Annotated in this window: 48 protein-coding genes (1 of these 48 cut by a window edge); 26 read left to right on the top strand and 22 right to left on the bottom strand. The window is 69.9% G+C overall.

The window, feature by feature from the left end; translation table 11 throughout:
• The 3 genes from PHN62_RS13315 to PHN62_RS13305 all read left to right on the top strand — a co-directional run.
• A protein-coding gene (locus PHN62_RS13315) for a divergent polysaccharide deacetylase family protein (protein WP_300151443.1) crosses the window boundary here: on the top strand, positions 1 to 1578 show its 3' portion. Its footprint begins 435 nt before the window's first position; 1578 of the gene's 2013 nt are visible here — the last part of the coding sequence; the start codon falls outside the window, past its left edge; its stop codon occupies positions 1576 to 1578.
• A 136-nt stretch (positions 1579 to 1714) separates the two neighbouring features.
• Positions 1715 to 2218, top strand: a complete 504-nt coding sequence (locus PHN62_RS13310) for an RNA pyrophosphohydrolase (protein WP_300151441.1) — start codon at positions 1715 to 1717, stop codon at positions 2216 to 2218.
• Between the two features lie 219 nt (positions 2219 to 2437).
• Positions 2438 to 4753, top strand: coding sequence for an NADP-dependent malic enzyme (locus PHN62_RS13305; protein WP_300151439.1), 2316 nt, complete (start codon positions 2438 to 2440; stop codon positions 4751 to 4753).
• A 43-nt stretch (positions 4754 to 4796) separates the two neighbouring features.
• Here PHN62_RS13305 and PHN62_RS13300 read toward each other — a convergent pair whose 3' ends face one another.
• From PHN62_RS13300 to PHN62_RS13275, 6 genes are all read right to left on the bottom strand, one after another.
• Positions 4797 to 5198, bottom strand: a complete 402-nt coding sequence (locus PHN62_RS13300; RefSeq protein WP_300151437.1) for a DUF305 domain-containing protein — start codon at positions 5196 to 5198, stop codon at positions 4797 to 4799.
• Positions 5199 to 5220: 22 nt separating this feature from the next.
• Positions 5221 to 6102 (bottom strand): 16S rRNA (adenine(1518)-N(6)/adenine(1519)-N(6))-dimethyltransferase RsmA, encoded by an 882-nt coding sequence (gene rsmA / locus PHN62_RS13295; protein ID WP_300151435.1) that lies wholly within the window; start codon positions 6100 to 6102, stop codon positions 5221 to 5223.
• Positions 6096 to 6992 (bottom strand): BadF/BadG/BcrA/BcrD ATPase family protein, encoded by an 897-nt coding sequence (locus PHN62_RS13290; RefSeq protein WP_300151431.1) that lies wholly within the window; start codon positions 6990 to 6992, stop codon positions 6096 to 6098. Before PHN62_RS13290 ends, rsmA begins: the two co-directional genes overlap by 7 nt.
• 92 nt (positions 6993 to 7084) lie before the next feature.
• On the bottom strand, positions 7085 to 8554 hold the full coding sequence (locus PHN62_RS13285) for a HAMP domain-containing sensor histidine kinase (RefSeq protein ID WP_300151429.1): 1470 nt from the start codon (positions 8552 to 8554) through the stop codon (positions 7085 to 7087).
• A complete protein-coding gene (locus PHN62_RS13280; protein WP_300151426.1) occupies positions 8541 to 9224 on the bottom strand; it encodes a response regulator transcription factor in 684 nt (227 codons plus the stop codon). Before PHN62_RS13280 ends, PHN62_RS13285 begins: the two co-directional genes overlap by 14 nt.
• A gap of 129 nt (positions 9225 to 9353) precedes the next feature.
• Complete coding sequence (locus PHN62_RS13275; protein WP_300151424.1) at positions 9354 to 10856, bottom strand: Do family serine endopeptidase; 1503 nt, start codon at positions 10854 to 10856, stop codon at positions 9354 to 9356.
• Between the two features lie 404 nt (positions 10857 to 11260).
• Here PHN62_RS13275 and ctaD point away from each other — a divergent pair, with 404 nt between their 5' ends.
• From ctaD to mgtE, 4 genes are all read left to right on the top strand, one after another.
• Positions 11261 to 12922, top strand: a complete 1662-nt coding sequence (ctaD, locus tag PHN62_RS13270; protein WP_300151422.1) for a cytochrome c oxidase subunit I — start codon at positions 11261 to 11263, stop codon at positions 12920 to 12922.
• Positions 12923 to 12986: 64 nt separating this feature from the next.
• On the top strand, positions 12987 to 13502 hold the full coding sequence (locus PHN62_RS13265) for a DUF2244 domain-containing protein (protein ID WP_300151420.1): 516 nt from the start codon (positions 12987 to 12989) through the stop codon (positions 13500 to 13502).
• 64 nt (positions 13503 to 13566) lie between these two features.
• Positions 13567 to 14625 (top strand): NAD(P)-dependent alcohol dehydrogenase, encoded by a 1059-nt coding sequence (locus PHN62_RS13260; RefSeq protein WP_300151418.1) that lies wholly within the window; start codon positions 13567 to 13569, stop codon positions 14623 to 14625.
• Between the two features lie 153 nt (positions 14626 to 14778).
• Positions 14779 to 16176 (top strand): magnesium transporter, encoded by a 1398-nt coding sequence (gene mgtE / locus PHN62_RS13255; RefSeq protein WP_300151416.1) that lies wholly within the window; start codon positions 14779 to 14781, stop codon positions 16174 to 16176.
• 4 nt (positions 16177 to 16180) lie between these two features.
• Here the strand turns inward: mgtE and PHN62_RS13250 are convergent, their stop codons facing one another.
• Positions 16181 to 16678, bottom strand: a complete 498-nt coding sequence (locus PHN62_RS13250) for a CoxG family protein (protein ID WP_300151414.1) — start codon at positions 16676 to 16678, stop codon at positions 16181 to 16183.
• Between the two features lie 138 nt (positions 16679 to 16816).
• Between PHN62_RS13250 and PHN62_RS13245 the strand changes: the two genes are divergently transcribed.
• Both PHN62_RS13245 and PHN62_RS13240 read left to right on the top strand, forming a co-directional pair.
• Positions 16817 to 17746 carry a hypothetical protein gene (locus tag PHN62_RS13245; protein ID WP_300151412.1) on the top strand — a complete coding sequence of 310 codons (930 nt, stop codon included), beginning with the start codon at positions 16817 to 16819 and terminating at the stop codon, positions 17744 to 17746.
• 14 nt (positions 17747 to 17760) lie between these two features.
• Positions 17761 to 18507, top strand: coding sequence for an SDR family oxidoreductase (locus PHN62_RS13240; protein ID WP_300151410.1), 747 nt, complete (start codon positions 17761 to 17763; stop codon positions 18505 to 18507).
• Here the strand turns inward: PHN62_RS13240 and PHN62_RS13235 are convergent, their stop codons facing one another.
• The 9 genes from PHN62_RS13235 to PHN62_RS13195 are packed head-to-tail and all read right to left on the bottom strand — an operon-like array spanning position 18508 to position 26442.
• A complete protein-coding gene (locus PHN62_RS13235) occupies positions 18508 to 18942 on the bottom strand; it encodes an HIT family protein (protein ID WP_300151408.1) in 435 nt (144 codons plus the stop codon).
• Positions 18943 to 18961: 19 nt separating this feature from the next.
• Positions 18962 to 20182: a cysteine desulfurase gene (locus tag PHN62_RS13230; protein WP_300151406.1), complete on the bottom strand. Its 1221-nt coding sequence runs from the start codon at positions 20180 to 20182 to the stop codon at positions 18962 to 18964.
• A 25-nt stretch (positions 20183 to 20207) separates the two neighbouring features.
• Positions 20208 to 20771 (bottom strand): Yip1 family protein, encoded by a 564-nt coding sequence (locus PHN62_RS13225; protein WP_300151404.1) that lies wholly within the window; start codon positions 20769 to 20771, stop codon positions 20208 to 20210.
• Positions 20768 to 22036, bottom strand: a complete 1269-nt coding sequence (locus tag PHN62_RS13220) for a SufD family Fe-S cluster assembly protein (RefSeq protein ID WP_300151402.1) — start codon at positions 22034 to 22036, stop codon at positions 20768 to 20770. The genes PHN62_RS13225 and PHN62_RS13220 overlap by 4 nt, the downstream gene beginning before the upstream one ends.
• Positions 22037 to 22038: 2 nt before the next feature.
• Positions 22039 to 22797, bottom strand: a complete 759-nt coding sequence (sufC, locus tag PHN62_RS13215) for a Fe-S cluster assembly ATPase SufC (RefSeq protein ID WP_300151400.1) — start codon at positions 22795 to 22797, stop codon at positions 22039 to 22041.
• 1 nt (position 22798) lies between these two features.
• Positions 22799 to 23317 (bottom strand): cupin domain-containing protein, encoded by a 519-nt coding sequence (locus PHN62_RS13210; RefSeq protein WP_300151398.1) that lies wholly within the window; start codon positions 23315 to 23317, stop codon positions 22799 to 22801.
• Positions 23314 to 24864, bottom strand: coding sequence for a Fe-S cluster assembly protein SufB (sufB, locus tag PHN62_RS13205; protein WP_300151395.1), 1551 nt, complete (start codon positions 24862 to 24864; stop codon positions 23314 to 23316). The genes PHN62_RS13210 and sufB overlap by 4 nt, the downstream gene beginning before the upstream one ends.
• A 19-nt stretch (positions 24865 to 24883) precedes the next feature.
• The gene (locus PHN62_RS13200; protein WP_300151393.1) at positions 24884 to 25963 is read right to left on the bottom strand and encodes an aminotransferase class V-fold PLP-dependent enzyme; all 1080 of its coding nucleotides are present in this window, start codon (positions 25961 to 25963) and stop codon (positions 24884 to 24886) included.
• Positions 25960 to 26442: an Rrf2 family transcriptional regulator gene (locus PHN62_RS13195; protein WP_300151390.1), complete on the bottom strand. Its 483-nt coding sequence runs from the start codon at positions 26440 to 26442 to the stop codon at positions 25960 to 25962. The genes PHN62_RS13200 and PHN62_RS13195 overlap by 4 nt, the downstream gene beginning before the upstream one ends.
• Positions 26443 to 26687: 245 nt before the next feature.
• On the opposite strand from PHN62_RS13195, the gene PHN62_RS13190 reads away from it, so the two are divergent.
• The gene (locus PHN62_RS13190; RefSeq protein ID WP_300151388.1) at positions 26688 to 27356 is read left to right on the top strand and encodes an alpha/beta hydrolase; all 669 of its coding nucleotides are present in this window, start codon (positions 26688 to 26690) and stop codon (positions 27354 to 27356) included.
• A gap of 109 nt (positions 27357 to 27465) precedes the next feature.
• Here PHN62_RS13190 and argB read toward each other — a convergent pair whose 3' ends face one another.
• A complete protein-coding gene (gene argB / locus PHN62_RS13185) occupies positions 27466 to 28395 on the bottom strand; it encodes an acetylglutamate kinase (RefSeq protein WP_300151386.1) in 930 nt (309 codons plus the stop codon).
• A gap of 255 nt (positions 28396 to 28650) precedes the next feature.
• Between argB and PHN62_RS13180 the strand changes: the two genes are divergently transcribed.
• The 6 genes from PHN62_RS13180 (at position 28651) to gltB (ending at position 40996) form a co-directional block, all read left to right on the top strand.
• The gene (locus PHN62_RS13180) at positions 28651 to 30420 is read left to right on the top strand and encodes an AAA family ATPase (protein ID WP_300151384.1); all 1770 of its coding nucleotides are present in this window, start codon (positions 28651 to 28653) and stop codon (positions 30418 to 30420) included.
• A 134-nt stretch (positions 30421 to 30554) separates the two neighbouring features.
• Positions 30555 to 31829, top strand: coding sequence for an AI-2E family transporter (locus PHN62_RS13175; protein WP_300151382.1), 1275 nt, complete (start codon positions 30555 to 30557; stop codon positions 31827 to 31829).
• A 106-nt stretch (positions 31830 to 31935) separates the two neighbouring features.
• Positions 31936 to 34143 (top strand): RNA degradosome polyphosphate kinase, encoded by a 2208-nt coding sequence (locus PHN62_RS13170; RefSeq protein ID WP_300151380.1) that lies wholly within the window; start codon positions 31936 to 31938, stop codon positions 34141 to 34143.
• Positions 34144 to 34213: 70 nt separating this feature from the next.
• Positions 34214 to 34558, top strand: coding sequence for a rhodanese-like domain-containing protein (locus PHN62_RS13165; protein WP_300151378.1), 345 nt, complete (start codon positions 34214 to 34216; stop codon positions 34556 to 34558).
• 328 nt (positions 34559 to 34886) lie between these two features.
• Entirely contained in the window at positions 34887 to 36335 is a 1449-nt protein-coding gene (locus PHN62_RS13160; protein ID WP_300151376.1) for an NAD(P)-dependent oxidoreductase, read from the top strand.
• Positions 36336 to 36436: 101 nt separating this feature from the next.
• The gene (gene gltB / locus PHN62_RS13155; protein WP_300151374.1) at positions 36437 to 40996 is read left to right on the top strand and encodes a glutamate synthase large subunit; all 4560 of its coding nucleotides are present in this window, start codon (positions 36437 to 36439) and stop codon (positions 40994 to 40996) included.
• A 143-nt stretch (positions 40997 to 41139) separates the two neighbouring features.
• Here the strand turns inward: gltB and PHN62_RS13150 are convergent, their stop codons facing one another.
• From PHN62_RS13150 to PHN62_RS13130, 5 genes are all read right to left on the bottom strand, one after another.
• Positions 41140 to 41415 carry a PepSY domain-containing protein gene (locus PHN62_RS13150; protein WP_300151372.1) on the bottom strand — a complete coding sequence of 92 codons (276 nt, stop codon included), beginning with the start codon at positions 41413 to 41415 and terminating at the stop codon, positions 41140 to 41142.
• A gap of 133 nt (positions 41416 to 41548) precedes the next feature.
• On the bottom strand, positions 41549 to 41800 hold the full coding sequence (locus PHN62_RS13145; protein ID WP_300151370.1) for a hypothetical protein: 252 nt from the start codon (positions 41798 to 41800) through the stop codon (positions 41549 to 41551).
• A gap of 113 nt (positions 41801 to 41913) precedes the next feature.
• A complete protein-coding gene (locus tag PHN62_RS13140) occupies positions 41914 to 43362 on the bottom strand; it encodes a HAMP domain-containing sensor histidine kinase (protein ID WP_300151368.1) in 1449 nt (482 codons plus the stop codon).
• 83 nt (positions 43363 to 43445) lie between these two features.
• Complete coding sequence (secG, locus tag PHN62_RS13135) at positions 43446 to 44039, bottom strand: preprotein translocase subunit SecG (RefSeq protein ID WP_300151366.1); 594 nt, start codon at positions 44037 to 44039, stop codon at positions 43446 to 43448.
• A 152-nt stretch (positions 44040 to 44191) separates the two neighbouring features.
• Positions 44192 to 44881, bottom strand: coding sequence for a hypothetical protein (locus tag PHN62_RS13130; protein ID WP_300151364.1), 690 nt, complete (start codon positions 44879 to 44881; stop codon positions 44192 to 44194).
• A gap of 266 nt (positions 44882 to 45147) precedes the next feature.
• Between PHN62_RS13130 and PHN62_RS13125 the strand changes: the two genes are divergently transcribed.
• From PHN62_RS13125 to lpxK, 10 genes are all read left to right on the top strand, one after another.
• Positions 45148 to 46116: a carbohydrate kinase gene (locus tag PHN62_RS13125; RefSeq protein ID WP_300151362.1), complete on the top strand. Its 969-nt coding sequence runs from the start codon at positions 45148 to 45150 to the stop codon at positions 46114 to 46116.
• Between the two features lie 15 nt (positions 46117 to 46131).
• Positions 46132 to 47604 carry a glucose-6-phosphate dehydrogenase gene (zwf, locus tag PHN62_RS13120; RefSeq protein ID WP_300151360.1) on the top strand — a complete coding sequence of 491 codons (1473 nt, stop codon included), beginning with the start codon at positions 46132 to 46134 and terminating at the stop codon, positions 47602 to 47604.
• Positions 47601 to 48311: a 6-phosphogluconolactonase gene (gene pgl / locus PHN62_RS13115; RefSeq protein WP_300151358.1), complete on the top strand. Its 711-nt coding sequence runs from the start codon at positions 47601 to 47603 to the stop codon at positions 48309 to 48311. Before zwf ends, pgl begins: the two co-directional genes overlap by 4 nt.
• Before the next feature lie 69 nt (positions 48312 to 48380).
• On the top strand, positions 48381 to 50213 hold the full coding sequence (edd, locus tag PHN62_RS13110) for a phosphogluconate dehydratase (protein WP_300151356.1): 1833 nt from the start codon (positions 48381 to 48383) through the stop codon (positions 50211 to 50213).
• Between the two features lie 15 nt (positions 50214 to 50228).
• Positions 50229 to 52349 carry a glucose-6-phosphate isomerase gene (pgi, locus tag PHN62_RS13105; protein ID WP_300151355.1) on the top strand — a complete coding sequence of 707 codons (2121 nt, stop codon included), beginning with the start codon at positions 50229 to 50231 and terminating at the stop codon, positions 52347 to 52349.
• A gap of 4 nt (positions 52350 to 52353) precedes the next feature.
• Positions 52354 to 52992, top strand: coding sequence for a bifunctional 4-hydroxy-2-oxoglutarate aldolase/2-dehydro-3-deoxy-phosphogluconate aldolase (eda, locus tag PHN62_RS13100; RefSeq protein ID WP_300151353.1), 639 nt, complete (start codon positions 52354 to 52356; stop codon positions 52990 to 52992).
• A 97-nt stretch (positions 52993 to 53089) separates the two neighbouring features.
• Entirely contained in the window at positions 53090 to 54127 is a 1038-nt protein-coding gene (gene mgrA / locus PHN62_RS13095) for an L-glyceraldehyde 3-phosphate reductase (RefSeq protein WP_300151351.1), read from the top strand.
• 10 nt (positions 54128 to 54137) lie between these two features.
• Positions 54138 to 55328: a Gfo/Idh/MocA family oxidoreductase gene (locus tag PHN62_RS13090; protein ID WP_300151349.1), complete on the top strand. Its 1191-nt coding sequence runs from the start codon at positions 54138 to 54140 to the stop codon at positions 55326 to 55328.
• Positions 55325 to 55630: a GNAT family N-acetyltransferase gene (locus PHN62_RS13085; protein ID WP_300151347.1), complete on the top strand. Its 306-nt coding sequence runs from the start codon at positions 55325 to 55327 to the stop codon at positions 55628 to 55630. The genes PHN62_RS13090 and PHN62_RS13085 overlap by 4 nt, the downstream gene beginning before the upstream one ends.
• Entirely contained in the window at positions 55627 to 56598 is a 972-nt protein-coding gene (gene lpxK / locus PHN62_RS13080; protein WP_300151344.1) for a tetraacyldisaccharide 4'-kinase, read from the top strand. The genes PHN62_RS13085 and lpxK overlap by 4 nt, the downstream gene beginning before the upstream one ends.
• Positions 56599 to 56788: the final 190 nt, after the last annotated feature.

The raw sequence follows: 56788 nt of genomic DNA, 5'->3' as shown, positions 1-56788 counted from the left end.
CTGGACGGAGATCCCGCGCCTCCGCATCTCTCCGCCTTTCCCTCCGCGTCCGGACTCGCGCGGGAGGCCGGGGTCTCGACCGATCTGGAGCCCGCGCCTGCGCCTTCTCCCGAGGCCATGCGTCTGGAGAGCGCGCTTCTGGCGCCGCCGGGCGCCGACGCCGCGCCCGTCGCCGATCTGGCGGGCTTCGCCGAGGAGGCCGCCGCCGCCGTCGGAGTCGAGGCGCCCGCCGCCGCGCCCGCGCCGCGTCGGCGTCCGGAGCCTCAGGCGGAGACGCCCGCCCCTCCCGAGGAGGCGCCCGCGCCCGCCCCTGCGCCTGTCGGGGAGTCGGCGCCCGCCGATTCGCCTGCGCCGCGCCCCCGGCCGCCCGCGCCCGAACACGCCCTCCGCGACGGCGGGCCGTCCGATCCCGACGTCTATTCTCCGCCCCGGACTCCGCCCCAGGCTCTCCAGGCCGCGACGGCGAGTCCCGCGCCCCTCGCGGGCGGTCCGCGCGGCGGATGGAGCGCCCGCCTGAAGCTGGAGGGCGCCGCCGAAATCGCGCTGGCCGCCGCCGCGCCGCCGCCGGTGCATGATCCGGAGCCGCCGAAGGCCTCCGCCGCCGCGCCGATCCACGACCCGGCCCCGACCGTCGCCGCATCCGCTCCCGCCGCCGAGGCTCCCGCCGCGCCCCAAGGGCCGCCGATGATCTCCGCCGCCGTGAAGTTCGGGGCGGAGTTCGGCCCCGAGATCACCCCGGAGGCCTTCGCGGCCATGGATCTCGCGCCGGAGCCTCTGGAGACGGGCGATCTGCCCAGAGTGCGGACCGCGCCCATCGACAGCCCGGAGGACGGTCCCTTCTCGGCGCGTTCGGAGGAGCCGTTCTCCGCGCCTGCGCCGCGTCGCCGCGCGGCCGAGCCGGTCCTTCCGCCCGACGCGCCGCGCGCCACGGTGGTTCTGACCGCCCTCGGCCTGCACGAGGCCACCACGAACCGCGCCATCCGCGACACGCCCGACGCGGTGGCTCTGGCCTTCGCCCCCATCGGACGCCGCGTGGAGGAGCGCGTGGCCTCGCTCGGGGCGGCGGGCCGCGTCGCGCTGGTCGAGGCCCCCATGGAGGCCATGAGCCGCAGCGCCACCCCCGACGAGATCACCCTCGCCACGGGACTCGCGGCGGAGGAGAATCAGGCGCGTCTGGCGAGGGTGCTGGCCCTCGCGCCCAGGGCGGCGGGGATCTCGACCTACATGGGCGCGCGCTTCACCGCCGACGCCGAGGCTCTGGCGGGAGTTCTGCCGATTCTGGCGCAGCGCGGGCTGATGCTGCTCGAAAACCAGCCGACCAACCGCAGCCTCCTGCGCGATTCGGCCCGGAGCGCGGGCGTGCGCTACGCCGCCGCGCCCATCGCCCTCGACCGCGAGCGGAGCGCGACCGCCATCCGCGCGGCGCTCGCCCAGCTGGAGCGGCGGGCTCTGGCCGACGGCGAGGCCGTGGGCGTCATGGCGGTCTCCGGCGAGGCGCTGGACGCTCTGGCGCTCTGGACCGAGGGCCTGGCCTCAAGGGGCGTGCGGCTGGCGCCGCTCGGGGAGGCGCTGGAGTAGGAAAGCGCCCCTGCGTCCGGCGCGGGCGCGGGTCTGTCTGTCCCGCCGCCTGCGCGACGCCGCTTCGGAGACTTGCGTCCGGCGCGGGCGCGGGCCTATCTCCGGGAGATCAGTCCTTCAGGAGCCTCGCCGTCTCATGACCCAAGCTTCCCAGCCGGATTCCGCCCGCGATCTCTCGCTCTATCGCCCCTGCGTCGGGGTGGCGCTGATCAACCGCGAGGGCCTGATCTTCGCAGGCCGCCGACTCGACACGCCCGACGCCTGGCAGATGCCGCAAGGCGGGCTCGACAAGGGCGAGACTCCGCTCGAAGGGGGCCTGCGCGAACTCCGCGAGGAGACCGGCGTGAAGAAATCCCGCGTCGAGGTTCTGGCCCTCACCGAGGACTGGATCTCCTATGATCTGCCGGATCATCTGATGGGCAAGGTCTGGGGCGGGAAATGGCGCGGCCAGAAGCAGAAATGGCTCGCCCTGCGCTTTCTCGGCGCGGATTCCGACGTCGACATCACCCGCGAGCCGGTCGAATTCTCCGAATGGCGCTGGATGAAGCCCGAAGACCTGCTGGCGGGCATGGTCTCCTTCAAGCGCGAGGTCTATGTCGAGGTGCTCAAGCGCTTCACGCCGCATTTCAGGCCCTCCTGAGGCCTTTCCGGACCCGCCGGAGCCGAAAGCGGGGCCTGCGCCTTGACGCCGCGCGCTCCGCCCGCGAATGTCTCCGACGAAAGTCGCAGAAAAGCGGCTCCGCCCCATGAAACGGGCGAGGCCCGGACATGATCCTCAGGCGGCGGCCTCTTCGCAGGAGGCGGCCCCGGGAGGCGTGACGGGCCCTGCGCCCGAAGGACTTCAAGAGGAAGCGCCCCCATGCCAGCTCCTACGCCCGAAACGGATCTCGACGCCCGCGCTCTGGCCTATCACGAGCATCCGCGTCCCGGAAAACTGGCGATCCAGGCCACCAAGCCGCTCGCCACCCAGCGCGACCTCTCCATGGCCTATAGTCCCGGCGTGGCGGCGGCCTGCCGGGCCATCGCGGCCGATCCTCTGGCGGCGGCGCGCTACACCGCGCGGGGGAATCTCGTGGCGGTGATCTCCAACGGCACGGCGGTTCTGGGGCTCGGGAACATCGGCGCTCTGGCCTCCAAGCCCGTGATGGAGGGCAAGGCGGTGCTCTTCAAGAAATTCGCGGACATCGACGTCTTCGACATCGAGATGAACGCCGACGATCCGCAGAAGCTCATCGAGGCGGTGGCGGCGCTCGAACCCACCTTCGGCGCGATCAATCTGGAGGACATCAAGGCCCCGGAGTGCTTCCAGGTCGAGCGCGAGCTGAAGGCCCGGATGAACATCCCCGTCTTCCACGACGACCAGCACGGCACGGCCATCGTGGTGGGCGCCGCCGTGACCAACGCTCTGGAGATCGGCGGCAAGGCCATCGAAAGCCTCAAGGTGGTCTCGACGGGCGGCGGCGCGGCGGGCATCGCCTGTCTGGAGCTGCTGATCACGCTGGGCGTCAAGCGCGAGAACATCCGGCTTTACGACATCGGCGGGCTGGTCCATCCCGAACGCGAGGACCTCAGCCCCGAAAAGGCCCGTTTCGCCCAGCCCGGCCCGCGGCCCGAACTCGCCGAGGCGCTGAAGGGCGCCGACGTCTTCCTCGGACTCTCGGCGCCGGGGCTGCTCACGGGCGAGATGGTCAGGGACATGGCGCCCCGGCCGATGATCTTCGCGCTGGCCAATCCCACGCCGGAGATCATGCCGGAGGTCGCCCGCGCGGCCCGTCCCGACGCCATGATCGCCACGGGAAGATCCGATTTTCCGAACCAGATCAACAACGTCCTCTGCTTTCCCTTCATCTTCCGGGGCGCCCTCGACGTGGGCGCGCGCGAGATCAACGAAGAGATGAAGATGGCCGCCGTGCGCGCCATCGCCGAGCTGGCCCGCGCCACCGCCGCCGCCGAGCTCGCCAACGCCTATGAAGGCGAGGATCTGCGCTTCGGCCCGGACAACCTCATCCCCAAGCCCTTCGACCCTCGCCTGCTGGAGGCCGTGGCGCCCGCCGTGGCGCAAGCCGCCATGGATTCGGGGGTCGCCACGCGGCCCATCGCGGATTTCGCCGCCTATCGCGAGGGGCTGGCGCGCTTCGTCTATCGTTCGGGCTTCCTGATGAAGCCGGTCTTCGCGCGGGCGCGGGGACTGGAGAAGCGCGTGGTCTACGCCGAGGGCGAGCATGAGCGCGTCTTGCGGGCGGTTCAGGCCGCCATCGAGGAGAAGCTCGCGCGGCCGATCCTCGTCGGGCGGCGCAAGGTGGTCGAGGCGCGTTGCGAGAAATTCGCGCTCAAGATCCGCCCGGACGTGCATTTCGAACTCTGCGACCCCGAGGACGATCCGCGTTACGGCGAATACTGGCGCGGCTATCACGCGCTGACCGAGCGTCAGGGGGTTTCTCCGGACGCCGCGCGGCAGATCATCCGCACCAACACCACGGCCATCGCCGCCATGATGCTCCAGCGCGGCGAGGCCGACGCTCTCGTCTGCGGTCTGGCGGGGCATTACCTCTGGCATCTGAAATATCTGGAGGGGGTGATCGGACGCCGCGCCAGCGCCTGCCGTCTGGCTTCTCTGACGGCGGTGATCACGCCCAAGGCCACGGTCTTCATCACCGACGCCTACGCCGCCTCCGAGCCCTCCGCCGAGGATCTGAGCCAGATCACGCTGATGGCGGCTCAGGAGATGCGGCGCTTCGGCGTCGAGCCCAAGGCGGCTTTCGTCTGCGGCTCGAATTTCGGCGCCCGCGACACCCCCGGCGCCCTGAAGCTGCGCAAGACGGTGCGCCTCCTCGACGAGATCCGCCCGGATTTCGAATATGAGGGCGAAATGCACGTCGACGCGGCCATGGATCCGACGGTGCGTCAGAGGATCTTCCCGAGCTCGCGCCTTCAGGGACCGGCCAATCTGCTGATCTTCCCGAATCTCGACGCGGCGCATGCGGCGGTGAATCTGCTGGTCAGCATGGCCGACGGGCTGCGGGTCGGGCCTTTGCTGATGGGTCTGAACAAGCCCGCCCACATCGTCACGCCGACCACCACGGCGCGCGGCATCCTCAATGTGACGGCGCTCGCCGCCGTGGACGCCGCCCACGCCGCCCAGCTCGACCGTCGCGAGGAGCAGGCGGCGGAGTGATGCCTTTAAAGCGGGGGAGGGCGATCCTCCCCCGTCCGCGGTTTCAGGGCTGAGGCTTGGCCTCGCCATGGGCCTTGAGCCAGGCCTCAAGCTGAGCGATCTCGGCCTCCTGCGCCCTGACCACCTCTTCGGCGAGGGCGCGCAGCTCGGGATCCTTCCCATATGTCAGCAGCGTGCGGGCCATCTCCACGGCGGCCTGATGATGCGGGATCATCTGGGCGGCGAAATCGGCGTCGGCGTCGCCGAGCGAGGGCGTCCCGTGCATGTCCTCCATCATCTTCGTCATGGCCGCGCCATATTCCGCGAAGGCCGCTTCGGCGGGCGAGGCCTCGGCCTCTGCAGGGGCGGCGCCGTGAGCGCCATGGGCGGAATGGTCCTGAGCCGAAGCCGGGACGGCGCTCAGGCATAATCCGAGCAGAAGGGCGGGCAGAAGGGCGCGGGACATGGAGGCCTCCTTGGGGCTGAATTCAGGCGCGGGTGGCGGCGAAGGCGCGGGCGAGGGCGCAGAACTCCTCCACGCTGAGAGTCTCCGCGCGGCGCTGGGGATCGATCCCGACGGCCTCCAGCAGAGGCGCGGGCTCCACGCCGAGAGACTTCAGGCTCTGACGCAGCATCTTGCGGCGCTGGCCGAAGGCGGCGGCGGTCACGCGCTCCAGCGCGGAGAGATCCGCCTCCGCGAGGGGCTTTTCGCGGGGCCGGATCCGCACCACCGAGCTGGTGACTTTCGGCGGCGGAAAGAAGGCCTGAGGCGAGATGTCGAAGACGATCTCGGCCTGCGTCCGCCAGCCCGCCAGCACCCCGAGCCGCCCATAGCCGGAATCTCCCGGCCTGGCCGCGATGCGCTCGGCGACCTCCTTCTGGAACATCAGCGTGAGCGAGGACCAGAAAGGCGGCCATTGCGGCGCCGTCAGCCAGCGCACGAGCAATTCCGTGCCGATGTTGTAGGGCAGATTCGCCACGATCTTCACGGGCGCGGTCAGATAGGGCGCAGGGTCGAATTTCAGCGCGTCGCCGTCCACGACCTCCAGACGCCCCGGAGCGGCCGCCTGGATCTCCGCGAGGGCGGGCAGGGCGCGTTCGTCGCGCTCCACGGCCACCACCTTGCGCGCCCCCGCCAGCAGCAGAGCCCGCGTCAGGCCGCCGGGGCCGGGGCCGATCTCCAGCACGTCGCAGCCGGTCAGATCCCCCGCCGCCCGCGCGACGCGTCCGGTCAGGTTCAGGTCGAAGAGGAAATTCTGGCCCAGAGCCTTCTTGGCCGCCAGTTCATGGCGTCCGACCACCTCGCGGAGCGGCGGCAGGGCGTGCAGAGCCTCGGCGTGGGCGGCGAAGTCGGGAGTCTCGGTCACCATTCCTCCAGAGCGTCCACGGCGGCCTTGCCGCGTCGGGCCATGATCAGCGCGCCCTCCAGAGCGTCGGCCTTGGGCTCGACGATGCGGGCGAGCAGCGCCTCGGGCAGCAGGGGCCGCAGACGCCGCGCGATGGAGCCGTGCAGCACCACGCTCGGCGCGCCCCAGTCCAGAGCGATCCGCGTCAGCCGCGCGCATTCCTCCACCGAGCGCGCCACCACGCTGCGGGCGGGAGCGTCGCCCTCCTCAGCGAGATCGAAGATGAGCCGCGCATAGCGCCCGAACTCGCCGGGCGTGGCGGTGGCGGCCCAGAATCCCATGTCGCGGGGATCGCCGCCGAAATCCTTCAGCAGAGCCTCCGCCAGACGGCCGCCCTCCACGTCGCCGTCGGCGGCGCGCATGGTCAGATGCACGGCGCGGCGGCCCATGTCTGCGCCCGAACCGAAGTCGTCGCAGGCGAAGCCCCAGCCCCCCGCCTCGCGATAGCGGCCCCGCGCGAAGACGCCCCCCACGCAGCCCGTGCCGAAGATCACCAGCCCGCCTTCCTCGCCGCCATGGGCGCCCAGACAGGCCGTATGTCCGTCGGTGCCGATCACCGTGCGGGCGAAGGGCAGGCCTCGCGCCCGGAGCCGCTCGCGGGCGCCGCGCATCGGCGCGCCCGAGACTCCGAGTCCGGCCCGCACGTCGCGGACGGCTTCGGGCGGCAGGCCCGCGCGCTCGACGCAGAGCCGCGCCGCCTCCAGAATCGAGGCGTGGGAGGCGGATCCGTCTCCGGTGGCGATGGCGCCCATGCCCGCCTCGGCTTCGGAGAGCTTGCGGCCTTGCGCGTCCGTCAGGCGCGCGCGCGAGCCCGTGCCGCCGCCGTCGAGGCCGAAATAGAGCGTTTCGCCCATGGCTGGGATCCTCCCGAGAGCTTTTCGCGCAGGAGTAACCGGGCGCGGCGCGGCGTCAAGCGGATTCAAGGCGTTCCGGCCCTGCGGAGCCCTCAGGCCTCGCCCTGGGAGGCGGGCAGCGCCACCACCACCCGCGCGCCCGGCCCGGCGTCCTCGATGCGCGAGGAGCCGCCATGCGACTCCGCCACCGCCCGCACGAAGGCCAGCCCCAGCCCCACGCCTTCCTCGGCGCGGCTCGGATCCAGCCGCGAGAAGCGCGAGAACACCGCCTCGCGCTTGTCGGGGGGCACGCCGGGGCCCCGGTCGGCGACCGAGATCTCGGCGCGGTCTCCGCGTCGGGCCAGCCGGAGCGTGACCTCGGGCCTGCGTCCGGAGCCCTCCGGCGGCAGGCCGTAATGCAGGGCGTTCTCGATGAGGTTGGCCACGGCCTGTCCGATCAGGGCCCGCTCGCCCCGGATGCGCAGATCGGGCGCGATGTCGAGCTTCAGGGCGAATCCGGCCTCCTCCAGCACGGGTTCGTAGAGCTCGCCCGCGTCGGCCACGGCCTGGCTGAGGTCGATCTCGGGATGCTCGTCGCAGGCGCCGCGCCGGGTCTTCAGCCGCGCGATGGAGAGGATCGCCCTGAAGACCGCCAGAAGCCGGTCGGCCTCCTGCACGCATTCGTCGAGGGCGGCGCGCAGCTCGGGCTGAGAGGCCGAGGGCTGCCGCAGCGCCCTTTCGGCCCGCGCCCTCAGCCGCGTCAGGGGCGTGCGCAGATCATGGGCCACGTCGTCGGTGACTTCGCGCATGGCCTCCACCAGCCGCTCGATGCGGTCGAGCATCTGGTTGAGCGTGATGGTGAGGCGCTCCAGTTCGTCGTCGTAGCCGACCAGCGGCAGACGCCGCTTGAGGTCTCCGGTCATGATGTCCTGAGCGGCGCGGCGGGCGCGCTCGACGCGGCGCATCATGCGCTGGGCCGAGACCGCCCCCCCGAGAAGCCCGAGGGCGGTGGTCACGCCGAGGCCGCTCAGCATCATGCGGAAGAGGGTGTCCTTGACGCTGCGATGCTGGTTGCGGTCTCGGCCCACCACCAGGGAGAGGCTCGAATCCAGCGTGGTCTGCAGCGCCGTCACCCGACGGGCGCGCCCCGACCCGCCGGGGCCGGACGAAGGCGGAAGCGTCGCGTGGATCCAGCCGCCTTCGTCGGGCTGGCCGTATTGCAGGACGTCGATCTTGAAGGCGCCGTCCGCGAGCTTGCGGGCGGGCTGTCCCTCGGCGGCGGGCCGGTAGAGCTGATAGAAGGCGTCTTCGCTGGCCTCGTCGCGGGCGTGCATGATCGGCAGGATCTCGCTCAGGGCGGCGGCGAGGTTCGGCTCGGCGGCCGGGTCTCCGGCGGCGAGCCTGTAGCGGCGGGAGAGATTGTCGGATTCGGTCTCGATGGCGGCGCGCATCTCGCGGTTCAGCAGCCGGTCGGCGGCGGCGTAGGAGAAGATGAAGACGAGCGAAATCACGCTCACCACCATGGCCGTATAGCCGAGGGCGAGACGGAAGACGTAGGAATCGAGGAACTTAAGCTTCGCCATCGGCCGTCAGCATGTAGCCCGCGCCGCGCACCGTCTTGAGCAGCGGCGGATCATAGCCCTTGTCGATCTTGGAGCGCAGCCGCGAGATGTGCACGTCGATGACGTTGGTCTGCGGGTCGAAGTGATAGTCCCAGACGCTTTCGAGCAGCATGGTGCGCGTGACCACCTGGCCCGAATGCCGGAGCAGCTCTTCGAGCAGCCTGAATTCGCGGGGCTGCAGGTCGATCCGGTCGCCTGCGCGGGTCACGGTGCGCGCGAGGAGGTCCATCTCCAGATCGGCGAGGCGCAGTTTCGTGACCGCCGCTTCGGGCGTCCTGCGCCGCGCCAGACCCTCGATGCGGGCGAGAAGCTCGGGGAAGGCGTAGGGCTTGACGAGATAATCCTCGGCGCCCGCCCGCAGCCCCTCGACGCGGTGGTCCACCTGGTCCAGCGCCGTCAGGAAGAGCGCGGGCGTGTCGCAGCCCATGGCCCGCAGCCGCTTGAGCATCTCCAGCCCGTCGAGCCCCGGCATCATCCGGTCGACGATCAGGGCGTCGTATCCGCCCCGGGAGGCGCGGTCCAGACCGTCGATTCCGTCTCTGGCCCAATCGGCCTCATGGGCGCGTTCGCGCAGGCCGCCGACCAGATGTTCGGCGGCGCGGGCGTCGTCCTCGATGACCAGAATGCGCATGGCGGGGCGGATCTCCTCTGCGGGGCCTCGCGCTGCGCCGGACCGGAGCGCTGCGGGATCTCTGCGCCGAGATAGGCCTCCGGAGGCGCAAGCTCAAGCCCGCGCCCCCGATCTTCCGGCTTTCGCGGCTCAGGAGCCGCTGAGCGGCAGCGCCACGAAGACCGAACGCTCGTCCTCCGGCTTGACGATCTGGAGCAGCAGGGCCTTGCGGCCTTCGGCCTGGGCGGCGCGGATGGCGTCGGCGGCCTGGGCGGCGGTCGAGACCTCGGAGTCGCCCACGCCGATGATGCGGTCCCCGACCTCGATTCCGGCCTCTTCGGCGGCGGAGTCGGGGCGCACCCGATCCACCACGACGCCGCCGTTCTCGCGGTCGTTGCGCAGCGAGAGCCCGAGCCGCGCGCCGCCTTCGCCGGGGGCGGGCGCTTCGACGGCGGCCTGCGGGCCTTCCTCTCCGGGCAGGGAGCCGAGGTCGATGGAGATGGTCTTGCGCTCGCCGCCGCGGATGACCTCGAGCGGCAGGGTCGCGCCGGGGCGCTGGCCGCCCACCGCCCGCGAGAGGCTGCGGGCGTCCTCGATGGGGGCGCCGGCGAAGGAGACCACCACGTCGCGCACCTGCACGCCGGCCCTGGCCGCCGGTCCGTCGGGCTCGACATGGGAGACGAGCGCGCCCTTGGCCTCGGCGTCGAGGCCGACGCCCTCGGCGAGGACCGGCGACAGCGGCTGGATCGCCACGCCGAGCCATCCGCGCTCGACGCGGCCGTTCTCCTTGAGCCCCTCGATCACCTCGCGGGCCATGTTGGAGGAGATCGCGAAGCCGATCCCGACGTTGCCGCCCGAAGGCGAGAAGATCACGGTGTTCACGCCGATCACCTCGCCCTGGAGGTTGAAGGCGGGGCCGCCCGAATTGCCGCGGTTGATCGGGGCGTCGATCTGGATGAAGTCGTCGTAGGAGCCCGCGCGGATGTCGCGGCCCACCGCCGAGACGATGCCCGCCGTGGCCGTGCCGCCGAGCCCGAAGGGATTGCCGATGGTCACCACCCATTGCCCCACGCGCGCCCTGGCGCTGTCGCCGAAGCGGACGAAGGGGAAATCCTCGCCCTCGACCTTCAGCAGGGCCAGGTCGGTGCGCGGATCGGCGCCGATCAGGCGGGCGGGCAGCTCGCGGCCGGACTGGGTCTGGATGCTGATCGAGGAGCCGTTCTCGATCACGTGGTTGTTGGTGACCACGTAGCCGTCGGCGCTGACGAGGAAGCCCGAGCCCTGGGCGGCGCCCCGACGGCTCTCGGGCTGGCCGCCCCGGCGATCGCGGTCGGCGAAGGGCGAGCCGCGTCCGTCGCGCTCGGCGAAGGGCGAGCCGCGGCCGAAGCGGTCGAAGAAGTCGCGCAGCTCCGGCGGCAGTTCGCCGAAGCGATCGGCGTCGGCGCCCGAGCTCCGGTCCGGGACGACGACGGGGCCGCGCATCTCGACGCTGATGCTGACCACGGCGGGGCTCACGGCCTCGACCACGTCCGAGAAGTCGGCGGGGGCGGCCGTCAGCGGCGCGGAGGGCAGCTGCTCGGCCAGAAGCGGCGGCGCGGCCCCGAGAGCCAGAGCGGCGGCGAGCGCGGAGCGGAGCGGAAGGGAGTTGCGCATGATGCTGTTCCTGGAATCCTCGAAGGGGCGGCGACAGGGTCCTGAGGGCCGGAGGTCCGCCCTGAAGGTCCGGATAAGATTGGCGCCCCCGGCCCGCATGTCGAGAGGCGAGGGCCTCCCGGACTTCACTTTTCGCGTGATCCTTCGTGAACGGGCCGCGCGGCCCTGCGGCGGGAGGCGCAGGGCGCCCGAGGGGGAGTGAGGAGGGGAAGCCCGGGGGAGTGAGGAGGCCGGATCCTTCTCCGCGACGCTTTGCGCCCATCGGCCCGGTTGTCAACCATCGCGGGCCGCGCTATGGCTCACGGAGGACGCGCGCCCGGCGCGAACCCCGGGATTCCGGGGGGCGGCTCCGGGCGTTCTTGCAGGGCCTCGGCTCACGCCGACGCTTCGGGAGGGAGAAACGCATGGCGCACGCGACGGGCGTCGAGCATGGGGGGCATGGCCACGCCGAAGGCCACGCTCACGGGAAGCCGGGGTTCTTCACCCGCTGGTTCTGCTCGACCAACCATAAAGACATCGGAATCCTGTATTTCCTCGTGGCGGCGGCGGTGGGCCTGGTCTCCGTCGCCTTCACGATGTACATGCGCCTCGAGCTGATGCAGCCGGGCGTGCAGTACATGGTCAACGCCGACGGCACGCCCAACGGCAACCTCTGGAACATCATGGTGACCGGACACGGCATCCTGATGATGTTCTTCGTGGTGATTCCGGCGCTCTTCGGCGGCTTCGGCAACTACTTCATGCCGCTGATGATCGGCGCGCCGGACATGGCCTTTCCGCGCCTGAACAACCTCAGCTTCTGGCTCTACGTCTGCGGCAGCGCCCTGGCGGTGCTGGCGAGCGTCATCAGCCTGATGGACACCTCCCAGACGGGCATCGGCGTGGGCTGGGTGCTCTATGCGCCGCTCTCGACCTCGGGTTCGCCGGGCATGGCGATGGACATCGCGATCTTCGCGGTGCACGTCTCGGGCGCCTCGTCGATCCTCGGCGCGATCAACATCATCGCGACCTTCCTGAACATGCGCGCGCCGGGCATGACCCTGCACAAGACGCCGCTCTTCGCCTGGTCGATCTTCATCACGGCCTTCCTGATCCTGCTGTCTCTGCCGGTTCTGGCGGGCGCGATCACCATGCTGCTGATGGACCGCAACTTCGGCACGCATTTCTTCGACCCCGTCGGGGGCGGCGATCCGGTGCTTTATCAGCATCTGCTGTGGTTCTTCGGCCATCCCGAAGTCTACATGATCATCGTTCCGGGCTTCGGCATCATCAGCCACGTCATCGCGACCTTCTCGAAGAAGCCGGTCTTCGGCTATCTCGCGATGGTCTACGCCATGGCCTCCATCGGCGTTCTGGGCTTCGTGGTCTGGGCGCACCACATGTACACGGTGGGCATGTCGGCCGACACCCAGGCCTACTTCATGATCGCCACCATGGTGATCGCGGTGCCGACGGGCGTGAAGATCTTCTCGTGGATCGCCACCATGTGGGGCGGCTCCATCGAGTTCCGGGCGCCCATGCTCTGGGCGATCGGCTTCATCTTCCTGTTCACGGTCGGCGGCGTGACCGGCGTGGTGCTGAGCCAGGCGGGCGTCGACCGCGCCATGCACGACACCTATTACGTGGTGGCGCATTTCCACTACGTGATGTCTCTGGGCGCGATCTTCTGCATCTTCGCCGGCTACTACTACTGGGTCGGCAAGGTGACGGGCCGCCAGTACATCGAGTGGCAGGGCAAGCTGCATTTCTGGCTGATGTTCATCGGCGCGAACCTCACCTTCTTCCCGCAGCATTTCCTCGGTCTCGCGGGCATGCCGCGCCGCTACATCGACTATCACGAGTCCTATGCGGGCTGGAACATGGTGTCGTCGATCGGCGCCTTCATCTCCGGCGCCTCGCTGCTCTGGTTCTTCTACGTGATGTACTCCACCGCGACGAAGGGCGAGAAGGTCGGCGCGAACTACTGGGGCCCCAGCGCCGACACGCTGGAATGGACCCTGCCTTCGCCGCCCCCCGAGCACACCTTCGAGGTGCTGCCGGTGATCGCGGACAACCCTCACCACTGAGCCTGATCTCGCCGCCCCCGGAGCAGGCTCCGGGGGCGGTTCTCCGGAGGAGGGAGAGCGGGGCATGGACCTCGGGACGCCCTTGCGCGAAATGACCATCTGGCCGCACCGCTCCTTGCAGCGGCGCGGCTTTTTCGTGGTTCCGGCGGTTTTCCTGGGGGGGGCTCTGGCCGCGAGCGCGATGATGTTCTTCGCGCCCGGCGCCTGGCGGAGCGGGGGGCTGCTGATCCTCGCGACGGCGCCTTTCTTCCTGCTGGTTCTGGGCGGGATCGTCTTCGCCCTGCGGCGCAACGACCGCGACCGGGCGCGGCAATACGAGCGCCTCGCGATCTACAAGGACCTCCTGCGGCTGGAGCGCATGGACGCCCGCGGACGCCTCAGCCTCTGGGAGGCGCCTCTGGGCATGGTGCGCCTGACCACCCGAGAGGAGCCGGTGCGGGGCCTCCTGCTGATCCTGCGCGCCGGAGAGGCCGAGACCGGCGTAGGGGATTTCCTCTCGCCCGCCGAGCGCCCGGCCCTCGCCGAGGAGCTGCGCGATCTGCTCGCCGACGGGCGCCGACGCTCCTCCTGGCGGGCCTGAAGCGGCTTGACCGGGGCGCGGATTCCGGGCTTCAAAGGGCGCGGGAGCCACAAGGAGCAGACGCATGATCACCCTCGGATACGCCGCCCGGAACGCCGAATCCCCCCTGCGTCCCTGGAGCTTCCAGCGTCGCGACCTGCGTCCCGACGACGTGGCCATCGAGATCCTCTATTGCGGGGTCTGTCATTCGGACCTCCACACCGCCCGCAACGACTGGGGCGGGACGCTCTATCCCTCGGTGCCGGGCCACGAGATCGTCGGGCGCGTGACGGCGGTGGGTCCGCAGGTCTCGGGCTTCAGGCCGGGCGACGTCGTGGCGGTGGGGACGCTGGTCGATTCCTGCCGGAGCTGTCCGGCCTGCGCCTCGGGCGAGGAGCAGTTCTGCGAGAAGGGCGTGGTCGGGACTTACGGCGGCCGCGACCGCGTGACGGGCGAAACCACCTGGGGCGGCTATTCGGCGGCCATCGTGGTCCGCGACTCCTTCGTGCTGCCTCTGCCGGAGGGCCTGGATCCCGCCGTCGCCGGACCCATCCTCTGCGCCGGAATCACCGTCTGGTCGCCGCTGCGGCGCTGGGAGGCCGGGCCGGGAACGAAGCTCGGGGTGATCGGCATCGGCGGGCTGGGCCATATGGCGATCAAGCTGGGGGCGGCGCTCGGGGCCGAGGTCACGGCGATCACCACCTCGGCCGCCAAGGCCGAAGAGGCCGCCCGGCTCGGGGCGGCGCGGACTCTGGTCTCGAAAGACCCCGAGGCCCTCAAGGCCGCCGCCGGGAGTCTGGACCTGATCATCGACACGGTTCCGGTGAAGCACGACCTCACGCCCTATCTGCCCCTGCTGGGCCGGGACGGGACTCTGGTGATCGTCGGCATGATCGGCCCCACCGAGCCCTTCCACACCGGCCTCCTGCTGAGAGGGCGGCGGCGGATCTCCGGCTCGGCGGTGGGCGGCGTCGCCGAGACCCGGGAGCTGCTCGACTTCTGCGCGGAGAAGGGCGTGGCGCCCGACGTCGAGATGATCCGGATGCAGGACATCGAGGCGGCCTTCGCCCGCATGGAGAAGGGCGATGTGAAATACCGCTTCGTCATCGACATGGCCTCGCTGAAGGGCGAAGCCGCCGCCTGACGGATCCGCGAGGCGGAGGCGCCGCGAAATCGGGGGGCGCGGATTCAAGGAGATTGCTTTTCGCGTCCGTTTTCGCCATGCCTGCCCCCCCGAAGCGGTTTCAAAAGGCGTCTCGCCCGCAGCGGCGCGCGCCGGTTCTGAAGGGAGGCGGCCATGGCGTCGGATTCGCAAGAGCCTCAGCGCGATCTCCGGGAGGAGGAGGACGCCGAGTCCCACGGTCTGACCGAAGGGACCGTCGAGGCGGTGATCGAGGCCCTCGCCGCCGATGACGACGCGGCGGTGGGCGAGATCCTCGGCGAGGAGCGGCCCGAGGACGTGGCCGACCTTCTGGAGCAGCTCAAGCCCGACGACCGCCGTCGCGCCATCCGCGCCCTGGAGCCGGAGCTCGCGGGTCCCGTCCTCACCGAGATGGACGAGGGCGCCCGAGACGACGCCCTGGAGGCCATGGAGCCCGAAGCCATCGCCCGCGCCGTGGGCGAGCTGGAGAGCGACGACGCGGTCTATCTGCTCGAAGACCTCGACGAGGAGCGTCAGCAGGAGATCCTGAAGTCGCTGGACGCGGGCGACCGCCTCGCCATCGAGCAGTCTCTGGTCTATCCCGAGGATTCCGCCGGACGCATGATGCAGAAGGCGCTGGTGGCGGCGCCGCTCTGGTGGACGGTGGGCGCGCTGCTGGATTACCTGCGCCGGGCGAAGGACGTTCCCGAAGACTTCTACGCCGTGGTGGTGGTGGATCCGGCGCACAAGCCCGTGGGTCTGGCGCCGCTCGGGCGCCTCGTGACCCACATGCGCGAAGAGCGTCTGCAGGACGTCATGCAGACGGAGTTCCACAGCTTCAAGACCTCCGACAGCGCCAGGGACGTCGCCTACGCCTTCAACAAATACCACCTCGTGACCGCCCCCGTGACCGACGAGGCCGGACGCCTCGTCGGCGCGATCATGATCGACGACGCCGTGGAGACGCTGGAGGACGAGGCCGAAGAGGATCTGCTGCGCCTCGGCGGGGTGGGCGACGAAGAAATCTCCGACTCGACCCGCGAGACCCTGCGTCAGCGTCTGCCCTGGCTGGGGGTCAACCTGCCGACGGCCTTTCTGGCGGCGGCGGTGATCGCGCTCTTCGAGGACACCATCGGCAAGCTGACCGTTCTTGCGGCGCTGATGCCCATCGTGGCCTCGATGGGCGGCAACGCGGCCACCCAGACTCTGACCGTCACCGTGCGCGCCCTCGCGGCCAAGGAGCTGACCCGCACCAACGCCCGACGCATCATCCGCCGCGAATTGCTGGTGGGGATCTGCAACGGCCTGATCTTCGCCGTGCTGGTGGGGACGGTGGCCGCGCTCTGGCAGAGCAGCCCCAAGCTGGGTCTGGTGATCGCCGCGGCGATGATGGCCAATTTCCTCACGGCGGCCATGGCGGGCATCCTCATCCCCATGCTGCTGGACAAACTGAAGGTGGATCCGGCGGTGGCCTCGGGAGTCTTCGTGACGACCCTCACCGACGTGGTGGGCTTCTTCGCCTTCCTCGGGCTGGCGACGGCCTTCCTGTTATAGCTCTTCAGCCGATGAGCCGCTTCCAGAGGCTTTCGCCTTTGGTGGGCGGCTCCTCGACGGGCCTTCCTTCGAGGATGCGGGCGAAGCGCTCGAAGAACTGGGCCGCCATCCGGCGCGCGAAGCCCTCGACCAGCCCGAGCCCGATCTTCGCCAGACGCCCCGTCACTTCGGCGCGCAAGACGTAATCCAGCCGCGCGCCTTCGCCTTCGGGGAGAATGGCGATGTCGGCGGCGCCCTCGGCGTGGCCCGCCGCGCCGCCGACGCCGCGTCCGACCAGCGTATAGCTCCGGGGCGGGTCGAGGTTCTCCAGAGTCAATTCGCCGGTGAAGCTCGCCGAGAGCGGCCCGATCCTCTGGACCACCACGGCCTGAAACCGCGTCGGGCCGAGCCGCTCGAAGCTTTCGCAGCCCGGCAGACAGGCCTTGAGGATCTCCGGATCGTTCAGCGCCTCCCAGACCCTGTGCGGCGAGGCGTCGATCCGGCGCGAATCTGCGATGCGCATGAGGCGGGAGGCTCCTGAAGGCGAGGGCGCGGAATCCCGATCATATGCGGTCTGCGAGGGCGGCGCGCAAGCCGCGCTTGACGGCCTCGCGGCGAGGCCTCAGGCTCTCGCCGCGATTTCATCTTGAGGGAGGGCGGCATGGCGCAGCCGGGATTTCTGGGGCGGGTGCTTGGCGCGGGCGGCAAGGCGATCAGGGCCAATCTGCCGCTGATCCTGCTCTGCGCGCTGGTGTCCACGCTCGCGCAGCACCTGATCATCAGGATGCAGATCTCCACCCTCGCGGAGACGATCGACGCGCTGAGGAACGCCGCAGGGAGGGAGGAGATCATGATCCTCCCCTCGGGCGGAAGCGCTCTGGCGATCCTGCTGCAAGGCCTGGTCAACGTCTTCCTTTACGTGGCTTTGCTGTTCGGCGCCCACGCCGCGATTCTCTACGGCGGCGAGCCCCGCCCCGGCTTCGGCCATTTCGCCCATGCGCCGGGTCGGCTGGGGAGCTTCTTCTGGCGGATGATCGTGGTGGGCTTCCGGACCTTGCTTGTCCTGTTCCCGCTCGTGATCGTCCTGTCGTTCATCGCAGCCTTCTCCGCAGGCGGTCCGGGCGCGGCTCTGGGTCTGACGACGATCTTCGGGGTCGTGGTCCTGTTTGCGGCGCTCGTCATTTCGGCGCGCTACGGGCTGGCGCTTCCGGCGACGGTGGCCGACGACGCGGACATCAGCATCGCGGCGGCGGTGGAGCGCTCGCGGCCCCGGCTCCGCGACATGGTTCTGGCGATGCTGGCCATTGGCGTCGGCTTTTTCCTGCTGCAGTTTCTGCTGGGGTTCATCTTCGGGGGTCTGGTTCCGGAGCTGAGGACCGTTCAGACGCCGGGGGCGCCGGATGCGGCCTTTTTCGAGGCGGCCATGGAGCATCTGCGCGCTTTGCGGGCTCAGCCGCTGTTCTGGATCTACGCCTTCGTGAACGGCGCGCTTGGGCTGGTCGCGGCGATCTGTTACGCCGCCGTGCTTTCGGTGGGCTATCGCGACGCCGTGGAGGAGGGCCTGGCCCGGCCTCGCGCGCAGGTTTCATGAGGAGGAAGAGTCCGATGTCCGAGCAGCCTGTCGTCTTCGTCACCGGCGGCGGCCGGGGGATCGGCGCGGCGGTGGTCCGTCTGGCGGCGCGCAGGGGTTGGGCGGTCGCCTTCAGCTATCTGGGCGATTCCGGATCCGCCGAAGCCCTTGCGGCGGAGGTCCGGGCTGAAGGCGGCCGGGCTCTGGCGCTTCAGGGCGACGTCGCCGATTCCGGCTTTCCCGCTCCGGCTCTGGACCGGATCGAGGCGGAGCTGGGGCCTGTGACGATGCTGGTGAACAACGCCGGGATCACCGGGCGGATCGGCGGCTTCCTCGACATGCCGCTTGACGTCATGCGCCGCACCTTCGAGGTCAACGTCCTCGGGCTGATGGGGCTGACTCAGGAGGTCGCGCGGCGCTGGCGGGCGGGGGGGATCAAGGGGCGGATCGTCAACCTCTCCTCGACCGCCGCGACCAGCGGCGCGCCGGGCGACTACATCCATTACGCCGCGAGCAAGGCCGCCGTGGACGCCTTCACCCTGGGGCTGGCCAAGGAGCTCGGGCCGCTCGGAATCCGGGTCAATGCGGTCTCGCCGACCGTGACCCGCACCCGCATCCACGCCGACGGCGGCAAGCCCGAGCGCGTCGAGGCGGCGGCCGGACGCATCCCTCTGGGGCGCGTCGGAGAGCCCGAGGACAGCGCCGAGGCGGTGATCTGGCTGCTCTCCGAGGAGGCGGGCTTCGTCTCGGGCTCGATCCTGAAGGTCTCGGGCGGCGGCTGATCAGAGGTCCAGCTTCGCCCGGAGCTTCTCCGCGATTTCGGCCAGCTCTTCGGCGGGGGGCTGGGGCGGCAGATGGAAGGCCTCGGGCCCGTCGCGGAGGTAGATCTCCGACGTCACGTCATGCTGATGCCGCATCGGGATCAGATGGGCGTGAGCATGCGGCACATGGATGCCGGTGAAGACCATCCCCACGCGCTCGACGCCGTAAATCTCCTTGAGCCCCCGCGCCACGGCCTGGCTCACGGCGAAGACCCGCGCGCCCAGAGGCTCCGGGATCTCCTCGAACCAGACGTGATGCGCCTTGGGAATCACCAGCGCATGGCCGGGCCGGACGGGATGGATGTCCAGAAAGGCGAGGATCTCCTCGTCTTCATGGATCCTGTGGCAAGGGATCTCGCCCGCTGCGATCCGACAGAACAAACAAGCCTGAGCCATGGCTCTCCCCCTGAAAAGTTCAGCCCAGCAGCCGACGGCAGGTCTTCAGCCCGTCGATCAGGGCGTCCACCTCTTCGGGGCTGCTGTAGAGGCCGAAGGAGGCGCGGCAGGTCGCCGTGACGCCGAAGCGCTTCATCAGCGGCTGGGCGCAATGATGGCCCGCCCGCACCGCGATTCCGGACTGGTCCAGAATCGTCGACATGTCATGCGGATGGGCCCCCTCCATGGTCATGGAGAAGATGGCGCCCTTGTCGGCGGCGTCGCCCTGCACCTTGATCCAGTTCAGGGCGCCGAGCTTCTCGCGCGCGAGATCGCGGATGCGCGTCTCATGGGCGGAGATCTCGGCCATGCCGATCCCCTCCAGATAGCGGATCGCCTCGGCCAGGCCGATGATGGGCATGATGGGCGGCGTGCCCGCCTCGAAGCGCAGGGGAGGTTCGGCGTAGGTCACGTTCTCCTGCGTCACGTCGCGGATCATGTCGCCGCCGCCCTTGAAGGGGCGCATCTCTGCGAGACGCTCCTGCTTGCCGTAGAGCGCGCCCGAGGCCGAGGGCCCGTAAAGCTTGTGTCCGGTGATCGCGTAGAAATCGCAGCCGATCTCCGCGACGTTCACCGGACCATGCACCGCCGCCTGACTGCCGTCGAAGAGGATCGGGACGCCCTTCGCATGGGCGATCTCCGTGGCGCGGCGGGCGTCGACCTTGGTTCCCAGCACGTTGGACATATGGGTCAGCGCCACGAGCTTCGTGCGCGGGCCCATGGCGGCTTCGAGCTGGTCGTAACGGAGTTCGCCCGAGTCGGTCACATCCACCCAGCGCAGGACCACGCCCTGACGCTCGCGCAGGAAATGCCAGGGCACGATGTTGGCGTGATGCTCCATCACGCTGAGGACGATCTCGTCGCCCGGCTGGAGGCGCGGCGCCGCCCAGCCGTAGGAGACCAGATTGATCGATTCCGTCGAGCCGGTGGTGAAGACGATCTCGTCCTCATGGGCCGCCCCGAGGAAGCGGGCGATCACGCCGCGCGCGCCCTCGTATTTCTCGGTGGCGAGATTCGAGAGGTAGTGAAGTCCGCGATGGACGTTGGCGTATTCATGGGCGTAGCCCTCGGCGAGGGCCTCGATGACGCGGCGGGGCTTCTGGGCGCTGGCGCCCGTGTCGAGATAGACCAGAGGCCGCCCATGGATCTTCAGATCGAGGGCCGGGAAGTCGCGCCGGATCGCGGCGAGGTCGTAGGCCATGGGGAGACTCCTCGAAGGGCGCGGCTCAGGCGGGGGCCGCCTGAAGCAGGGAGAGCATCAGCATGCCCAGCAGCAAGGCGACGGAGGCCACCGCCGCCATGGTCGCCGCGAGGCTGCGGTAGCGCTGGGCTTCGGTCACATAGGCCGCCAGCAACGCGAAATTCGCCACGAAGGCGAACATCGCCACCAGAGACAGCGGAATCAGGCTGAGCGGCGTCAGCAGCGCCGAGACCAGCGTCCACCAGGCCGCCACGGAGCGGCCTTGTTCGGGCGTGGCGGCGCCTCCGGTGAAGCGCCCCGCCAGATTGATCAGGCCGGAGACCAGCCCGTATTGCAGCAGGGTCGCCATCGCGAGGCTGAAGTAGAATCCGCCCTTGCCGACCTGCGCCAGCAGGGCCAGAGCCTCCGGAGAGGAGGCGAGGAGAAGCCGGAAGACCAGAGCGTTGATCAGGCCGCCCGCGGCGACCATCAGCCAGCGCTCCTTCGGCCCCCAGTTCTCCTCCAGGCCGCGCCGCATGGAGCGGCGCGGAGAGAGGAAAGCCTCGCGCAGGCGCGCGAAGAGGGGATCAGGCTCGGGCTCCCTGGTCAATCCGCAGCCCCGGCGCGCCCCCGGGCCTCCATCCAGCGGGCGACATGGGCGCGCATGGCGTCCTGCAGGGCCTCGTCCTCGATTTCAAGGATCGCGTCGTCGATGAAGGCGGCGGTCAGCAGAGCCTCCGCCTCGGCGTGAGGCACGCCGCGCGCCTTGAGATAGAACAGGGCGTCGGCGTCCAGAGCGCCGGAGGTCGAGCCATGCGAGCATTTCACGTCGTCGGCGTAGATCTCCAGCTCGGGCTTGGCGTTGAACTCGGCGCGTTCGCCGAGCAGCAGCGCCTGGCTCATCTGATAGCCGTCGGTCTTCTGGGCGATCTGCGCGACGTAGATCTTGCCCTGGAACACCACATGGGATTCCCCCGCCAGAGCCGACTTCACGATCTGGCGGCTTTCGCAATGGGGGGCGTCATGATGGATGAACAGCGTGGTGTCGCTGATCGACCTGCGGTCGCCGAGCACGCCCTGAGCCACATGCGCCCAGCCCTTTTCGCCGCCGAGGCGCAAGTAGGTCTCGTTGCGGGTCATGCGGCCGTCGGAGCTGAGGGTGAAGCCCTTGTAGATCGCCTCCGCCCCGAGATCGGCGAAGACATGGGCCACGCCCGCGCGGGTCTCGGGCTGCTCGGTCTGGAGCCGCACGTGATGGAGCTGCGCGCCTCGGGCGATCCGCGCCTCGATGACGACTCCGCCCGCCAGAACGCCCGATTCGAGGAGCGTCAGCCTGGCGCCCTCCGGGAGGTCGATGGCGATGCGGCCTTGCGTCGTCCCCTCGGCGGAGAGATGGCGCAGATGGAGGAATCCGCCGTCCTGACCCTCGGCGACCCGGACCGCCAGGCCTGTGCGCGCGACCGCCGTGTTCCAGGCCGCCAGAGGACGCGGCGCCCGGAACTGGCCCTGAGCCTCCAGCTCGCCATAGAACTCCAGCGCCCAGGGGGCGTTCTCGATCAGGCGCAGATCCAGAGCTTCAGCCGTCGCGGCGGGCAGATGCGGGACGCCCTCGGCGAACTCCACGACCACCGGATCAAAGGCGGCGAAGGGATCCTCCTGCTCGGCCTTGCGCAGAGGCTGGGCCTCCAGCAGGGGAGCCGGGCGGGCGTAGCGCCAGTATTCGTCGCGGGGCCTGGGCGCTCCGCCCAGAGCCTCGAAGCGGGCGAAGGCCCTTTCGCGCGCCGGAGCCAGAGCCGCCGCTCCGGCGATCTGGGATTCCTCGTGAGCGGCGCGCCAGGGCGCCAGAGCCTCCACGGGCTTCTGAACGGCGGTCATGGTCAGGCCGCCTTTCCGAGAATGCCCGCATAGCCTTCGTTCTCGACCTGCAAGGCCAGCTCCGGCCCGCCGGTCTTCACGATGCGGCCGTCCGCGAGGATATGCACCACGTCCGGTCTGATGTGGTCGAGCAGGCGCTGGTAATGGGTGATGACGAGGAAGGCCCGATCCGGAGAGCGCAGGGCGTTCACGCCCGAGGCCACCAGCTTCATGGCGTCCACGTCGAGGCCGGAATCGGTCTCGTCCATGAGGCAGAAGCGCGGCTGGAGAACCGCCATCTGCAGGATCTCGTTGCGCTTCTTCTCGCCGCCCGAAAACCCGACGTTCACGCCGCGCCGGAGCATGTCGGCGGAGATCTCCAGCTTGGCGGCCTCGGCGCGCACCAGCTTGAGCACTTCGGCGGCGGAAAGCTCGGGCTCGCCGCGGGCCTTGCGCTGGGCGTTGAGCGCCGTGCGCAGGAAGGTCATGTTGCCGACGCCCGGAATCTCGACCGGATACTGGAAGGCGAGGAACAGACCCGCCGCCGCGCGGGCGTCGGGATCCATGTCGAGCAGGTCCTGACCGTCGAGGGTCGCGGAGCCTTCCGTCACGTCATAGCCGTCGCGTCCGGCGAGGACGTAGGAGAGCGTCGATTTGCCCGAACCGTTCGGGCCCATGATGGCGTGGACCTCGCCCGCCGGCACCTCCAGCGAGAGGCCTTTCAGGATGACCCGCTCGGGCTCTTCCTCAAGGCGCGCATGGAGGTTGTCGATCTTCAGCATGTCATTCCCCGTCCCAATAGTCGATCCAGTCGCCCCGCCTTCCGGCGACCTTGAAAGGCGCGCTGGCGTAGCCTCCGCCGGCCCCGTGCCGATGCGCGGCGATGAACTTGCCGCTATCGGGATATTCCAGAATCTCCGCGTCATGCGAGGTGGAGATCATGAGATAGGCGAGGGGCCCCGCGCCTGTGTTGATGAGTTGATGCGCCGTCTCGGCGCCGCCCGCCGGAGCCGCGCAGACGTCGCCCGCCCGCACGGGATATTCCGTCGATCCGTAGCGGTAAACCCCTTCGCCTTCGAGGATCACGAAGAGCTCCTCGTTGACATGGTGGTTATGGAAGGGAAAGCCCCGCTTGCCCGGCGGCACCACCGCATAGCCGCAGCCGATCTGCTTCGCGCCGATCAGCGGTCCGAGCCGCGCGCGCTCGATGTCGAATTTCTCGCCATGGCGCTCGCGGCTGCGGGGGGCCTCGGCGGCGCAGACCACCGGGCCGCGCGCCGGAGACTTCTGCTCCGTCGTCATCCCACGCTGCCTTCGAGGCTGATGGCGACCAGCTTCTGGGCCTCCACGGCGAACTCCATGGGCAGGGCCTGGAGCACCTCCTTGCAGAAGCCGTTGACCACCAGAGCCACGGCCTCCTCTTCGGACATGCCGCGTTGCTGGCAATAGAAGAGCTGGTCGTCGGCGATCTTGGAGGTGGTGGCCTCGTGCTCGGCGCGCGAGGAGTTGTTGCGGATCTCGATGTAGGGCACCGTATGGGCGCCGCATCGATCGCCGATCAGCAGGCTGTCGCACTGGGTGTAGTTGCGCGAGTTCGTCGCCTTGGGATGGACGCTGACCTGTCCGCGATAGGTGTTCTGGGCGCGGCCCGCCGAAATCCCCTTGGAGACGATCCGCGAGCGGGTGTTCTTGCCCAGATGGATCATCTTGGTGCCGGTGTCGGCCTGCTGCATGTTGTTGGCGATGGCGATGGAGTAGAATTCGCCTTGGGAATTCTCGCCGCGCAGGAGGCAGGAGGGATATTTCCAGGTGATCGCCGAACCGGTCTCGACCTGGGTCCACATGACCTTGGCGTTCTTGCCGCGGCAATCGGCGCGCTTGGTCACGAAGTTGTAGACTCCGCCCTTGCCCTCTTCGTCGCCGGGGAACCAGTTCTGGACGGTCGAATATTTCACCTCGGCGTCGTCGAGGATCACGATCTCGACCACGGCGGCGTGCAGCTGGGTTTCGTCGCGCATGGGGGCGGTGCAGCCCTCCAGATAGCTGACGTAGGAGCCCTTGTCCGCGATGATCAGCGTGCGCTCGAACTGGCCGGTCTTCTCGGCGTTGATGCGGAAATAGGTCGAGAGCTCCATGGGGCAGCGCACCCCCGGAGGCACATAGACGAAGGAGCCGTCCGAGAAGACGGCGCTGTTCAGCGTGGCGTAGAAATTATCCGAGACCGGAACCACCGAGCCCAGATATTGCTTCACCAGCTCCGGATAATCGCGGATGGCCTCGGAGATCGGGCAGAAGATCACCCCGACCTTGGCGAGTTCGTCCTTGAAGGTGGTGGCCACCGACACCGAGTCGATCACGGCGTCCACGGCGACCCGGCGCCCGGAGGGAGCCCCCTCCTCGGCGCCGTCGGCGGGGGCCTGGCCCGCGCCCTCGACGCCCGCGAGGATCGCCTGTTCGCGCAGCGGCACGCCGAGCTTCTCGTACATGCGCAGCAATTCCGGATCGACTTCGGCGAGGCTTTTCGGGCGCTCCTTGAAGCTCTTGGGCTGGGCGTAGTAATATTGATCCTGGAAGTCGATGGCCGGATAGCTCAGCATGGCCCAGGTCGGCTCGCGCAGCTGGAGCCAGCGCCGGAAAGCCGCCAGACGCCATTCCAGCATCCATTCCGGCTCGCCCTTCTTGGAGGAGATGAGCCGCACGATGTCTTCGTTCAGACCCTTGGGGGCGTATTCGGTCTCGATGTCGGTCTCGAAGCCGTATTTGTATTTGCCCGCCATGGACTGGACGGTCTCGATGGTCTCACGGTCCACGCCCTCGCGCAGGGCGATTTCTTGAGGCTCTACGCTCATATCAGCTTCCTTTGCGGCTTCAGGCCGCCGCTTGCGGGGTGGGACGGCGCTTGTGCAGGCTCGTCCAGATCTCGATGAACCGGTCGATGTCGGCGTCGGTGGTGGTCGGCCCGAGGCTGACGCGGATCGCGCCCTGCGCCAGAGCCTCGGGAACGCCGAGGGCGTTCAGCACATGGCTGGCGGCCACCTTGCCCGAGGAGCAGGCCGAACCCGAACTCACGGCGACGCCCGCCAGGTCCAGCTGCATCATATGGGTGTCCGAACGCCAGCCCGGAAGGGCGAAAGCCGAAGTGTTCGGCAGACGCGGGCCCTCCGCCGCGAAGATCACCGCCTCCGGAGCCTCGGCCCGGAGCGCGGCCTCCCAGCGGTCGCGGCGGGCGCGGACCTGCGCCCAGACTCCGGATTCCAGGTCGCGGCGGGCGGCTTCGGCGGCGGCGCCCAGACCCGCGATCCCCACGAGGTTCTCGGTGCCCGACCGACGCCGCGATTCCTGCCCGCCCCCCCGGAGCATGGGCGCGATCTCGACGCCTTCGCGCAGGATCAGCGCGCCGCAGCCCTTGGGGCCGCCGAATTTCGAGGCCGAGAGGACCGCCGCCCGGAAAGGCGCGGCGTCGAAGCGCCAGGCGATCTTGCCCATGGCCTGCGCGGCGTCGAGGAAGACCTGCGCGCCCGATCTGGCGGCGGCCTCGGCCTGCTCCAGACGGATCGCGCCGGTTTCGCCCTCGGCGGCGGCGAAGGCGAGGATCCGGCCCTCGGCGCGGGCCTGATCTTCGGAGACTTCGGGATCGCGCCAGGCCATCACGCAGGAATGCAGGTCCGGCGGGCTCCAGGGCTTCAGGCCTCCCGGCGGATCGGCCAGGATCATGGCCGTGGCCTCGGTGGCGCCGCTGGTGAAGACCACCTCGGCGGGCTTGCAGCCGACCAGAGTCGCCAGCCGCTCGCGGGCGGTTTCGAGGATCGCGCGCGCGGCGCGGCCCTCGGCGTGGACGGAGGAGGGATTCCCCGCCGCCTCCATGGCCGCGAGCATCGCGTCCTTCGCTTCGGGGCGAAGGGGCGCGGCGGCGTTCCAGTCCAGATAAAGGCGCGGAAGGCGGCTCAAGCCTGACCCTCCTCCATGAGGATGGCGGCGAAGTCGGGCATGGCGGGGCATCCGGCGACGCGCTCGCCGACCACGTCGGCGAGGGAGGTCTGGCTCAGGAAGACGTGGACGTGGCTCGACAGCCGCTCCCAGAGGTTGTGGGTGAGGCAATGGCTTTTCTTGCCGCTCTTGTCCATGGTGCAGCCTTCGCCCATGGCGCCGCTGCACTGGGTGGCGCGGAGGCTCTCCTCGACGGCGGTCATGACCTCGGCGATGTTGATCTCGGAGGCGGAGCGCGTCAGCAGATAGCCGCCGCCGGGGCCGCGGAAGCTCTCGACGAGCCCGGCCTTGCGCAGCTTGAGGAAGATCTGTTCGAGATAGGCCAGCGAGATGTCGCGCCGCTCCGAGATGTCCGCGAGCGCCACCGGCGCTCCCGGAGGCTGAAGGGCGATGTCGGCGAGGGCGGTCACGGCGTAGCGGCCTTTGGTGCTCAGTTTCATTCTTCTTCTCTTTCCGGAGCGAGAGGCGAGCGGCTGAGTTGACCCGGAGCGCGACGACGACTAACTGACAGGGGCTTGACGTCGACGGCGTGGCGGCTGTGGCGGCCCGGCGTTCCGGTCGCCGGTCTGCGGCTTCCGAAACTTAGAATAACTCTAAAATGCCGGAGCGATTTCGTCAAGATCATCACGCCGCCGCATCGCCCTTCCGAGGGAAAAGCGACGGATGCGCCGAATGCGGAGAATCCATGCCTGAAGTCACGTTCCCCGGCCCGGAAGGGCGCCTCGAAGGGCGGTATCAGCCGAGCAAGATCAAGGACGCGCCCATCGCCCTGATCCTGCATCCGCATCCGCAGCACGGCGGCACGATGAACAACAAGGTCGTCTACAATCTCTACTACACGTTGCACGATCTCGGCTTCTCGGTGCTGCGCTTCAATTTCCGGGGCGTGGGCCGCAGCCAGGGCGAATACGACCAGGGCGTGGGCGAGCTCTCCGACGCCGCTTCGGCGCTGGACTACCTCCAGACCATGAACCCCGCCGCGCCGCAATGCTGGGTGGCGGGCTTCTCCTTCGGGGCCTGGATCGGGATGCAGCTGCTGATGCGCCGTCCGGAGATCGTGGGCTTCGTCTCGGTCTCGCCGCCGGCGAATCTCTACGACTTCTCCTTCCTCGCGCCTTGCCCGGCCTCGGGGCTGATCGTCAACGGGCTGAACGACCGCGTCGCGCCGCCCGAGGACGTCGCCAGGCTGGTGGCCAAGCTGCGCACCCAGAGAGGCGTCGTCATCTCCCACGAGACCCTCGAAGGGGCGAATCACTTCTACGAGAAGGGCATGGACGACATGCTCAGGCTGGTGAAGGGCTATGTCGGCCCCCGGCTCGGGGATCTCTCCGCGCCGACGACCTCCCCGGCCTGAGCCCCGCGCCTCGCCCGACGAGGCTCCGGCGAAGCTCGGGCGAAGCGGGCGGGCCGGGCTCCGGCGGGGGCGCCCCGGAAGGCGCCCTCCGGTTCTGGGCCTTGCGGCCTCAGACCTTGCGGATCAGCGTGCCGCCGCCGGTGGGCGTGAAGAGCTCCAGCAGGGCGGCGTGCGGCGTGCGGCCGTCGAGGATGGCCACCGCCTTCACCCCGAGGTCCAGCGCGTTGAGCGCCGTGCGCACCTTCGGGATCATGCCGCCGCTGATGACGCCTCTGGCGATGAGGTCTTCGGTCTCCTCGCGGGTGAGGTTGGCCAGCAGCTCGCCGTCGGCGCCCTTGACGCCCGGCACGTCGGTCAGCAGGAAGAGGCGCTCGGCGTTCATGGCCGCCGCGATGGCGCCCGCCGCCAGATCGGCGTTGACGTTGTAGGTCTCGCCCTCGCGGCCCACGCCCACCGGCGCCACCACCGGGATGAAGCCCGCGCCGATCAGCACCTGAAGGATCTCGGGGTTCACCTCGACCGGATTGCCCACCAGGCCGATGTCGAGCACGCGCTCGATGTTGGACTCGGGATCGCGGGCCTTCTGGAACATCTTCTCGGCGACGATCAGCCGGTTGTCCTTGCCCGCGAGCCCCACGGACTTCGCCCCCGCCGCGCTGATGGCCGCGGCGATCTCCTTGTTGATCTTGCCCGCGAGGACCATCTCGACCACCTCGACGGTGGCGGCGTCGGTGACGCGCATCCCCGCGACGGTTTCGGTCTGGATGTTCAGCCGCTTGAGCATCTCGTTGATCTGCGGGCCGCCGCCATGCACCACCACCGGATGCACCCCCGCCAGCTTCATCAGCGCCATGTCGCGGGCGAAGTCGGCCATGGCCTTGGCGTCGCCCATGGCGTGGCCGCCGAACTTCACCACCACCACGCGTCCGGCGTAGCGCTGGAGATAGGGCAGGCCCTCGGCGAGGGTGCGCGCGGCGATCATCAGTTCGCGCCGCGAGGCGGGCGGGCGCTCGGAAGCGGAAGCGGGCGTCTGGGGCATGGTGCGGGCGGAGCCTCCGGAAGGCGTGGCGGAAGGCGCGGCGCAGGAAGGCGCGGCGGAGCGGAAGCCCGTGTTTAGCTTCCCCCGAGGGGGCTGCAAACCGAATTCCGCGCTCCGGCCTTCGTCGCCCGACGCCGGTCCGGCGCCTGCGCGGGCCCCTGCGGCCCAGGGGCGACCATTCCTTAAGCTTCGGGGCTTATCCTTCTCCCGTCGGGCGTCTTCGGACGGCCGCGCGGCGGCATGGGGAGTGGAGAGATGTCGAGCATTCTGGCGCAGGCGCGCGATCGCGATCTGAACGCGGAGGACGCGCCCTATTACTTCAACTCCGCCCATTGGCGCGCCATCGACGGCGCGCTGCAGGGCGTGGCGGCGCGGCTCGGACTGATCGTGATCTCGGGCCCGACGGGCTCGGGCAAATCCACCGTGATGCGCGCCGTCACCCAGCAGGCGGGCGAGTCCATCCGCTTCCTGACGCTGCCCTACGCCAATCTGGGCGTGATCGAATTCGTCAACTTCATCGAGAAGGGCTTCGACGCCGCCAAGGGCGCTCCCGACGCCCGCAGCAACGCCGAGGCCGTCAAGCGCTTCACGCTCCAGCGCGCCGAGGCGGGCGAGAGCCTCGCGATCCTCATCGACGAGGCCCAGAACCTCTCGGACGAGGTGCTCGAGAACCTGCCCCGCCTCCTGCGGTTCGCCAGCGATTCCAGAGGCCGCCCCATCGGGCTGCAGTTCATCCTGATCGGCGGCGAGGAGCTGACGCGCAAGCTCTCCGAGCCGCGCTTCGACGGCGCCCGCTCGGCCGTGGGGGCGCATTTCCAGCTGCGCCACTTCACGCGCTCCGAGATGGAGGCCTTCCTCAAGCGCCGCCTCGCGCCCATCGCGCGCATGACCAGCGAGCCCATCACCGCCGAGGGCGTCGACGCCCTGGCGCTCTACACGGCGGGGAATCCGCGTCTTCTGGGCATGGTCTGCGCCCATGCGATGCTCTTCGCCGCCGAGACTCCCGGCCGCTCCATCGACCGGGCCATGGTCGAGGAGGCCGCCAGGGCGCTCATGCTGGAGCCCAAGCCCGAGGGCCCGCCCGTCGACGACGAGGCCCATGGCGAGCCGCTGCTCCACGCCGCCCCCAGGATCGAGCTGAACTTCGGCGACGGCGGCGACGACGAGGAGCTCGAACAGGACGACGACGAAGATCCCGACGTCTGGAACGAAGGCGACCGCGCCCTGAGCCGCAACCGCCGTCAGAGCGTCTCCGGCCAGATCGGGGCGAAGGTCAAGGGGCTCGTGGGCAAGCGCGAGGTCTTCGAGGACGGCCGCAAGAAGACGGCGCCCTCGAACGGCGCCGGACGCAAGGGCGGCGTGCGCCGTCCGCGCACCCGCTCCAGAGGCCGCGGACGCGACCTGATGCGTTGGGGCCTGCGGCTCGGTGCGGCTGCGGCGGCTCTGGCCCTGCTGATCGGGCTGAGCGGCCCGGCGGGCCGCGCCTATGACGCCGTGAGCGGCTCGATCGTGGCCTGGCTCGATCCTCCGCCGGGGCCGACGCGCATCGGTCTGGATCCGCTCAACCCCTCGACGGAGGCGCAGGCGCCGCGTCAGGGGATCGTCCAGGCGGTCAAGGGCGCCCTGCTCCAGGGCGTGGACACGGCGCAGCTCTGGCTGTTCGGCGCCGTGGACGACCCGATCATCGAGGCCTTCAACCTGCCGCTCGGCGAGATGCGCAAGATCCTCACCCTGAGCCTGGTGGACAGCGATCCGCTCACGGCCTCGGCGGCCTACGCCCTCGACGGCGAGCGCTTCTTCGCCATGAGTCAATATATCGAGCCCCGCAAGGAGAACGCCTACGACGCCTATCGGCGCGCCCTGGCGCTCGACGAGACCAACGAGGTCGCCCGACGCGGCGTGGAGCGGCTCGCGGGCATCTACGAGGGCCTCGCCGAGAAGGCCCGCGCCGAACGCGACTGGAGCACGGCCAACCTGCTCTACGAGCGGTCGGTGGCCATGCGCGATCTGGCGCCCATCCGCTGAGCGGTCCGCCGGGGCCGTCCGGGCCCGGCAGGCTCCGGCCCGGCCTCGCGCCTTGACGTCGCCTCCGGGGCGCTCCACCTTCGGGAGGGGGCGTCCTGCGCGCCCGAGACATCATCTTCCCGGGGGCGCGGCGCATGAGCGTGCAGAGGCAGTTTCTGACCTGGGGGGGACTGTTCCTCCTCTTCATCGGTCTTTTCTGGGCGCTGAGCTCGGTGATCGCGCCTTTTCTGGCGGGCATGGCGATCGCCTATTTCCTCGATCCTCTGGCCGACCGTCTGGAGCGGCGCGGCCTGTCGCGGCTCTGGGCGACGGCGATCATCACGCTGTCGCTTCTGGCGGTCCTGATTCTGGCGGCGGCTCTGGTGGGCCCGGCCATCGGCGCGCAGATCGGCGGGCTGATCGCGAGCGCGCCGGGCTGGTTCGACGCGGGCCGCGAATGGGCGATGGGGCTGCTCGGCTCCACGGGGATTCTGGAGCGCCTCGGGCTTGGCGGGGGCGGCGCGGGCGCGGCGGCGGCGGGCGCGGCCGAAACGGCGGCGCCCTCTCTGGAGCGCATGGGCGAGGTGGCCGCCACCGGCGGCGTGCGCATCGCGCAGACCCTCCTGAGCGGCGGCGTGGCGGCGGTCGGCGCCGTGGCGAGCTTCGCCATCGCGCTGGTGGTGGCCTTCTACATGCTGCTCGACTGGGACCGCATGGTCTCCGCCATCGACGCCTGGCTGCCGCGCGACCACGCCCCGACCATCCGCCGGCTGGCCCGCGAGATCGACGGCGCGCTGTCGGGCTTCGTGCGAGGTCAGCTTCTGGTCTGCCTCATCCTCGGAAGCTTCTACGCGGTCGCGCTGACTCTGGCGGGTCTGAACTACGGTCTGCTGATCGGCGTCTTCGCGGGCTTCGTGTCCTTCATTCCCTTCGTGGGCTCGGCTTCGGGCTTCCTGCTCGCGATGGCGGTCGCCGCGACGCAGTTCTGGGGCGAAGACTGGCTGAGCATGGCGCTGGTGGGCGGAATCTTCCTCTTCGGCCAGCTGGTCGAGGGGAATTTCCTCTCGCCCAAGCTGGTGGGCGGCCGGGTGGGGCTGCATCCTGTGCTGCTGATCTTCGCGCTCTCGGCCTTCGGCTCGCTGTTCGGGCTGGCGGGGATGCTGGTGGCGGTGCCTGCGGCTGCGGCCATCGGCGTGCTGGCGCGCTATGCGCTGGAGCTCTATTTCGACAGCCGGCTCTACAAGGGCGTCGCGCCCGACGCCCAGGCCGAAGCCGACGCCGCTCTGGGCGTGATCGCGGTGACCAACGACCCCGAAAAGGCCGAGGCCGCCGCCGTCAAGGCCGCCGTGATGCAGGACATCGCCCGCGAGGCCCGGGGCGAATCGGCCATGGGTCCGCATCAGACGGCGCCGGGGCCGGGCGCCGCCTGAGCTTCCGCGTTCGGGCTCCGGCGTCATGAGGACGTCATAATCAGGTCGTTAGCCCTTGGGGCCGACGCCCGCTTCTCCCCCTCGAGATTCGCACAGGCAGGACGCCATGAGCCTTGACGCCTCCGTTTCGACCGCCCTCGTTCTCGCCTCCGCGGAGGCCCAGGGCGCAAGCCCCGTCGCCCCGGACGATCCCGCGCGCTTCTTCAACCGCGAGCTCTCCTGGCTGGAGTTCAATCAGCGTGTGCTGGAATCGGCGCAGAATCCGGATCATCCGCTGATGGAGCGCCTGCGCTTCCTGGCGATCTCGGGGAGCAATCTCGACGAATTCTACACCGTGCGCGTGGCGGCCCTGCGGGGCCTCCTGCGGCGCGGCGTGAGCACGCGCAGCGTGGACGGACGCGCCCCCTCCGAGCAGCTCGCCCAGGTGGACCGCCGCTGCCGCGAGCTCATGGAGGCCCAGCAGCGCAGCTGGACCTCCCTGCGCGCCGAGCTCGAAGCCGCCGGAGTCTCGGTGGTCGGCGCCGAAGGGATCTCTCCGGAGGACCTCGCCTGGGCGCGCGAGCGCTTCATGTCGGACATCTTCCCCGTCCTGACGCCTCTGGCGGTGGATCCGGCCCATCCCTTCCCCTTCGTGGCCAACAAGGGCTTCGGATTCATGCTGGATCTGAAGCGCAAGGCGGGCGGCGCCTCCATGCGGGCGCTGCTGCTGATTCCCTCGCAGCTGCGCCGCTTCCTGCGCATGCCCGACGCCCCGGGCGTCGAGGGCCTTTCGCCGCGTCCGCTGCGCTTCATGCCCATCGACACCATCATCGACCTGAATCTCGACCGGGTCTTCCCCGGCTACGAGGCCCAGGCCGAAGGCGCCTTCCGCATCCTGCGCGACTCCGACATGGAGGTCGAGGAGGAGGCCGAGGATCTCGTCCGCGAATTCGAGACCGCGCTGAAGCGCCGTCGCCGGGGCGGCGTGATCCGCCTGACCGTCACCGCCGAGACGCCCGACTACCTCCGCGAGATGCTCGCCAAGGAGATGATGGTCGGCGCCGAGGAGATGATCGTCGTGGACCGCATGATCGGCGTGGCCGATCTCTCGCAGCTGATCTCCGACGACCGGCCGGACCTGCTCTGGCGGCCCTATACGCCCCGCGCTCCCGAGCGCGTGCGCGACCATCACGGCGACATCTTCGCGGCCATCCGCCAGAAGGACATGCTCGTCCATCACCCCTACGAGACCTTCGACGTGGTGGTGAACTTCGTGCGTCAGGCCGCCGAGGATCCGGACGTGGTCTCGATCAAGCAGACGCTCTACCGCACCTCGCATCAGAGCCCCATCGTGGACGCGCTCTGCGCCGCCTCCGAGGCGGGCAAGTCGGTCACGGCGCTGGTCGAGCTGAAGGCCCGCTTCGACGAGGCCGCCAACATCCGCCAGGCCCGCCGTCTGGAGCGCGCGGGCGTGCAGGTGGTCTACGGCTTCATGGACTGGAAGACCCACGCCAAGATCAGCATGGTCGTGCGCCGCGAGCCCCAGGGCATGGCCTATTACACCCATTTCGGCACCGGCAATTACCACCCGATCACGGCGCGGATCTATACGGACCTCTCCTTCTTCACCTGCGATCCGGCCTTCGGGCGCGACGCGGCCCAGATCTTCAACTACATCACCGGCTACGCCCAGCCCGAGGCGCTGGAGGCTCTGGCCTTCGCGCCGCTGACGCTGAAGTCCACGATGCTGGAGGAGATCCGCGCCGAGGCCGCCCACGCCCGCGAAGGGCGTCCGGGGCGCATCTGGGCCAAGCTCAACGCGGTCACCGAGCCCGAGATCATCGACGCCCTCTACGAAGCCAGCCAGGCGGGGGTGAAGATCGACCTGGTGGTGCGGGGCATCTGCGCCTTGCGTCCGGGGATTCCGGGGCTCTCGGAGAACATCCGCGTCAAGAGCGTGGTCGGGCGCTTCCTGGAGCATGCGCGCATCATCTGCTTCGGCAACGGCTACAAGCTGCCGAGCAAGTCCTCGAAGGTCTACATCTCCTCGGCGGACTGGATGGAGCGCAACCTCAACCGGCGCATCGAGACCCTGGTCCCGATCCTCAACCAGACCGTGCGCGACCAGATCCTGCTTCAGGTCATGGCGGCCAATCTGCGCGACGTGGCCAACAGCTGGATCTTGCGTCCCGACGGCTCCTATGTCAAAGCGGAGTCCTCCGGCGAAGGCGCGCCCTTCAACTGTCACGAGTTCTTCCTGAACAATCCCAGCCTGTCGGGACGGGGCCGCGCCGGAATCAAGGACGCGCCGCGTCTCGAGGCGGCGCGCGACTGACCGAAGCGCGCCCCGGAGACCTTGTCGCTCCAGGCGGCCGCAGAGGCCGCTCTGGAGGAAAGGCGAGATCATGGCCCAAATCGAACGGATGGGCGCGGCGGCGGACTTCGAGCGGCTGACGCCGCAGGAGGTCGCGGAGCGCGTGGCTCGGGGCGTCCGGCTGGTGGACGTCCGCGAGCCGGGCGAATACGAGGCCGCCCATATCGAGGGCGCGGAGCTGGTCCCGCTCTCGAGCTTCGATCCCGACGACTTCGCGCCCGATTCCGAAGTGGTGTTCCATTGCCGCTCCGGCGGACGCACGCGGCGTCTGGCGGAGGCGCTGACCGCGCGCGGCTGGACCAGGGTGACGCATCTCGAAGGCGGAATCCTCGCCTGGGACGAAGCGGGCCTGCCGGTGGCGCGTCCGGCGGACTGAAGCGTCCTCCGGCGAGGCCGCTTCGGCTGCGCCTCGTGAAAATCAGAGCTCTGGAGAAGGCGGGCGCTTCGGCGACCCGCCTTCTTGCGTCTTCCGGGGGCTGCGCGACGGAGTCTCCGAGAAAATGGGTCAGGATAAGAGACTCAATTTCGGGGGTCTCCTCGAAAAAAAAAGCCCCTGTCTTCGAAAAACCTTGATTTAGGTCACTCTTGCTGTCTTTCATGCGCGGGCGCGATCGCGTTAGAAAGCGCGTCCGCAAGTTCGCCGAAGCCGCCCGAGGGCGACGCGTCCGGACTTCGACGGCTCATGGGACAGGAGACCAGCAGGCATGGCCGGCCAGAAGATGTTGAAGTTCGTCTCGCGCGGACGCCAGAGCCCCGACAAGAGATCCGCTGCGGAGCGCTCCGAGGATTTCGACGAGATCTATCAGGCCTTCGCCGCCGTGAAGGCGGAGGAGCAGGCGAGCCGCTGTTCGCAATGCGGCGTGCCGTTCTGTCAGACTCATTGCCCTTTGCACAACAACATCCCGGACTGGCTCATGCTGACCGCCGAAGGGCGGCTCGAAGAAGCCTATGAGCTCAGCCAGGCCACCAACACCTTCCCCGAGGTCTGCGGCCGCGTCTGCCCGCAGGATCGCCTCTGCGAGGGCAATTGCGTGGTGGAGTTCTCCGGCCATGGCGCGATCACCATCGGCGCGGTGGAGAAATACGTCACCGAAACCGCCTGGGAGAAAGGCTGGGTCCAGCCGCCCAAGCCCCGCGGCGCCGAGCGCTCCGAAAGCATCGGCATCATCGGCGCGGGCCCGGCGGGTCTGGCTGCGGCGGAGCGTCTGCGGCGCAAGGGCTTCCAGGTCGTCGTCTACGACCGCCACGACCGCGCGGGCGGGCTGCTGACCTACGGCATCCCCGGCTTCAAGCTGGAGAAGCACGTCGTCGCGCGGCGCATCGAGAGCTTCGAGGAGGCGGGGATCGTCTTCCGCCTCAATTGCGAGATCGGCAAGGACGTCAGCTTCGCGGATCTGCGCTCGCGTCACGACGCGGTGCTGATCGCGACGGGCGTCTATCAGGCGCGCGACCTCGGAGGCCCCGGCTCGGGCCTGCCGGGCGTCGAGAAGGCGCTGGATTACCTCATCGCCTCCAACCGCAAGAGCTTCGGCGACGCGGTTCCGGAATTCGACGAGGGCCGCCTCGACGCCGAGGGCAAGCATGTGCTCGTCGTCGGCGGCGGCGACACCGCCATGGACTGCGTGCGCACGGCGATCCGTCAGGGGGCCTCTTCGGTGCGCTGCCTCTATCGCCGCGACCGCGAGAACATGCCCGGCAGTCAGCGCGAGGTCGCCAACGCCGAAGAGGAAGGCGTGATCTTCGAATGGCTCTGCGCGCCCAGGGCCTTTTCGGGCGAAAGCCGCGTCACGGCGATGAAGGCCGTGCGCATGCGCCTCGGAGAGCCGGGGCCCGACGGCCGCCGCTCTCCCGAGGAGGCGCCGGGCTCGGAGTTCCTGCTGGAGGCGGATCTGGTGGTCAAGGCCCTCGGCTTCGACCCCGAGAACCTGCCCCAGCTCTGGGACGCCCCGGATCTGGAGACCACCCGCTGGGGCACCGTCAAGGCCGATTTCCGCAGCAAGATGACCAATCTGCCGGGCGTCTTCGCGGCGGGCGACATCATGCGCGGCGCCTCTCTGGTGGTCTGGGCGATCCGCGACGGCCGCGAGGCCGCCGACGCCATCACGGCTTATGTCGACCAGCGCGCCCTCGCGGCGGGCATGGCCGCCGAATAGCGCCGCCGAGCCGAGATTCCAGCCGCGCCCCTCGGGCGGCGCGGCCTCCGATATTCCCAAGGGGCGGCGCAAGGCCCCCTCTCAGGCTGAAAGAAACCGTGATGGCTCAGGATTTCACCCTTCCCGCGAACTGGTCCGAAGCCCATGAGGCCGAGCGCCGCAAGCTCGCCGAGACCGGCATGTATCGCCTCGAGGACGAGCGCGACAGCTGCGGCGTCGGCTTCGTGGTGGCCATCGACGGCAAGCCGCGCCGCGCGGTGGTCGAGAACGCCATCGCCGCGCTCAAGGCGATCTGGCACCGCGGCGCCGTCGACGCCGACGGCAAGACCGGAGACGGCGCGGGCATCCATGTGCAGATCCCGCAGGAGTTCTTCCGCGAGCATGTGCGGCGCACCGGCCACGAGCCTCTGTCGGGACGTCTGGCGGTGGGTCAGATCTTCCTGCCGCGCACCGACTTCGGCGCTCAGGAGGCCTGCCGGACCATCGTCGAATCCGAAATCATCCGGATGGGCTATTACATCTACGGCTGGCGTCAGCCTCCGGTGAACGTCTCGATCCTCGGCGAGAAGGCCAACGCCACCCGCCCCGAGATCGAACAGATCCTGATCGGCGACCCCAAGGGCGTCGACGACGAGACCTACGAGCGCGAGCTCTACATCATCCGCCGGCGCATCGAGAAGCGCGTGGCGGCGGCCTCCATCGCGGGGTTCTACGTCTGCACGCTGTCCTGCCGCTCGATCATCTACAAGGGGATGATGCTCGCCGAGCAGGTCGCGGAGTTCTATCCGGACCTCAAGAACGAGGCCTTCGCCTCCAGCTTCGCGATCTATCACCAGCGCTATTCGACCAACACCTTTCCGCAATGGTGGCTGGCGCAGCCCTTCCGCATGCTCGCGCACAACGGCGAGATCAACACCATCAAGGGCAATCTCAACTGGCTGAAGAGCCACGAGATCCGCATGGCCTCCAGCTTCTTCAACGGCAATGAGGAGGACATCAAGCCGATCGTCCTTCCGGGCGGCTCCGACTCGGCCTCGCTGGACGCGGTCTTCGAGCTCATGGTGCGCGGCGGACGCTCCGCCCCCATGACCAAGACCATCCTCGTGCCCGAGGCCTGGTCCAACACCGGCGCCTCCATGCCCGAGGCCTGGAAGGCGATGTACGCCTATTCCAACTCCGTCATGGAGCCCTGGGACGGCCCCGCCGCCCTCGCCATGACCGACGGACGCTGGGTGGTGGGCGGTCTCGACCGCAGCGGCCTGCGGCCCATGCGCTTCGTGCAGACCGGCGACGGCCTGCTGATCGCAGGCTCGGAGATCGGGATGGTCCCGGTGGACGAAGCGCGCATCAAGGCCAAGGGCCGCCTCGGGCCGGGCCAGATGATCGCCGTGGACATGCTGGAAGGGAAGATCTACCGCGACGCGGAGCTGAAGGATCTGCTCGCCTCCAATCCGGACAAGCCCTTCGACCGCTGGGCCGAGCGCATCACTCCGCTGGAATCGACCATTCCGCCGGGCGCCGTCGAGCCGATCCGTCTGGAGCGGGCGGAGCTGCGGCGTCGCCAGCGCGCGGCGGGCTACACCATCGAGGAGCTGGAGCAGGTGCTCCATCCCATGGGCGAGGACGGCAAGGAGGCCATCGGCTCGATGGGCGACGACACCCCCATCGCGGTGCTGTCGGCGCAATACCGGCCCCTGTCGCATTTCTTCCGGCAGAACTTCAGCCAGGTGACCAATCCGCCCATCGACCCGCTCCGCGAGAAGCGGGTGATGAGCCTCAAGACCCGCTTCGGCAATCTGCAGAACGTGCTGGACGAAAGCTCCAGCCAGACCGAGATCTTCACCCTTGAAAGCCCCGTCGTCACCAACGCCCAGTATGACGCCATGCGCGCCTACATGGGCGAGCGGGCGCGGGAGATCTCCTGCGTCTTCCCGGTGAACGGCGGCCCCGGCGCCATGGACGCCGCGCTGAAGCGTCTGCGCGCCGAGGCGGAAAGCGCCGTGCGTTCGGGGGTGGGGCATCTCATCCTCACCGACGAGCATGTGGATGAAAAGCACATGTCTCTGCCGATGATCCTCGCGACTTCGGCGGTGCATGGATCTCTGGTGCGGGCGGGCCTGCGGACCTTCTGCTCTCTGAACATCCGCTCGGCGGAATGCATGGACGCCCATTATTTCGCCGTGCTGATCGGCGTGGGGGCGACCACCGTCAACGCCTGGCTCGCGCTGGAGAGCCTTTCGGACCGCGTCAGCCGCGGGCTGCTCTCGGGGACCACGGCTCAGGCGGCGGCGCGCTTCCGCGAAGCCGTGGACCAGGGCCTGCTGAAGATCATGTCCAAGATGGGCATCTCGGTGATCTCCTCCTATCGCGGCGGCTGCAACTTCGAGGCGCTCGGCCTGAGCCGCGCTCTGGCGGCGGAGTATTTCCCCGGCGTGGCCAGCCGCATTTCGGGCATCGGTCTGGCGGGCCTCCAGAAGAAGGCGCTGGAGCTGCACGCCAAGGCCTTCGCGCCTGAGGCGGACGGCGTGCTGCCCATCGGCGGCTTCTACAAATCGCGGCGCGGCGGCGAGACTCACGCCTGGTCGGCCAATCTGATGCATCTGCTCCAGAAGGCCTGCGAGACCAACAGCTACGAGAGCTTCCGGCAGTTCAGCGAGGGCATGCGCCAGCAACCCCCGATCCATCTGCGCAATCTCCTCGACTTCCGCCATGGCGAGCGCAAGCCCATCCCGCTGCATGAGGTCGAGAGCATCACCGAGATCCGCAAGCGCTTCGTGACTCCCGGCATGAGCCTCGGCGCGCTCAGCCCCGAGGCCCACGAGGCGCTCAACATCGCCATGAACCGGATCGGCGCGAAATCCGACTCCGGCGAGGGCGGCGAGGATCCCGCCAAGGGCAAGCCCAAGCCCAACGGCGACAACGGACGCGCCAAGATCAAGCAGGTGGCCTCCGGGCGCTTCGGCGTCACGGCGGAATATCTGAACAACTGCACCGAGCTGGAGATCAAGGTGGCTCAGGGCGCCAAGCCCGGAGAAGGCGGGCAATTGCCCGGCTTCAAGGTCACCGAGATGATCGCCAAACTGCGCCACGCCACCCCCGGCGTGACGCTGATCTCGCCGCCGCCGCATCACGACATCTATTCCATCGAGGATCTGGCGCAGCTCATCTACGACCTCAAGCAGATCAACCCCGACGCCAAGGTCTGCGTGAAGCTGGTGGCGGGCGCGGGCGTGGGGACCATCGCGGCGGGCGTGGCCAAGGCCAAGGCCGACATCATCCTCATCGCGGGCCATAACGGCGGCACCGGCGCCAGCCCGGTGACTTCGGTGAAGTTCGCGGGCCTGCCCTGGGAGATGGGGCTTTCCGAAGCCCATCAGGTGCTGACGCTCAACCGTCTGCGCGATCGCGTGACCCTGCGCACCGACGGCGGTTTGCGCACCGGACGCGACATCGTGATGGCGGCCATGCTCGGCGCCGAGGAATACGGCGTCGGCACGGCGGCCCTCGTGGCTCTGGGCTGCATCATGGTGCGTCAGTGCCAGTCGAACACCTGTCCGGTGGGCGTCTGCACGCAGGACCCCAAGATGCGCGAGAAATACGTCGGCACGCCGGACAAGGTGGTGAACCTCTTCACCTTCCTCGCCCAGGAGGTGCGCGAGATCCTCGCTTCGGTGGGCGCCCGCTCGCTGGACGAGGTGATCGGCCGCGCCGACATGCTGATCCAGGTCAACCGCGGCGCGACCCATCTGGACGACCTCGACATGAATCCGATGCTCGTCCGCGTGGACGGCGACGCCCGCACCGCGCTCGGCCGCGACAAGCCGCGCAACGTGGTGCCCGACGCCCTGGACGCCGAGATCATCCGCGACGCCGAGCCCTTCTTCTCCAACCGCGAGAAGATGCAGCTCTCCTATAACGTCCGCAACGTCCAGCGGAGCATCGGGACCCGGCTCTCCTCGCAGATCGTGCGGCGCTTCGGCATGCGCGACAACGGCCTGCTGGAGGATCACCTGACGATCCAGCTCGCCGGACAGGCGGGGCAGTCTCTGGGGGCCTTCGCGGCGCCGGGCCTCAAGATCGAGGTCACGGGCGATTGCAACGACTATGTCGGCAAGGGGCTTTCGGGCGGCTTCATCACGGTGCGTCCGCCTCTGGGCTCTCCGCTGGTGCCGCACGAGAACACCATCATCGGCAACACCGTGCTGTACGGCGCGACGGCGGGCAAGCTCTTCGCCTCGGGCCAGGCCGGCGAACGCTTCGCCGTGCGCAACTCGGGCGCCACGACGGTGATCGAGGGCTGCGGCTCCAACGGCTGCGAATACATGACCGGCGGACAGGCGGTGATCCTCGGGGCGGTGGGCGACAACTTCGGCGCGGGCATGACCGGCGGCATGGCCTGGGTCTATGACGAGCGCGGAGATTTCGAGACCCGCATCAATCCGGAGACCATCCTCGTCCAGCCGGTCGAAAGCGCCCATTGGGAAGGCGTCCTGCGCGGCCTCGTCGAGGAGCATGTCCGCGAGACCCGCAGCCCGCGCGGCCGCGAGATCCTGGAGAACTGGGACGAAGCCCTCGGACGCTTCCGGCAGATCTGCCCGAAGGAGATGATCGGGCGTCTGGCTCATCCGCTCTCCGACCGCGCCGAGGCGGCTTCGGCCTGACCTCGCGCTTCGGGCGACGGGACGACGTGAAAAGGCGGCTCCCGCGAGGGGGCCGCCTTTTGCTTCAGCCGCGCCGGAAGGAAAACGCCCCGCCGAAGCGGGGCGTCTCGAATCCGGCCGGAGGGTCGGGAAGGCCGGAGACTTCAGCGCCGCTGGATCTGCTCGCCGGTGAGGGGGTCCACGCGGATTTCGGTCCGGGCGCCCGAGGCGCTCACGAACTTGATCTCCCAATGACCGTCGTCGTCGTCCCAGTCGGCTTCGTCGACGTAGGCGACGCCATGGGCGGCCTCGACCTTCGACAGGATCTCGGAGAGCTTCAGAGCGCCCGCAGGAGGCGGACGGTCGTCGGCGAGGGCGAGGGTCGGGGCGGCCAGAAGGGCGCCGGTCGAGAGGAGGACGGCGAGGGTCGCGCGGGTCATGCGGCGGATTCCTGTTGCTGTTGCGGAAGATCGGGGGAGGGGGCGCGGACCTCTCAGTCCGGATCAAGGCCGCGCCCGCCCCTTGGCGGGGGAGCCGTCCGGACCCCTTCGGGCGCCGGGCGGCTCCACGACGTCAACTGTTGGGCTGGCCGGTCACGGCGTCGAGGGTGAGGATCCCTTCGGCGCCTTCGGCGTCCACAAAGGCGATGGTCCAGGCCGCCTGATCGGCGTTCCACTCCACGTCGGTCACATAGGCGACTTCGCCCGTGGATTCGACGTTCTGGAGGATCTCGGAGAGCGGGAGCGCGTTTTCGGGGGGCTCCGCGAAGGCCGCGGAGATCGAAAGGGCGCTGGCGGCGAGAGCGAGAAGGAGAGGGCTTTTCATCAAAGCCTCCTGTTCTGACTGACCAAAAGCGGGACTTGAGCCCCGCCCTCAAGGAGATGGGGGCGCGCGTCGGGAAATCCAGTCACATGACTGATTTGTAAGGAAACGCCCCTTCAGGCCAGAGAGGGGCCGTTCTTCTTGTCGGGGATGCGCACCCGGAAATGGGCGCCTTCGGAGCTCTCCATCAGCCGCACCTCGCCGCCATGGGCCCGCGCCAGATCCTGCGCGATGGAGAGGCCCAGTCCGGTGCCGCCCTTGCGTCCGCCGCTCTTGAAGGGCTTGAAGAGGGTGGCCTTCGCCTCGGCGAGCAGGCCCGGCCCGTCGTCCTTCACGTCGATGGCCACGCCGCCGTCGGCGCGCCGGGCCGAGATCAGGATCAGGCCCCCCACGCCCGAGCCCTCGATGGCCTGAGCCGCGTTGCGGATCAGGTTCAGCAGGATGCGGTAGAGCTGGTCGGGATCGGCTTCGGCCACGGCTTCGGGGGGCGCGTCGATCTCGTAGCGGGGCTTGTGGTCGTCCTGCGGGGCGGCGATGGCGGCCACCTCCTGGAGGAAGGGCTCCAGAGGCACGCGCTTGCGCTCGGGGGGGGGCTCGTCGGCCTTGCCGTAACGGAGCGTCTGGGCCGAGAGATCCGCCGCCCGATCCAGAGAGCGCAGGATCTTGGGCGCGATCTGCCGGACCACGGGATCCTGACTGCGCTCCAGGCGATCCGCGAGGAGCTGCGCGCTGGTCAGGGTGTTGCGCAGGTCGTGGCTGATCTTGGCCATGGCCTCGCCGAGATCCGCCAGCCGCGACTTCTGCTTGAGCGCCATGCGCAATTCGCTCTGCAGCGCCGAGAATCCGCGCTCGACCTCGGCCATTTCGGCGCCCGGCGCGAGGGGTTCGTCAGGGAAGGGCTCGGCGTGTTCGGGATCGGCGCGGAAGGCCGCGACGCCCGTCGCCAGACGTCGCGCCGGCTCGCCCGCCAGACGCCGCGCCGCGAAGCCCGCCGCCAGACCCGTCAGGAGCGCCAGGCCGAGGGCCTCCAGAAGATCTCCGAGCGCGGCCTCGCGCAGCCGCCGCTTGAGCGGCGCGCTCTCGATCACGGTGCCGGTGGGCAGGGAATCGGGCGGACGCGGCTGGGCCTGCACGAAGAAGCGCGGCGGCGCGTCGCCGATGAGCGTGCCGAAGGCCCGCAGAAGCCGCTTGCCGAGAGGTTCGGTCTCCAACTGGACCCAGAAGCCCGCCTCCTTCATCTCGGCGCGCCAGAAGACCTGTTCGCGGGCGCCTGCGCGCTCCAGCACGATCAGATCCGAGCTCGCGGCGTTGAGGAGGGTCACGGCCCGCCAGCCCGAACCGGAGGCCACGGGCGCAGGGGCGTCGCCGTCGCGGGCGGCGTCCATGCGGGGATCTTCGGCCAGCGTGACCAGCCAGGCGGCGTCCACGCGGTCGCGGAGGTGGTCCTCGCGGATCTCCAGCAGATGGAAGGGCAGGACGGCGATCCGGAGCGCCAGAACCGACGCCCCCGCGGCGATCCCGATGCGGGCGGCCAGACTGTCGCGGATTCGCCGCAGAGGGGCCAAGAGCTCTCATCCTTCCGAGCGAAGACGTCGCCGGACCCGAGCCGCTTCGGCCCGCGCGCGGCGGGCCGGGGCCGGAAGGGACGTCAGGGCGTGGTGGTCGGCGCCGCCTCGGGGGCCGGAGCCGCAGGAGTCCCGGCCTCGGGAGCCGGAGCCGCCTCTTCGGCGGCGGGCTGCGCCGCCGGAGCCGGAGCTTCAAGCGACTCGCTCTCGATCTCGACGTCCGCCGGAGCGGGGGCCGGAACCGGAGCCGGAGCCGGAGCTTCGGAGGCGGGCGCCTCGGGAGCCGGGGCCTCGGGGGCTTCGGGCGCGGGAACGACCGGCGCCGGAACGGGCGTCGCGGGCGCCGGGGTCGCGCCGGGAGTGGGCACGGCGCCGATCCCCGGATCCACGACCGGAGCGGGCGCAGGCGCCGGAGTCGAGGCCGGGACGGTCGGCTGGACGCCGTCGAACAGCGAACGCGAGGTCGAGGAGGGCGAAGCCGCGATGGCGAGGCTCACGACGAGGAAGGCGGCGATCAGGCCCCAGGTGGTCTTCTGCAGGGCGGTGGTGCTGCTGCGGCCCTGCGTGGCCGCGTTTCCGCCGATCCCGAGCGCCCCGCCCTCCGAGCGTTGCAGCAGCACCGCCCCGATCAGGAACAGGACGACGATGAGCAGGACGATCATCAGGACTTGGGTCATGGCTTATCCGTGAGCGGGTTCGTCAGGGCGCGGCGGGGGGCGCGGGTTCGGGCGACAGGGAGTCCGGGCCCGCCCGAGGCCGGTCGAAAGCTTTGGCGCGGCTTGTAGCGCCCCGCCCGGGCCTTGTCGAGGGAAAGTCTTCCCGGGGCGGCTCAGCGTCCGCGGGCGCCGCCGAGCGCCAGAGCCCAGAAGTTCGTCAGGGCCTGGGGCGAGGCGAGAAGCGCGGCCCGCGCCTCCAGATCGCCCTGCGCGGAGACGGAAGGGACGAAGCTCTCCAGCCGCGTTCCCTGCAAGGCCTCCTCGGCCACGAGGTCCACCGGCTGGAGCAGGGCCTCGACCGCGGCGCGCAGGGCGGGCGGCGCCGCGCCGAGGCGGCCTTCGGGGCGCAGCTTCAGCCCCTGGGGCGTCACGGCATAGGGGATGCGCGCCTCGAAGCCCGAGGACTCGACGCGCCCGCCCGGACGCGGCGCATGGCGGATCTCGCCCGCCAGATGGAAGGCGCGGGCGTCCGCCGAGAGCTGCGAGAGCGCGACCCCCTCGACATGCAGCGCGCCGCGCGTCCGGAGCGCCAGCTCCTGCTTCAGGCCGCGTTCGAGATGGACGCGGGCTTGCGGCGCCTGGGCGCGGCCCTCCACCCGGAGCCAGCCTTCCGGCCCCGCCGAGGGGCGCAGCCAGATCCGGACCGGCGTGGGGGCGCCGAAGATCGTCGGCGAGAGGTCGACCGGCGCGCCGCCGCCGCCGAGGAAGCCCGCCAGGGCGCCCAGATCCTGAGACCGCGCCGGAGCGGCGGGCGCCGTCAGGGCCGCGATCAGGGCCGCAGCCGCAAGGCTTCTCAGCCGCATGGGAGTTCCTCCTGAAATCCGGCCCGCCGCGCTTCGGGGAGGGAAGGGCGGGCGTCGCGCCAATATAAGGCGCGCGCGGCGCGAAAGAAGGCTCTCCGGATGGGCGGGGTCGCGGCTCGCTTGACCAAAGCGGTTTGGAAGCGTAAGGATTCCTCCGCAAGGCGGTCGCGGCGCGAGGCGGCCCCGGAAGGGGCCCCGATGGAGCGCGCGGCCTCTTGCGCGGGCTCCGCGTCCTCAATCAAGATCCGCCGCAGGGAGGATCCGGCATGTTCATGATCTGCGGAGAGGCGCTTTACGATCTTTTCCTCGTCGAGGCGCGTCCCGACGGCGCCATGACCCTCGACGCCCGCATCGGCGGCTCGCCGTTCAATCTGGCGATGGGGCTGGCGCGGCTGGGTCGGCCTGCGGGGCTCTTCGGCGGGATCTCGACCGATCCTCTGGGCGAGCGCCTGACGGCGCGGCTGGAGGCCGAAGGCGTGGAGCCGCGATTCCTGCGGCGCAAGTCCGAACTCAGCACCCTCAGCCTGGTGGCCGCCGACGCGGCGGGCGTCCCGGCCTACGCCTTCTACGGCGTCGGGGCGGCGGATCGGGCCCTGACCCTCGACGACCTGCCGACCGAGGCCGGAATGGAAGGCGTGAAGGCGATCCATTTCGGCTCCTACGCGCTGGTCGCGCCCCCGACCTCGGAGACTCTGGCGGCTCTGGCGGCCCGCGAGGCGGGGCGGCGCTTCTTCAGCCTCGACCCCAATCTGCGGCTCAACGTCGAGCCCGACCGCGAGGTCTGGCGGCGGCGTCTGGAGGCCCTGATTCCCCTGACGGACCTCGTGAAGGTCAGCGACGAGGATCTGCGGCTTCTGCATCCCGAGAGCTCCGCCGAAGAGGTCGCCGCCGCATGGCTGAAGCTCGGGCCTGCTCTGGTGGTGGTCACGCGCGGCGCGGAGGGCGCCTTCGCGCTGGCGGCCTCGGGCGCGCGGGCCGAGATCCCCGCCGAGAAGATCGCGCTGATCGACACGGTGGGCGCGGGCGACAGCTTCATGGCCGCGCTTCTGGCGGGGCTGGAGGAGACGGGGCGGCTCGACCGCGCCCGGCTGGCCGCGATCCCCGCCGGAGAGCTCGCGGAGCTTCTGCGCTTCTGCGCCAGAGCCTCCGGCCTGACCTGCGCGCGACGGGGCGCCGATCCTCCGCGCCGCGCCGAACTGCCCGCCCTTCCGACTCCCAAGCCGCCCCATCCATAGGAGCCGCCGAGCCTCATGAGCAGCGTCATCATCCCCGTCGACCCCTTCGACCTCGTGATCTTCGGCGCCACCGGCGACCTGACGCGGCGCAAGCTGCTTCCGGGGCTCTATCAGCGCGACCGGGCGGGGCAGTTGCCTCCGGACGCCCGCGTGATCGGCGCGGCGCGCACCGAAATGGCCTCCAGGGCCTGGCGCGTCGAGGCCGAAAAGGCCCTCCAGGAGTTCGTCCCGAAGGAGGATCTCGACCCCGAGGCGGTGAAGCGCTTCCTCGGGCGGCTGGACTACATCCGTGTGGATGCGGCCGCAGAGACGGGCTGGTCCTCGCTGGCCAGACATCTGGAGGGGCGCGAAGGCCTCGTGCGGGCCTTCTATCTGGCGGTGGGCCCGGCCTTCTTCGGCTCCATCGCCGAGAAGCTCAAGGCCCATGGCCTCGTGACGGAGAAGGCGCGGCTGATCGTCGAGAAGCCGCTCGGCCATGACCTCGCGAGCGCCCATGCGCTCAACGACCAGCTGCGCGCGGCCTTCCCGGAAAGCGGCATCTACCGCATCGACCATTATCTGGGCAAGGAGACGGTCCAGAACCTCATGGCGCTGCGCTTCGCCAACGCCCTTTTCGAACCGCTCTGGAACGCGCAATACGTCGATCACGTGCAGATCACCGTCGCCGAGACGGTGGGTCTGGAGGGGCGCGGCGGCTATTACGACCAGTCGGGCGCCATGCGCGACATGGTGCAGAACCACCTTTTGCAGCTTCTCTGCCTGACGGCCATGGAGCCCCCCGCCGTCTTCGACGCCGACGGCGTGCGCGACGAAAAGCTCAAGGTGCTGCGTTCGCTCGCGCCGATCACGGCGGGCAACGCCCATGAAGTGACCGCGCGCGGGCAATATGGCGGGCGTCGGGGCGAGAAGAAGAGCTATCTCGAAGACCTCGGGCTTCAGGCCTCCAACACGGAGACCTTCGTGGCCATCAAGGCCGAAATCCGCAACTGGCGCTGGTCGGGGACGCCCTTCTATCTGCGCACCGGCAAGCGCCTGAGGGCGCGCTCTTCGGAGATCGCGGTGATCTTCCGTCATCCGCCGCACATGATCTTTCCGCATCTGGCGCAGGGTCTGCGGCGCAACGCTCTGGTGATGCGCCTCCAGCCCGACGAGGGCGTGACGCTCCGCGTGACGGTGAAGGAGCCGGGTCCGGGCGGCATGCGTCTGCGGGAGGCGGCGCTCGACATGACCTTCGCCGACGCGCTCAACGGCGTGCGCATGCCCGACGCCTACGAGCGCCTGGTGCTGGACGTGATCCGGGGCGATCAGACGCTCTTCATGCGCGGCGACGAGGTCGAAGCCGCCTGGGCCTGGATCGACCCGATCCTGGCGGCCTGGTCGGGCTGGACGGAGCCTCCGGCGGTCTATGATCCCGACGGGCGCGGCCCCGAGGACGCCTTGCGGCTGATCCATCAGGACGGCCGCCGCTGGCGGGAGATCGAGCCATGAGCGGCGTGATTTCGAAGGTCGAGATCCGGGCCTTCGCGGGCCGCGAGGCTCAGGCCCTGGCTCTGGCGGCGGCGGCGGCGGCGGATCTCGCCGAGGCGATCCGTCTGCGGGGGCGGGCTTCCCTGGCGGTTCCGGGCGGGACGACGCCGGGGCCTTTCCTCGTCGAGTTGTCCCGCGCCGATCTGGATTGGGCGAAGCTCTCGGTCACGCTGACCGACGAACGGTGGGTTCCCGAGGAGAGCGAGCGCTCCAACGGGCGGCTCTTGCGGGCGACTTTGCTGCGGGGCCCGGCTTCGGCGGCGCGGTTCATCCCGCTCTTCACCGGCGCCCCGACGCCCGAAGAGGCCTTCGGCGACCTCGACGACGCCCTGAGGCCGCTGACGCCTCTGGACGTCTGCGTGCTCGGCATGGGGACCGACGGCCATACGGCCTCGCTCTTTCCCGGCGGCGACCGTCTGGCGGAGGCCATGGACCCGGCGCAGCCTCTGGCGGCTCTGGCCTTGCGGGCGCCGGGCGCGCCCGAGCCGCGCCTCACGCTGACGCGCCCCGTGCTGACCGGCGCGCGACGCGCCTGTCTGCTCATCAACGGCGCCGAAAAGCGCCGCGTCCTGGCCGAGGCGCTGGATCCCGCGGGCGCCGAAGCCGACATGCCTGTCCGGGCGATCCTGCGCGCGGCGGGGGGCCTGACCGTCTTCGACGCGCCGTGACGCGACGCGCCTGCATGATTCCGATGTGACCCATGGGGCTTCGTCCCCTCGGCGAAAGGAGCCTTCTCCATGACCAGCGCCAGCCTGAATCCGACCCTCGCGGCCGTCACGGAGAGGGTGACGGAGCGCAGCCGCCGCGCGCGTCAGGCCTATCTCGACATGATCCGCCGCGCCGCCGAGAATCGTCCGACCCGCCGCGATCTCGGATGCGCCAATTTCGCCCACGCCTTCGCCGCCTGCTCGACCCATGACAAGGAGCGCCTCGTTGCGGGCGAGGCCCCCAATCTCGGGATCGTCACGGCCTATAACGACATGCTTTCGGCGCATCAGCCCTACGAGCGCTTCCCCGAGATCATCCGCCGGACGGCCCATGCGGCGGGGGCCACGGCTCAGGTGGCGGGGGGCGTGCCCGCCATGTGCGACGGCGTGACCCAGGGCCGGGCGGGCATGGAGATGTCGCTCTTCTCCCGCGACGTCATCGCGCTTTCGACGGCGGTCGCCCTGAGTCATGAGAGCTTCGACGCGGCGGTCTATCTGGGCGTCTGCGACAAGATCGTTCCGGGTCTGGTGATCGGGGCGGCGCGTTTCGGACATCTTCCGGCGGTGTTCCTGCCCGCCGGACCCATGACTTCGGGCCTCTCCAACGACGAGAAGGCCAAGACCCGTCAGCGCTACGCCGTGGGCGAGGCCACCCGCGCCGAGCTGCTCGCCTCGGAGATGAAATCCTATCACGGCCCCGGCACCTGCACCTTCTACGGCACGGCCAACAGCAATCAGATGCTCATGGAGATCATGGGGCTGCATCTGCCGGGGGCGAGCTTCGTCAATCCCAACACGCCCCTCCGCGACGCCCTGACCGAGGCGGGGGTCAGGCGGGCTCTGGCGATCACGGCTCTGGGCAACGAATACGTCCCGGCGGGCGAGATCCTCGCGGAGAAGAACTTCATCAACGCGGTTGCGGGGCTCCACGCCACGGGCGGCTCGACGAACCACGCCCTGCATCTGGTGGCCATGGCGCGGGCGGCGGGGATCCTGCTGACTCTGGAGGATGTGGCGGATCTGTCCGGCGTGGTTCCCCTGCTGGCGCGGGTCTATCCGAACGGGCTCGCCGACGTGAACCACTTCCACGCGGCGGGCGGCATGCAATACGTCATCCGCGAGCTTCTGGGCGGCGGGCTGCTCCATGAGGAGGTGCGCACCATCGCCGGAGACGGCATGAGCCGTTACACCCAGGAGCCGAAGCTCGGCCCGGATGGAGAGATCCGCTGGGTGGAATCCGCGGGCGAATCCCTGCATAAGGACATCCTGCGGCCGGTCTCGGCGCCCTTCCAGCCGACGGGCGGCCTCCAGCTTCTGAAGGGCAATCTCGGGACCAGCGTGATCAAGGTCTCGGCGGTGAAGCCCGACCGCCATGTCGTCGAGGCTCCGGCGCGGGTCTTCCACAGTCAGGAGGCTCTGGCGGCGGCCTTCAAGGCGGGCGAACTGGAGCGGGACGTGATCTGCGTGGTGCGCTTCCAGGGCCCCCGAGCCAACGGCATGCCCGAACTCCACAGCCTGACGCCGCCCCTGAGCGTGCTTCAGGACAAGGGTTTCCGCGTGGCTCTGGTCACCGACGGGCGCATGTCGGGCGCCTCCGGCAAGGTGCCCGCCGCGATCCATCTGACGCCCGAAGCCGTGGACGGCGGCCCCATCGCGAAGATCCGCGACGGCGACCTGATTCGCCTCGACGCCGACGCCGGAACCCTCGAAGTCTTCGCGGAGGGCTTCGACTCCCGCGAACCCGCGACGGCGGATCTCTCCGGGAACGAATTCGGCGTCGGACGCGAGCTCTTCGCGCCTTTCCGCGCGGCGGTGGGGCCTGCGGACCAGGGGGCGAGCCTCTTCTCCTTCGCGGCTGGTTGAGGGGGGCGGTGCATCATGACGGAAGCGAAAACCCGGCTCGGCCTCGGCCTGGTGGCCCATGACCGGCTGAAGCCCGCCCTGGCGGAATGGGCGCAGGCGCATCGGGAGATCCTGACGCGCCACCGGCTCTTCGCCACCGGCACCACCGGGCGCCTCCTGCTGGAGGCCATGCCCGGCGCCGAGATCGCGCGCGTCGAGAGCGGCCCCCTGGGCGGCGACCTCCAGATCGGGGCGGCCATCGTCGAGGGGCGCATCGACGCGCTGATCTTCCTCGTGGACCCCCTGACGCCCCAGCCTCACGACGTGGACGTCAAGGCCCTGATCCGCATCTGCACGCTTTACGGCGCGCCTCTGGCGCTGAACCTGCCCACGGCGGAGGCCCTTCTCGCCGCCGACTGGTTCGCGCGCCCGGAGCTCCTGCGCCGCGCGCCGAATCCCTTCGCCGAGAGCTACAAGGCCCGCGAGATCGCGGCCCCTCCTCCCCCAGCCTCAGGAGCCCGAGCCATGACCTTCGCCGCCGCATGGGAGGCCGCAGGCCGCGACGCCGACCGCCTCAAGCGCCTGCATCTGCGCCAGCTCTTCGCGCAGGATCCGCAGCGTTTCGCGCGTCTGTCGCGGCGTTCCGGCGATCTGCTCGTGGATTTCTCCAAGGAGAAGCTCGACGCGGGGGCCCTGAAGTCGCTGCTGGCCCTCGCCGAGGCCGCCGACGTGGCGGGCAAGCGCGAGGCCATGTTCCGCGGCGAGCCCATCAACCTCACCGAGGGGCGGGCGGTGCTGCATGTGGCGGCCCGCGATCCCTCCGGCGCCTATGACGCGCCCGGCTTCGCGGAGGTCGCCCCGACGCTGGAGCGCTTCCTCGCCTTCGCCGAGGCCCTGCGCTCCGGGGACTGCGCCCCCCCGACCGGCGGGCGCTTCACGGATGTGGTCAACATCGGCATCGGCGGTTCGGATCTGGGTCCGGCGATGGCGGTCCGGGCGCTCGCGCCCTGTCATGACGGCCCGAGGGCGCATTTCGTCTCCAACGTGGACGGCGCCCATCTGACCGACACGCTCAAGGGGCTGGACCCGGCCCATACCCTGATCCTCGTCGCCTCCAAGACCTTCACCACCCAGGAGACCATGACCAACGCCCGTTCGGCGCGGGACTGGCTGGCGGCGAAGCTCGGCGCGGCGGGGGCGGGGGCCCATCTCGCGGCGGTCTCGACCAATCTGAAGGAGACCGCGCAGTTCGGCGTCGACGATTCCCGCGTCTTCGGCTTCTGGGACTGGATCGGCGGGCGCTATTCCGTCTGGACGGCCATCGGCCTGCCTCTGGCCGTCGCGGTCGGGGCGGAGAACTTCCGCGCCTTCCTCGCGGGCGCCAAAGCCATGGACGATCATTTCCGGAGCGCTCCGGCGGCGGAGAACCTGCCCCTGCTGATGGGGCTGGTCGGAATCTGGCGCCGCAACTTCATGGGCGCCTCCAGCGTCGCGGTGATCCCCTATGACGAGCGCCTCGGGCGGCTTCCGGCCTATCTCCAGCAGCTGACCATGGAGTCCAACGGCAAGCGCGTCACGCGCGGCGGCGAGGCCGTGACGGTCGCGACCTGCCCGGTGGTCTGGGGCGAGGCGGGCACCAACGCCCAGCACAGCTTCTTCCAGCTCATCCACCAGGGAACCGACGTGATCCCGGTGGATTTCCTCGCGGCGGCGCAAGCCCACGAGAATCTCGGCGATCATCACGCCAAGCTCCTGGCGAACTGCTTCGCGCAGTCTCAGGCCCTGGCCTTCGGCAAGCTCCCCGGCGAGGTCGCGGCGGAGATGCGCGCCAGGGGCCTCCCCGAGGCCGAGATCGCGCGGCTGACTCCGCACCGGACCTTCCCCGGCGACCGCCCCTCGACGACGCTGCTCTATCCGCTGCTCGATCCGGAGCGGCTCGGCGGGCTCGTGGCGCTCTACGAGCACAAGACCTTCGTCGAGGCCGCGATCTGGGACGTCAACGCCTACGACCAATGGGGCGTCGAGCTGGGCAAGGAGCTGGCGGCGAAGCTCCTGCCGGGCGTCGAGAGGGGCGAGGCGCCGGCGGGCGCGGATTCCTCCACTTCGGGGCTGGTCGCGGCGGCGGCGGCTCTGCGCGAAACGCATCAGGGAGTTTGAAGCCATGGGAAAGATGGTGAGCGCGCGCGAGGTTCTGGCTCTGGCGCCGGTGGTGCCGGTGCTGATCGTGGAGACTCTGGCCGAAGCCGAGCCTCTGGGCCGGGCTCTGGTCAAGGGCGGGCTGAAGGCTCTGGAGGTGACCTTGCGCACCCCCGTGGCCCTCGACGCCATCCGCGCCATGAGCGCCATCGAGGGCGCGGTGGTGGGGGCGGGCACCTTGCTGACTCCCGCCGACGTCAAGGCGGCGAAGGCGGCGGGAGCGCGCTTCGGCGTCTCGCCGGGCTGCACCGAGACCCTGCTCAAGGCCGCGAGGGACGAGGGCCTGCCGCTTCTGCCGGGCGCGGTCACGGCTTCGGAGGTCATGCGGCTTCTGGAGCAGGGCCTCGACGTGCTGAAGTTCTTCCCCGCCGAGCAGTCGGGCGGAGCGGCGCTGCTCAAGGCCTGGAGCAGCCCCCTGCCTCAGGTGAAATTCTGCCCCACGGGCGGAATCTCTCTGGCCAACGCCGCGCAATATCTGGATCTGCCCAACGTGCTGGCGGTGGGCGGCTCCTGGGTGGCGCCCAGAGCGGCGGTCAAGGCGGGCGACTGGGCGCGCATCGAGGAGCTGGCCCGCGAGGCCTCGGGGCTCCGGCGCGCGGTCTGAGCGGCCCTTCCGATCCGGGCGCGGGGCGGATGGGGCTTTCCCCCGCCGCCCGCGCGGCCTACCATGGCCCCGACCAACGCCAGCGAGGAGGCCGCGCATGGGCTGGATTCCGGATCCGCGACGCTACGACTCCATGACCTATCGGCGCTGCGGGCGCTCCGGGCTGGTGCTGCCTGCGCTGTCGCTGGGGCTCTGGCATAATTTCGGCGACGACGCCCCTTTCGAGCCCAAGCGCGATCTCTGCCGGGCGGCCTTCGATCTGGGGATCACGCATTTCGACCTCGCCAATAATTACGGCCCGCCGCCGGGCTCCGCCGAGACGGCCTTCGGCGAGATCCTGCGCACGGATTTCAGGAGCCATCGCGACGATCTCGTGATCTCGACCAAGGCGGGCTATTACATGCGTCCCGGCCCCTATGGCGAATGGGGGAGCCGCAAATACCTGATCTCCAGCTGTGAGGCGAGCCTCCGGCGCATGGGGCTGGATTATGTGGACATCTTCTATTCCCACCGCTTCGACCCGAAGACTCCCCTCGAGGAGACCATGGGCGCTCTGGATCGGATCGTGCGTTCGGGCAAGGCGCTCTACGCCGGGATCTCCTCCTACGGCGCCGAGCAGACCCGCCGCGCCGCGCAGATTCTGGAGGAGCTGGGCACGCCCTGCCTGATCCATCAGCCGAGCTACTCCATGCTGAATCGCTGGATCGAGACGGATGGGCTGCTCGACGTGCTGGAGGCCGAGGGTCTGGGCTGCATCGTCTTCTCGCCCCTGGCCCAGGGGATGCTGACGAACAGATATCTCGGCGGCGTCCCGCCCGAGGGCAGCCGCGCCACCCAGGGCAAGTCCCTGAAGCCCGAGATGCTCGGCGAGGAGAATCTCGCCCGCATCCGGGGTCTGAACGCCGTGGCGGAGAAGCGGGGCTGTTCTCTGGCGCAGCTGGCTCTGGCCTGGGCCCTGCGCGATCCGCGGGTGACTTCGGCTCTGGTGGGGGCCAGCCGCGTGGAGCAGCTGCGGGATTCGGTCGGCGCCCTCTCGCTGGAGCCCCTGACGCCCGAGGAGCTGGCGGAGATCGACCTCCACGCCCGCGAGGGCGGGGTCAACATCTGGTCGGCCCGCGGCCAGCCGAAGGTCTGAAGGAGAGGTCATGACGCGCAGATTGCGTCTGGGGATGGTCGGCGGCGGGCGAGGGGCCTTCATCGGGGCGGTGCATCGCTTCGCGGCGCGGCTCGACGGCGATTACGAGCTTGTGGCGGGAGCCTTCTCCGCCGATCCCGAGAAGGGGCGGGCCTCGGCGGAGGATCTGGGGATCGCGCCCGGACGGGCCTACGCCTCCTGGGAGGAGATGGCCCGCGCCGAGGCCGCCCGGCCCGACGGAATCGAAGTCGTCTCCATCGTCACGCCGAATCATCTGCATTTCGGCCCGGCGAAGGCCTTCCTCGAAGCCGGGATCCATGTGATCTGCGACAAGCCCCTGACCTCCACCCTGGAGGACGCGCGGGCTCTGGCGCGGATCCTGGCGGCCCGGATGGTGGGGGGTCGGCCTCTGGTCTTCGGCCTGACCCACGCCTATGCGGGCTATCCTCTGGTGCGCCAGGCGCGCGAGATGGTGGCGCGGGGCGATCTCGGGCCCTTGCGGATCGCGCAGGTGGAGTATCCCCAGGACTGGCTGACCGAGCCCGCCGAGGACTCGGGGAACAAGCAGGCGCTCTGGCGCATGGACCCCGCCAACGCCGGAGAAGGCGGCGCCGTCGGCGACATCGGGACTCACGCTTACCATCTGCTGCGCCATGTGACGGGGCTGAAGCTGGAGGCCCTTTCGGCGGATCTGCGCAGCTTCGGGCCGGGCCGCCGCCTCGACGACGACGTCCAGGCCATGCTCCGCTTCAGGGGCGGCGCGCGCGGGATGCTCTGGGCCAGCCAGATCGCGCCGGGCCATGAAAACGGCCTGCGTCTGCGGGTCTACGGCGCCAAGGGCGGACTCGAATGGGCGCAGGAGGCTCCGAACCAGCTCTGGTTCTCCCCCTATGGCGAGCCCCGCCGCCTGCTGACCCGCGGCGGCGCCGGAGCCAGTCCCGGCGCGGCGTCTCTGACCCGCACCCCCGCCGGACATCCCGAGGGCTATCTCGAAGCCTTCGCCAATCTCTATCAGGACTACGCCCGGGCGATCCGCAGGGTTCAGGCGGGCGGCTCGCCCGAGACGCCGGAATCCCCCGGCCTGGCCGAAGGGCTGGAGGGGATGGCCTTCATCGACGCCTGTCTGCGCTCCTCGCGGGCGGACGCCGCATGGACCGCCCCCTCCCTTCTTGAACCCCCCGACTCCGGAGTCCCCTCATGAGCGCCCCCGACGAGGCCCGGCTTCCGCCGGTGAATCACGACCGAGACGCCCAGGGCGGCCGCTACTGGATCGCCCTCGGCGAGGAGGAGGCCGAAATGACCTATCGCCTTTCGGGCGGAGTCATGGCCATCGACCACACCTTTTCGCCGCGCTCCGCGCGCGGATCGGGCGTGGCGGCGCGGATGGTCCTGCGGGCCGTCGGCGACGCCCGCGCCGAGGGGCTGAAGATCCTGCCGCTCTGCTCCTATGTGGCGGCCCAGTTCGCGCGTCATCCCGACTGGTCGGACCTGCTGCCCGCATGAGGGCGCCGCGCTTCTGGTCCGATCCGGACTCCGTCCTCGGGGCTCTGCTGTCGCCTCTGGGGGCGGTCTGGGCTGAGGCGGGGCGTGCGCGTCGGCGGCGGGCCAGGCCCTGGCGGGCGCCGGTTCCGGTGATCTGCGTGGGGAATCTGACGCTCGGGGGGGCGGGCAAGACTCCGACCGCGATCCACATCCTCCGGCGCCTCGCGCAGAGGGGCCTTGAGGCCCACGCCCTGAGCCGGGGCCATGGCGGCTCCGAGCGCGGACCGCATCGCGTCGACGCCAACGCCGACGATCCCGCCCGCGTCGGCGACGAGCCCCTGATCCTCGCGGCCCACGCCCCGACCTGGATCGCGCGCGACCGGGCGGCGGGGGCTCGGGCGGCCGTGGCGGCGGGGGCCCAGGTCCTGGTGCTGGACGACGGCTTCCAGAATCCGGCTCTGGAGAAGGATCTCTCGCTGATCGTGATCGACGGGCCTGCGGGCTTCGGCTCGGGGCGTGTGGCTCCGGCGGGGCCCCTGCGCGAGCCCGTCGCGGAGGGGCTGGCGCGGGCCGACGCGGCGCTGATCCTCGGGGAGGGCGATCCTCTGGCGGGGATTCCCTTCGCGGGGCCGGTGCTGCGCGGAAGGGTGGAGCCCGCCTTCGCCGGGACGCCCTTCGCGGGGATGCGGGCTCTGGCCTTCGCAGGGATCGGGCGTCCGGAGAAGTTCTTCGCCATGCTGCGGGAGCTGGGCGTGGATCTCGCGGCGACGCGGGCTTTCCCCGACCACGCCGTCTATGACGACGCCATCCTGCGCCGTCTGGCCCGCGAGGCGGAGGCCCTCGACGCGCAGATGATCTGCACCGAAAAGGACGCGGTGAAGTTCCCGGCGTGGTTTCGGGGCGCCGCCCTGCCGGTTCCTGCGAAATTGACCCTTCGGGACGAGAACGCCCTTGACGCCCTGCTCGACGGGACGTTAAGAAAATTTTAGCCAGGGGTTGAAAAAATTTTGATCCGGGATCTTTTTCCCCTGCGCGACGCCCCTATATCCTGATTCAGCGCACCAAGTCCCTCTGCTGCGCGATCTGGCGGCGGACGCGCCCCCCGCTCCCCCCTCTATGCATGCGCGTCCGCCGCTTTTTACCTCCGCCAGATCCCCCCCCCCCCAAAGCCTCCTGCCC

Source organism: Neomegalonema sp. (genome assembly GCF_028688855.1).
GTDB lineage: Bacteria > Pseudomonadota > Alphaproteobacteria > Rhodobacterales > Rhodobacteraceae > Neomegalonema.
This window is presented reverse-complemented; position numbering and strand designations above follow the sequence as displayed.

Bases quoted from the DNA above. Each gene is read 5' to 3' on its own strand.
- PHN62_RS13310 (WP_300151441.1), top strand. From the start codon at position 1,715: ATGACCCAAGCTTCCCAGCCGGATTCCGCCCGCGATCTCTCGCTCTAT.
- PHN62_RS13305 (WP_300151439.1), top strand. From the start codon at position 2,438: ATGCCAGCTCCTACGCCCGAAACGGATCTCGACGCCCGCGCTCTGGCC.
- PHN62_RS13300 (WP_300151437.1), bottom strand. From the start codon at position 5,198: ATGTCCCGCGCCCTTCTGCCCGCCCTTCTGCTCGGATTATGCCTGAGC.
- rsmA (WP_300151435.1), bottom strand. From the start codon at position 6,102: ATGGTGACCGAGACTCCCGACTTCGCCGCCCACGCCGAGGCTCTGCAC.
- PHN62_RS13290 (WP_300151431.1), bottom strand. From the start codon at position 6,992: ATGGGCGAAACGCTCTATTTCGGCCTCGACGGCGGCGGCACGGGCTCG.
- PHN62_RS13285 (WP_300151429.1), bottom strand. From the start codon at position 8,554: ATGGCGAAGCTTAAGTTCCTCGATTCCTACGTCTTCCGTCTCGCCCTC.
- PHN62_RS13280 (WP_300151426.1), bottom strand. From the start codon at position 9,224: ATGCGCATTCTGGTCATCGAGGACGACGCCCGCGCCGCCGAACATCTG.
- PHN62_RS13275 (WP_300151424.1), bottom strand. From the start codon at position 10,856: ATGCGCAACTCCCTTCCGCTCCGCTCCGCGCTCGCCGCCGCTCTGGCT.
- ctaD (WP_300151422.1), top strand. From the start codon at position 11,261: ATGGCGCACGCGACGGGCGTCGAGCATGGGGGGCATGGCCACGCCGAA.
- PHN62_RS13265 (WP_300151420.1), top strand. From the start codon at position 12,987: ATGGACCTCGGGACGCCCTTGCGCGAAATGACCATCTGGCCGCACCGC.
- PHN62_RS13260 (WP_300151418.1), top strand. From the start codon at position 13,567: ATGATCACCCTCGGATACGCCGCCCGGAACGCCGAATCCCCCCTGCGT.
- mgtE (WP_300151416.1), top strand. From the start codon at position 14,779: ATGGCGTCGGATTCGCAAGAGCCTCAGCGCGATCTCCGGGAGGAGGAG.
- PHN62_RS13250 (WP_300151414.1), bottom strand. From the start codon at position 16,678: ATGCGCATCGCAGATTCGCGCCGGATCGACGCCTCGCCGCACAGGGTC.
- PHN62_RS13245 (WP_300151412.1), top strand. From the start codon at position 16,817: ATGGCGCAGCCGGGATTTCTGGGGCGGGTGCTTGGCGCGGGCGGCAAG.
- PHN62_RS13240 (WP_300151410.1), top strand. From the start codon at position 17,761: ATGTCCGAGCAGCCTGTCGTCTTCGTCACCGGCGGCGGCCGGGGGATC.
- PHN62_RS13235 (WP_300151408.1), bottom strand. From the start codon at position 18,942: ATGGCTCAGGCTTGTTTGTTCTGTCGGATCGCAGCGGGCGAGATCCCT.
- PHN62_RS13230 (WP_300151406.1), bottom strand. From the start codon at position 20,182: ATGGCCTACGACCTCGCCGCGATCCGGCGCGACTTCCCGGCCCTCGAT.
- PHN62_RS13220 (WP_300151402.1), bottom strand. From the start codon at position 22,036: ATGACCGCCGTTCAGAAGCCCGTGGAGGCTCTGGCGCCCTGGCGCGCC.
- sufC (WP_300151400.1), bottom strand. From the start codon at position 22,797: ATGCTGAAGATCGACAACCTCCATGCGCGCCTTGAGGAAGAGCCCGAG.
- PHN62_RS13210 (WP_300151398.1), bottom strand. From the start codon at position 23,317: ATGACGACGGAGCAGAAGTCTCCGGCGCGCGGCCCGGTGGTCTGCGCC.
- sufB (WP_300151395.1), bottom strand. From the start codon at position 24,864: ATGAGCGTAGAGCCTCAAGAAATCGCCCTGCGCGAGGGCGTGGACCGT.
- PHN62_RS13195 (WP_300151390.1), bottom strand. From the start codon at position 26,442: ATGAAACTGAGCACCAAAGGCCGCTACGCCGTGACCGCCCTCGCCGAC.
- PHN62_RS13190 (WP_300151388.1), top strand. From the start codon at position 26,688: ATGCCTGAAGTCACGTTCCCCGGCCCGGAAGGGCGCCTCGAAGGGCGG.
- argB (WP_300151386.1), bottom strand. From the start codon at position 28,395: ATGCCCCAGACGCCCGCTTCCGCTTCCGAGCGCCCGCCCGCCTCGCGG.
- PHN62_RS13180 (WP_300151384.1), top strand. From the start codon at position 28,651: ATGTCGAGCATTCTGGCGCAGGCGCGCGATCGCGATCTGAACGCGGAG.
- PHN62_RS13175 (WP_300151382.1), top strand. From the start codon at position 30,555: ATGAGCGTGCAGAGGCAGTTTCTGACCTGGGGGGGACTGTTCCTCCTC.
- PHN62_RS13170 (WP_300151380.1), top strand. From the start codon at position 31,936: ATGAGCCTTGACGCCTCCGTTTCGACCGCCCTCGTTCTCGCCTCCGCG.
- PHN62_RS13165 (WP_300151378.1), top strand. From the start codon at position 34,214: ATGGCCCAAATCGAACGGATGGGCGCGGCGGCGGACTTCGAGCGGCTG.
- PHN62_RS13160 (WP_300151376.1), top strand. From the start codon at position 34,887: ATGGCCGGCCAGAAGATGTTGAAGTTCGTCTCGCGCGGACGCCAGAGC.
- gltB (WP_300151374.1), top strand. From the start codon at position 36,437: ATGGCTCAGGATTTCACCCTTCCCGCGAACTGGTCCGAAGCCCATGAG.
- PHN62_RS13150 (WP_300151372.1), bottom strand. From the start codon at position 41,415: ATGACCCGCGCGACCCTCGCCGTCCTCCTCTCGACCGGCGCCCTTCTG.
- PHN62_RS13145 (WP_300151370.1), bottom strand. From the start codon at position 41,800: ATGAAAAGCCCTCTCCTTCTCGCTCTCGCCGCCAGCGCCCTTTCGATC.
- secG (WP_300151366.1), bottom strand. From the start codon at position 44,039: ATGACCCAAGTCCTGATGATCGTCCTGCTCATCGTCGTCCTGTTCCTG.
- PHN62_RS13130 (WP_300151364.1), bottom strand. From the start codon at position 44,881: ATGCGGCTGAGAAGCCTTGCGGCTGCGGCCCTGATCGCGGCCCTGACG.
- PHN62_RS13125 (WP_300151362.1), top strand. From the start codon at position 45,148: ATGTTCATGATCTGCGGAGAGGCGCTTTACGATCTTTTCCTCGTCGAG.
- zwf (WP_300151360.1), top strand. From the start codon at position 46,132: ATGAGCAGCGTCATCATCCCCGTCGACCCCTTCGACCTCGTGATCTTC.
- pgl (WP_300151358.1), top strand. From the start codon at position 47,601: ATGAGCGGCGTGATTTCGAAGGTCGAGATCCGGGCCTTCGCGGGCCGC.
- edd (WP_300151356.1), top strand. From the start codon at position 48,381: ATGACCAGCGCCAGCCTGAATCCGACCCTCGCGGCCGTCACGGAGAGG.
- pgi (WP_300151355.1), top strand. From the start codon at position 50,229: ATGACGGAAGCGAAAACCCGGCTCGGCCTCGGCCTGGTGGCCCATGAC.
- eda (WP_300151353.1), top strand. From the start codon at position 52,354: ATGGGAAAGATGGTGAGCGCGCGCGAGGTTCTGGCTCTGGCGCCGGTG.
- mgrA (WP_300151351.1), top strand. From the start codon at position 53,090: ATGGGCTGGATTCCGGATCCGCGACGCTACGACTCCATGACCTATCGG.
- PHN62_RS13090 (WP_300151349.1), top strand. From the start codon at position 54,138: ATGACGCGCAGATTGCGTCTGGGGATGGTCGGCGGCGGGCGAGGGGCC.
- PHN62_RS13085 (WP_300151347.1), top strand. From the start codon at position 55,325: ATGAGCGCCCCCGACGAGGCCCGGCTTCCGCCGGTGAATCACGACCGA.
- lpxK (WP_300151344.1), top strand. From the start codon at position 55,627: ATGAGGGCGCCGCGCTTCTGGTCCGATCCGGACTCCGTCCTCGGGGCT.